We start from the raw sequence: 57671 nt of genomic DNA, 5'->3' as shown, positions 1-57671 counted from the left end.
GATTAAAGAAGGCCATTCCGTGGCAGATTCCGGATTTCGAAGTCGATAAATACAGAGAAGAGCTATACAGCATTCATCTGCATATCGAACAGCTAATTGCTTTCCGTGCCCTTCAAGGAATTGGTTCAGGGGCTCTCTTTCCGATCACTTTCACAATCCTATTTACGCTATCCTCTGATCCGAAATATACGGCACGAATCTCTGGCGTGTTTGCCGGAATCTTTGGGCTCTCTTCTATCGCCGGACCTCAAATCGGGACCTTGCTCTCTGATTACTTGGAGTGGCGTTGGTGCTTTTATGTCAATGTTCCGATCGGTTTGTTGTCTCTCTTAACGCTTCTGTTTTCCTTGAAAGAATCTCGTTCTCAATCAAAGCCAAAGATTGACTATTTGGGTACCGTTACATTAATCGTCTCCTGTATAGCTGTCATGCTGGCGCTTGAATGGGGAGGAAAAGCATATGAGTGGTCATCGTGGCAAATCATCTCACTGTTTGCCCTGGCCGTAATCGTAGGGATTGCTTTTATTCTGGTAGAACGTCATGCACAGGAACCGATCCTCCCTTTCCAGATTTTCAAAAACCGTATGGTGGTCGCAACTTGTATCGCCTGTCTTTCTCAAGGTGCCATCATGTTTGCTGCCATCACTTATTTGCCTATTTTCGCTGTGGCCGTGCTCGGGTATCCGAACTCCAATAGCGTTTTGACTCCGTTGATGCTCTCTTTGACGGGAGGTGCCGTGGTATTCGGAATGTTGCAAACAAAGTTTTCCTTCCGATCTCTCATGGCGTTCTCTATGCTCGCTAGTGTAGTAAGTTCTATTTTGCTCATGTACGTTTCAACGGGCATTTCCTTCTTTTTCTTAACACTCTTGATGATTCTGTTCGGATTTGCTGCAATCGGGCCATTAATGAGTGTTGCACAAAACGCGATCGTGCATTCGGTCGATAAACCATATATCGGTATTTCTTCCTCGATCGTTGGGTTTTGTCGAAACATGGGAGGTGTACTCGGTGCATCGATCACGGCTGCTGTTGTGAACCAAAACTATGCAAGTATCGTATCCACCGGGGCGTCATTACATGGCATTTCCTTGGAGAAAGCAGCTGATCTGCTTAATCCTGAAGTTCTCATGCGTGAGCCATTAAAAATCGAGCCGAGTGTTCATTCTTTTCTGAGTGACTCTCTAGGTACTGCCATCAATCATGGTTATATCGTGGGATTGATTTTCGCCGTTATTGGTTTCTTTTCCGTACTATACGCAGGCCCTGGCAAGCTTGAGCTCCATCAAAAGAGTGTCGAATCATAAAAGTCCACGGGTTTCTTACTCGGTATCACTTTCCAAAGATGGCAGTATGATGTATGGTAAAGTATATGCATTTACAAACCATACTTCCCAAAGGAGAGTGTGATTCGTGCGTGAAACCTGTGTTCCGACTGGTGTGGAGCTGAAAGACACTGGTTTTGGTTATACATTGTCTTTAATCGGCGGTAAATATAAAATGATCATTTTGTATTGGCTCGCTGAAAAGAAGGTGATGCGGCATAATGAGCTAAAGCGAAGTATCGGTACCATTTCTTTTAAAACACTGAGCTTGATGTTAAAAGAGCTGGAAGCAGATGATTTGATCATCCGCAAGGAATTTCCCCAAGTCCCTCCCAAAGTGGAATATTCCTTAACAGAACGTGGTCTTTCTCTCATCCCTTTATTAAATATGATGTGCGACTGGGGAGAGAAAAACAGCTTGCCCCCTCAGGAGGAAGTAAAGAAGCAGGCATAACGATCGTTTCTAACAGGAAAAGAAGTATCTCCCAACCACGGAAATACTTCTTTTTTCTTTGGGCTTCTTACAGGTTATCGATGAATTTCACATAATCTTGCGCGCTCTTATCCAATACGCTACCAGTCGGATCAAGTTCTTGACCAGGTACATTTTCCCCTGACTCAGTCTCCGTACCATAATACGCAAAGAAAGAACGATAATCCGCGTGGCAGTAGCGGAAGGTTGTTTCAAAAGGGGTCAATATTTGCTCAAGCGTATACCGATACCTTCCCTCTCCCTGATAATCCTCCTTCCTAATTCCCGCAGATACGGCTAATGCAGCTTTGCGATTCTTTAATTTATCGCCTCCTTTTGAACCGTACGCCCACCCATATGCAAAAACATCATCCAGCCATTTTTTCAGGAGAGGCGGACAATTAAACCAGTAAACCGGGAACTGTAATACTAGATTCCCATGCGTTTCAACCAATTGTTGTTCTTTTTGCACATCAATGTTTCCATCTGGGTAAACCTTATGCAATTCGTGTACGGTATACTTTTCTGGATATTTTTTGAGTTCTTCTACCCATCGCTTATTGATGACGGATGTTTCAATGCTTGGATGTGTGACGATTACTAGCGTTTTCAAAGTAGGGTCCTCCTTGAAGGTTTGTTTTTTTATGAGTATAAAATGCTTGCTGCAAATTTGTAAGTACGCACATTTTGTTCAGTTACTTACATAAAGGTGAGTGTAAAGAACAGAAAAAAGCCTCCCCGCGACCTAATGATTCTAGGTTAGTATCGTTGGGAGACCATTTTGCAAATGTGTTATTTGAGCTGTTTCTCCATGTACAGCGTGCCTTCAATTGGATTGAAACGGTAGGGCTCAATTGGATAGAATCCCAACGAGCGGTAAAGCTGAATCGCTTGTTCCATCGTAGGAAGCGTATCTAATCTGATGAATGAATAGCCTCGTACTTTCGCTTCGTCCATGATCGCCAAGGCTAATTTTTTCCCTACTCCTCTCCCCTTCCATTCGGGCTTCACGTACAATCTCTTCATTTCGCAAACTTGTTCATCTATTTTTCGTAAGGCAACACATCCTGCGGGCTGTTCGTTATCTAGTGCCAACAAAATACAGCCATCTGGTGGTGCGTATTCGCCGGGTATATTTTGCAATTCGATTGCAATGTTTTGAAAGCTCAAATCAACTCCTAATGAGTCTACATATTCCAAAAAAAGTTCACGTGCTAGTTCGTATTCATCATCCTCCGTTGCATGAATCAAATGCAGCAATCCAAACACCTCCACATCCCGTCGTGCGATCGTTTACGTGGTGCGTAACGAACGACGCAAGATTTTCCCTGTAGTGTTTTTGGGAAGCTCCGCTACGAATTCCACCTGACGAGGAACTTTGTATTTCGCCAGCTTGTCACGACAAAACGCCATGATATCCTCTTGAGAAACCGCTATTTCCTTCAATGCCACAAATGCCTTGACTGCCTCGCCATGCACCTCGTCAGGAATTCCGATCACAGCCGCCTCGATAATCGCGGGATGCTGGTATAACACTTCTTCTACCTCACGCGGGTACACGTTATAGCCGTCAACGAGAATCATGTCTTTTTTGCGGTCAACGATGTACACATATCCTTCTTCATCCATACGCGCCATGTCTCCCGTATACAGCCAACCATCTCGAAGCGCTGCGGCTGTATCATCTGGCAAACCGAGGTACCCTATCATGACGTTGGGCCCTTGCACTACCAGCTCACCCACTTCTCCACGTGCGACTTCGTTTCCTTCGGGATCGACGACCTTGTTTTTCACAAGCGGGATATCGATTCCAACCGATCCTGGCTTTCTGGTCCCATGCAATGGATTGAATGTGGTAGCCGGGGCTGCCTCGGACAAACCGTAGCCTTCCAGCACCTTGGCATCGTATTTTGCTTCAAACTTGTGCAGGAGCTCGACGGGCATGGATGCACCTCCCGAGCAGTATATCCGGATTGATGAGAAATCTTCTTTTGTCGCAGTCGGCACCTGTAACAGATAGTTGTACATGGTCGGAACACCTGCAAAGCATGTGGCTTTTTGCTCACGAATCGTTTGGAGGACGTCTACCGGATGAAATTTTGGCACGATAATAATGGCTGCACCCGTTTGAATCGGGCCATTCATGCACACCGTCATGCAGAAGACGTGAAACATCGGGAGTACCGCGACCATGCGATCTTCTGGCACCAACTCGAACAATATCCCCATCGCATCCGCATTCGAAGCCATATTTCGGTGGGAGAGCATCGCTCCTTTTGGCTGACCAGTCGTACCTGATGTGTACAGAATAACAGCGAGGTCATCTTCGTTTCGTTCCGGCTCCGCGTAGCCTACCTCTGACTCTTGCCCTTCCTTTACAAGCTGATCGATCGTTATTTCATTTTCAATAGATTCCGAGTAGATAAGAAGCTGCAAATCTTCTATTTCGTCCTTCATCGGGGTTAGTACCGGCTGCAACGCCGATAAGGCAATGGCTGCCTTTGCTTTGCTGTTCGAAAGAATGAAGCTAATTTCGCGAGCCGTATAGATGGGGTTCATGGGAACAACGACTGCTCCTACGCGGAGTATCGAATAGTAAGCGATTACAAAATGCGGCCGATTATCCATGAGCAGGGCGACAGCATCCCCTTTTCCAATCCCGTTCTGGGCAAGTCCTGCTGCGAGATGTTCGACCTGCTGATTGAATTGTGCATACGTCGTCGTTTCTCCCATAAAGACAAAGGCTGGACGATCCGCAAACTGTTTCGCGCTCTGCATGAGGCTTTCATTCAAATGATACATCGCACACCTTCCCCCTTTTCAGAAAATTTTAACACCTGGTGTCAAGCCTATAAAGCATTACTTTTAGGAAACATGGGAGATTGGCGGTGCTGATTGACTGACTTGTTCATTACGTTTCACAAAGAGCAGGAAAAGCACGCCGCAAATGATAAAGAGCAACCCGTTGACGATCATGGCGTTGCCAAAACCAGTGCCAATATCTCCAGCAGACTGAACGATAGAACCTGTTACTAGCGGCGAGATGATCCCTGCCAACGTAACCAGGCTGGACAACACGCCTACCAAAAGTCCCGTGCGTTCTGGCAACAAGCTGCTGACAATGACTGAGGCAGCTGTTCCAACAGAAAAAGCAAACCCTTTTCCGAGGCACAGAAAGATCAAAACAAGTACCGTAGATTGAAAAAGAGTAACACTGTAAAAGCACAGTCCCCCTAAAATAATCGAAACACCTCCAACCAGAAGGTATGATTTGCGATAGCTGCGATGCTTTTTAAAGAAACGATCACCGATGGAAGAAATCATTATGGTCATCAGTCCAGCTAAAAGTCCCGTGCCAGCAATCGCATAGGCCATTTCCTGATTCGTAAACTGGAAGACCTTGACGAGATAGACAGGCTCCCATACGGATGCGAAGGTCGTCCCCCATATTTGAGCAAAATAGATTAAAAAACAGAATAGAAACGTGGATGAGAGCAAGACACCGGATATATCCGACCATTTCGCTTTTGGCAAGGTAGGAGCTGCGCCTTTTGCAGGAGCGACAATGACATGTGGTTTTTCTTTTCCAATCCACAACCAGACCAGGAGCCATATCAGACTGAGTGCGCCCATAAACGCCCAGGAAAATCGCCATCCATAGCTATCGATCAGCGCGACAATCATCGGTGCGGAAGCAACCGCACCGACAAAAGCACCAAAGTTCACGGTGGAATAAACCAATCCACGCTTTTCTTCGGGAAACCATTTGTTCAGATGGCTGACAACCGTTGCCCAAAATGGCCCTTCGCCTATTCCAAGCAACACCCGCGCTACGACAAGCATCGGCAAACCCGCGATCGCATAAGCGCCGAATTGGATGACAGTCCAGGACAGTGCCATGATCGCCAGCATTTTTTTCGTCCCGATGCGATCCGATAATGCCGCGCCTACGATCCCGGCAAAGGAGAAAAACCAGAAGAAGCTGCTTCCAACAAGTCCCCATTCTTTCTCGTTCAATGAAAATTCAGTCATGATCGGCACGGCAGAATATCCCGCAATCGTTTTATCCGCATAATTGATCATGTATAGCAAAAACAACATAATCATGGTGATTCTGGCCATCATGTGAATCACTCCATTTGTGTAGGAAATAGACTGCCGCTGTTTCCCGCTATTTTGAAAGTCGCACGCGCCCAATTCCATCCGTGATCTCAATGACTGTGCCATATGGCTCACTCAAAGATTTGAGCCCCTCTAAGATTGAGATATCCTCGCTTAATTTCGGCCACCCCATACGATGTACAGGCAGATCAAAACCTAATTCAATCGGATGCAGCTCCAGTTCGAGCAGTTCACCATCTTGCATTTTCCACAGGGGAATAACCGACTCCCACACCTCTTTGTGCACACAGAGTCCGCGTGTGTAGTTGGCACTCATCTCTTCCAACGCATCTGCCACATTATGATTATGATCTAAACCATAGTGCTCGTAGAAATCAGCTGGCTGACTCGTAACGGCTTCTGTCTGAAAAATAAAATCCCCCAAGCTGTAAAAGATCGGCCGATTGTTGTAGATTTCAATGCCTCGCAATAAATGGGGGCCATGTCCCACCACGGCATGTGCGCCCGCATCGATGCAAGCTTTTGCGAATACCGGCAAGAAATCAGCTGCAACTTCTTTCGCATTCCCCTTCATCTCATGCGCGTGAATACTCACGATGACGTAATCAGAGCGCCTCTTTGCCTGCTCAATCGTTTTGACGATTCTGTTCAGATCACGCGGATGCGGCTGAGTAGTCGTCCCCTCTTCGTCGCTTACCATGAAACGCGCATTTCCGAAGAGAAAGATCTCCTTGCCCGGATCGTTCATGAAGCCTTCCTCGATGAGAATCTTGTTGAAGGCGTTAATGTCCGTCGACTCCGCAATGGCTTGCAAATCAGCGAGCTTTTCTTCCGTAATGTGGTGTGTCATGACATATCGCATCGGATTGATCCCTGGCCTGCCGATACTATCCGAACGCTGATCTCCGGCCGCCCACCATGGATGAAAAGTCGACGTTGCAGCGATGAAAGCTACCCTGGCTCCTTCGCATTCGAGATACCGCGGCGCCCCCGCTTCGGCGAGATTTTTTCCTGCTCCAGCATGGACGAAGCCATACTCATTGAGATATCGTTCTGTTGCTTCTAGTCCCCCATACAAATAATCGAGCGTATGATTATTCGCCCACCCAATCATGTTAAAGCCATAATCTTTCATGACTTGCAAAACGGAAGGTGGTGACATTGCCCACGTGCCCCCGCTTTGTGCGCTGGGATAGCCCTCGTTATCGTGTACGGTCGTCTCCAGATTCGCAATGCGTACGTCCGCACGGTGCAGCAAGCTGGCTACCTCTTCAAAAGCTTGGTCCCTGTATGGAAGATTGCGTGTAATGAAGCTGTCGCCAGTCGCGGTAAACCAGATCGGCTTGGTCATTGGCAGGATTCCCCTTTCCCTTTTCTCATTTTTACTGTTTTCAAAAGATCGATAAGTCTTCCTCTTCCTCTCCGACAAACGAGTATAGCTTCGAACTGATTTCATCATAGTGCTGCAATCGTTTCTGGACATTTTCCGCGTCGTGGAGCATGACACCTTTGATCAAGACATTTAGCATGGAGAATAGTGTGGGCATACCACTAGTGGCAACGGGTTGGGGTGTGGTGATTTTCAGGAGATGATCTGCTACTTGGCTGATAGGGGAGAACTCGCCTTCCGTAATCGCCAAAATCTTTGCTCCCAGCTCTTTTGCTGAATGGACCATTGCAACTGTCTCGCTAGGATGACGAGGAAATGATATCGCAATAACCAGCCACTCTTGATCCCGTTCCGTGAGAAAATAATCGGCGTTATCAACGGCTCCCGTATACAGATGTGTGTTTCCTTTGATCGCATTCAACGCCGAAAACAGCCATTTTGCAGGAATATGGCACCAGCGAAATCCCACCACTACGATTCGGTTAGCCTGCACGATGCTTTTGACCACATCATGGAGCAAGTTGTAATCTATTTGCTGCAAGCCTTGCTGGAGATACGCAATATCACTCTCCATCACTTGATGGGCGTAATTGCTCAGATCGAGCGTAACCTCCGTGTCTCGATATTTCTGGATCGGCCCCTTCCTTTGGTCCCCTATCAAAAGAGACTTTTTGATTTCTTCCTGAAGCTCTGTGTATCCGGAGTAACCCAATGCGTAACAAAAGCGAATGACAGTCGCTTCACTGGTATTCGTAAATTCCGCAATTTTTTTGGCGGTATGGATCGCAAGTAAGCTGGGCTTTTCTATCGCGATCTTACAGATGATTTTTTGGCTTGCTGTCAGCTTTCCATACTGCTTCCGAATCCGTTCTTTTACGAGTTGTGCCATACCTGAAGCTCCTTTGTCATTCTGATTTGTTTTAATTTTGAGAATAGTATATCCTTTGCAATAAATCACTTCAATACTTCTTGGGAAATGTAGTTCTAGCTTCATTTTGGCGTATTCAAACTGTAAAAAGGGACCTCCACAGTTGGGGCTGTTGACAAAAAGGGTTAGGGACCCAATGCCCTAACCCTTTTGCCGTTTTTTCACTTATACGTCGTCGGATTGTTTTGTTTCGTAACCTGTGATTAGTTTGCTTTTATCATTCGTTTAATGTTAATTGCCATTGCAGAAAAGAGGCAGTGTTCGGATACATTTCGAATGCCTCTTTTGTATGTTTCTTTTAAGTTATGCTGCCTTTTCATTGTACCGAAGGTACCCTCGCACCATATTCTTCTTTGCCTTTGGATAACACTGTACTCTTGGCTTTGCTTCCTTGCTTGGTTGCGTTCTTTAGCCTCTTGGAATAATGGTCTTTCTATTGTTTTGCGAGATGCGGTTTGTCCAAAACATTGTTGGCGTAACTCACAGGACTTACAGTCCTTTGTTTGGGCAGCATAAATTTTGCTATAACTTTGTTTCCAACTGTGCCACTTAACATGAGTAAATTGAAGTGCCTTGCCATTCGAGCAATAATAGGCATCGTTCATTTCATCAAATGTAAATTGTACTGACCTTTCGGTCTGATCAATAACACCTTTTATCGGAGAGATATAACCGGTTATCTTTAAATTTTCTAATTCATGGTGTACTCCAGAGCGATCATACCCTTTATCTGCGCCTACTTTGCCAATATGTAAACCAAATTTCTCTTTTTGTATCTGTAATCGCTTTATAAATGGTTCGTGGTCATTCACATTAGCAGCCGTAACGTGTATATCAGTTATGATTCCATGCTTAACGTCCACACTGGTATGCGCTAAATAGTGAAATCCCTTGGGTTTATTAGGACGGTTCAATAAACCTGACTCCGGGTCTGTTGTGCTCTGTTTTACTTCCTTCTCAGGAGGAGAGGTTTTAGGTTTTCTTCCTCGTTTTTTCCTAGTGGGATCGTTATCTCTGTCTTTTTTAATTCTCCGTGCTTCCTTTTCTAGCTCTTCAAGGTACTCAGTAGGCTTTTTCTCCACTAAAACTTTTTCTGACCTATTAATCGATGCATTCGCTTTGATGTGAGTAGAATCAACAACAATTATTTCCCCAGTAACTAAACCAGTTCGAATACATTCCGAGACGATGTGATCGAAGATCTCCTGAAAAATATGACTTTCTTTAAATCTACGACGGCGGTTCTGGCTCAGTGTGGAATGATCGGGAACAGTGTCAGTTAAGTCCAATCCTAAAAACCATCGATAGGCCAAATTCACTTGGATTTCTTGTTCCAACTTCCTTTCGGAAGGGATGCCATAAAGATACCCGATAAGGATCATTTTCATTAACAAAACTGGATCAACTGAGCGACGACCTACAGGCGAGTATAAGTGTTGCACTTTCTCATAGATAAAAGAAAAATCAATCTTATTACGAACAACACGTAAAAAATGATTCTCGGGTACAAGATCATCCAAATTTAAGAACATAAACTGGTGCTGTTTGTCTCCATCGATTCCCATCATGAGATAGCCCTCCAAAATAAAAAGAACCGTATAGAAATGATTTCTACACGATTCCCAGAAACCCCTATCTCTACGGCAATTTGTCAACAGCCCCATATGAGCACCCTTTTTCTTTTTCTCTGGTCTAAGCGGTTCCGTACGATTTTGCCAAAATTCGCTCCCACATTGGAATAAATTGCTTGATAAGCGGTCCAATGGCAAGGGCCGTCACAAAAGTTCCTACCGAAACAGGCCCGCCAAGCAGCAAGCCCAACACCATGACTGTGCACTCTATACCGATCCTGACTTTACCGATTCCCCATCCCATTCGCTCATGTAAAGCTAACATAAAACTGTCACGTGGACCGGCTCCCAATCGCGGTGAAATATACATACCTGTTCCGATCGTATAAATGAGCAGACCGACAGCGAACAAAATAACTCGTTCGAGAACGGTCTCTCCTGTAGGAATCCAGTTCAACCACATGAATACGTCAATAAACAGCCCAAAGAAAAACATGTTTAAAAACATACCCACGTTCGGCCGGATCTTGCCAATGATGTAGGAAGCGAGAATGATCATGGCTCCCACAATCTGCGACCATATGCCGATGGTCAGTCCAAATGTCTTCTGTAATCCGATATGCAGTGTATCCCACGGCGCAACACCTAGATGAGCCTCAATCATCATGCCAATACCAAACGCCATTACCGCCAGTCCGATCATAAACACACTGTATCGAACTGCAATCGGATGAAGCAGAAACTTCCTCCACATGATTTTCTCCCCCTCTAATGATTCTAGCTTTCTCAGCACACGTAGGTGGGGATTTGGAGTAAGCTACCTTATTGATAGCGATTTGCGAATTCATTAGATCACCTTCCTATTTCGAAATGGGAAACATAATTTCCACGGTGGTACCTTTGTTGATCTCGCTCGAGATGGTGATGGTTCCTTGATGATCTTTCATTATTTTATTGCTGACAAGTAAACCTAAGCCTGTTCCTTTCTCTTTCGTAGTATAAAAAGGTTCACCGAGTCTGGGCAGCAGCTCTTGGGAAATGCCACATCCATTGTCGGTAAAGCGAATCCGCACTTGGTTATTCGGTAGACATGTGGTTTCTATGCTAATTGTGCCATTTGTCGTGATCGCATCCAGGGAATTCTTCAATAGATTGATAAAGACTTGTTTTACTTGATTTTCTTCTCCTTTAATCGCTATGGGAATATCGCTGAATATTGTGTTGATCGAAGTGTTGTTTCGATTTGCTTCTGATTCCAGAAACTTTACCACGCTTTCAATAAGTGGGTGTAAAAGAATCCGCTTCACATTCAGCGTTTGCGGCTTGGCCAACACAAGTAGCTCACTCACGATAAAGTTGATTCGATCTAACTCGGACAACATAATGTCTGTATAAGTGGCTCCCCCCGATAGTGTTGGTCGCAAATATTGGATAAAGCCTTTCAATGCCGTAAGCGGATTTCTTATTTCGTGCGCGATACTTGCGGCCAATTCACCGATTACGGACAACTTCTCTGTTCTGCGGAGAAGCTCTTCGTTTTGCTTCCTCTCTGTTAGGTCACGTGTAATGTTGATGAAGTATTGATTTCCACCATCTGAGCTAAAAAACGGCATCCCTCTTGATTCAAGGTAGATCCATTTCTCGTTTTCCAGTTTGTATCGATACTCACATGTCACCGGAATATCGAACTCAATCATCGTGGAAAATCGCTCACAGACGAGTGCTACATCTTCTGGATGTATGTTTTCAAAAATAATTTGGCTCGTCCCTAATTTCTTCACATGGGAAGGTGAACTATACGATACGTGACCGTATTTATCTATAACGGAAATGAAGTCAGCCGTGTGTTCAGCAATGAATCGATACTGTTCCTCGCTCTTGCGCAAGGCTTCTTCGGAGTGTTTTCGCTCGGTGATATTGCGTGAAACGAATAGAAAGCTATCAATCTCTTTGTTCTCAGACATAATCGGAACACAACGTGACTCCCAATACACCCACGATCCATTTTTATGACGTAATCGAATCTCCATTTGAACATTTTGGGGATGCATAGAGATTAAGGAACGCAGATCTTTCACGGTTTCTACATCATCAGGGTGAATGAGATCAAAACTATTCGTTTGAAGAAATTCATCCTGAGTGTATCCCAAGTGGTGTTCGATAGAAGGAGATACAAAAAGATTATTCATGTGTACATCATGTTGGCAAATAACATCACTCGTATTTTCTACAAGGATGCGGTACTTTGCCTCGCTATTCACGAGTGCTTCTTCCGCCATTTTGCGGTCCGTAATATCTCTGGCGATAACGGAAGTGCCTACGATCGTACCTTCTGTATCTCTTATAGGGGAAGCGGTTAGACCAACGTGAACGATCTCACCATTTTTTCGTTGACGCACGGTCTCATAGCCCGTAATATTTTTTCCTTCAAATTTAACCTCGTGGAAAATTTCCTTTGTCTCGTCAATGAGTTCTTCAGGCACGAGGCAGTACGGGTCATTCAGGAGGTCTTGATATGTCCAACCGTAGATTTTTTCAAAGGCACTATTCACGAAAAGTATATGACCCTGCATGTCCCTAATTGAAATCGCATCCGTAGTCGTTTCAACCAGTGACTGAAGCAGCTCTTTCATGTTGAACTGTTCTTGTCTAAGGTCGATTCGCTGAGCTTCTTTATCCATAGGTTTATACCTTCCTTAAACGAAGATTGTGAATAATGTTATTATTCTATACCCGTTGAAAATATCCTTGAGAAAATATCTATCCCACTAAAAAAATACCGCCCCTTAAAAAGGAGCGGGAACTCTATTTTTATTGAGGGCTTTGCTCAGAAGCCATAGCACTAGCTTTCGTTTGATGAACGGTTCCAAATGGATGATGAGGTGGTGCGTAGATGGAATATACTTTAAGCGGCGTATTACCCGTATTAATGACATTGTGCCATGTGCCCGCAGGGACCATGATGGCATCGTTATCATTGACTCTTTGTTCAAAATCTAAATGATCTTGGCGATCTCCCATCCGAACAAGTCCCTGACCTTCTTCCACTCGGATGAATTGATCCGTATTCGGATGATTTTCTAAACCAATGTCGTCCCCAACGTTTATGCTCATTAGTGTTACCTGCAAGTGCTTCCCTGTCCATAATGCCGTACGGAATGTGTTGTTTTGCTTTGTGGCTTGCTCAATATTCACGACAAAAGGCTTTGGTCCATAATCTCTCAATTCGATGGTATTCTGATAACGATTCCAGTATCGACTCCCATTCGCATGGCTCCAGTTGTAATAATCAGGGCTCCATCCATAGTGAAAATGGTTGTTATTCCAGCCGGCAAGCACGGGATAATACCCTTGATAGTAATGGTAATAGTTGTTGTACATCTCAATCTCCTCTCCAGTGTAAGGCTTTACCCTTTAGCCTATGTGGTTACCTGATGACAGGTAACTATTCTGAAGAGCAATTTCAAATGGTTCTTCACAACGATCACATTCTTGCTTGCCAATACTGTTGTTATGATTGGTTGCCTGTCAGCCTTTCACGGGTATCAATTTCCACGCCGGATAATCGTTTGGTAAAAGTCGCTCGCCAATTTGAGGACAGCTCCTCTACTTCCAATAACTTTTTCATACCATCGATATTGTCTTTTTCTTGATGCATGATTCGGTTTGCATACGAGACCGTTATCGCTTTGGGATGACAAGAAAGTCTTATTAATCCATCCGTATGAGATACAAGCCCTTCTTTTAGCACGCGAAAATAAAAACCAGTATAGCCGGTCTCTTGTACCTTACCCAACATTTCAGGTACACCGTAACGCACAGACAATTTGTAACAGGGCTGTCTCGGTTGACTAATCTGTACAACCGCTTCCCCTAGCTGAAAGGTATCACCGATACAAACACCCGTTTCTACTAATCCCCGGATCGTCAGATTTTCTCCGAATGCACCGATTGGAAGCTCCCTCTGCAATTGGGCCTCCCAAAATGGGTAATGCTCATAGGGATAGACGCATACAGCCTTTTCCTTCCCTCCATGGTGGACAAGATCTGCTTGCCCATCTCCCTCCAAGTTCAAAAAGGATAAATAAAGAGCTTTTGTGGTCGGGGTTTTGTAAATGCCGGTAGAAACCTCTTTGTTTTGATACTGTACCTGTTTTGGTTTCCCTACATTTATCGATAGGATTTCGATATTCACAAGCGATCACCTCTTGCTTTCATGGAGTGCGCATGGCACACTACATTCATATCATTTCATAATGGTTTATCTTATAATAATAGGAAAATCCTATTGTTCGTTCATAAATCGCCGGGGGTTGGTCTTTTTGGAGCTCAAGCAATTAGAATACTTTATGGCACTGTGCCAGGAGTTAAATTTTACTCGTGCAGCTGAGAAATTGGGCATTGCGCAGCCTTCACTCAGTCAGCAAATCCGTCTGCTTGAGTATGAAATTGGCATGCCTTTGTTTGATCGCATTGGCAAACGAACGGTTATGACGGAAGCAGGCAAAACATTGCTTCACCATAGCTATCAGGTGTTTCATGAGTTGTCACAGGCACGCGCAGCGATTAGCGAGCTGCAAGGCTTAAGCAAAGGCACATTAAAAATTGGCGTACTGCTGACGGTTGTTAATTACTTGCTCCCGCCTACTGTTATCGAGTTTCACCAGCGTTATCCGAAAGTAGAATTGTCTGTTTTCGGGTTGAGAACTGGTGATATTTATGAAGGACTTTTGAGAAACGAACTCGATCTGGGGATTGTTTTTTTACCGATGGAGCATGACGATCTGGAAACCATTCCACTTTATACAGAAAATTTGGCCATTGGCGTACCTGTGGATCATCCGCTCGCGAAGGAACCGTTTGCTTCCCTTGCGATTTTGAAAGAAACCCCCTCCATTTTATTGCCCAACACGTACTTTTTGCGTCAGTTGATTGATGAAAAATGTAAGGAGCTGGGCTTCTCGCCACAGCCTGTTTTAGAGATGACCACAATGGAATCGATCACGAATATGGTCGGACAAGGCGTCGGTGTCACGGTTCTTTCGAAAGGCTACCTCGACTATATCGATGATAAACGGATTCGCACGATTCCAATCCAACAGCCAAATATCACAGCGCAAATCGGTATCGTTTACCGAAAAAACAAGTATTTATGTGCGGCGAGCCGAGTTTTTATGGAGCAGTTAATTGCCACGGTAAAACGCGATGATGTTCGCTGATGCGGGAGTCAAGATCAGTTTATGACGAGACGAATCATTGTTCAATAGTATCGTTGTTATCATTTCGATAGGGAATGCCTATCATTACGTAGTCATCAATACTCTTGAATAAAACCTTTGAACGCTTCAACAAATTCTCTATACACGTCTTTTTCGAAGGTTAATGGCGGAACATGGATCGGTTTTGACATGTCCACCCCATATCCGAACGTTTTCCAAATGATGTAATTCTCCTCCTCTTCTACATTCGTGGCGACAACAGTACAAGAGAAATCCATGTCATCCGAACAAACTAAAATAGGAAGAGTTACATTTATAAAAGAAAGCAATTCAAGGACTCTTTGCTGATCCCGATTATCAAAAAGCCCGATAGGTGGAACCAATAAATCAAAAGAACGACTCTGCGTATTTTGATTCAAATAGTCATTCAAAGTGATGTCATTGATTGTAATGACATATTGGGGATGCTGAAAACCCTTCATCTTATCTTGGCGTATTCCAATTTTGCTATGTATGTATTTATGGGACTTTCCCACTTTGAGCACCTCCGTGAGAATCGGTTTCTTCCTTAATTCATTGAGCACAACCGGTAGTTCTTCATAATTCAACTTTCTCTCTGTCATCGCCACAACCTTCTGGCCAATCGAAAACTCATCCCGAAAGTTGTGTGATACAAACCCCTTCTCGTATCCAAAACGAAGGATACTCTTCAAGAAACTCAGCTTACGTACAGCCGAATTGGGAGCATACCGTTCTTTTATGTATCGTTCATAAGCACGTAATTGTAATCGACCAATGTCCTTTAGACTACATGAAGGAGGAGCTGGATCTGCAAGGCCAACAGTGTTGAATGCATTTGCCGGATCGACAAGAAACTCTAGCAACACATTCATGTCCCGTTTGTATTCCAGAATACTATTTGGTTGCAGCTGTTTATTACGTGTTTTCCCATATAAATAGAAGAGAAAGAAAATCCAATCATCTTCAATAAATTCAAGCGTTAACGTTTTCCCGTCTTTTAGCAAAAGAGATCGCATGTCCTCATGATCCATCCATCTCTTTGAATCAAATGGGCAAGATGATCCCACGAGGTTTGAGTTTGTAAATCGTAACGACTATGTTTTATGAGGTCGAACATTTGCCCCTCCTCTTTTTCGAATTGTCTGAAAATAATAGAGATAATGCAAACACTAGTTCTTTCTATCATCATATCATATTTTGAAAATAATAGTAACAAAAGGGAGGGTTTTGTTACTAATAAATCTTATGTAATCTTTTATGAATGTTTGACTTTCGTGCCTATTTGATGAAAAATTCCAAAAATTATTGAGTGACACAAATTACTTCAATGAAATGAAAAGTTGGCATACGTTTATTGATTTTTTCATTTCAAAGCATAAAAGTGCCATTTCATGACCTGAAAACAAACTAAAGAAGAAACCGTTTTTAATAGGTTCTTCTTTAGTTTGTTTTATAAAATTCAGTTTATTGTTTCTCTAAAATGTACTTGTTGAGATTTATATGCTATGAAGATTTTCTTCTGTAACATGAATCCCATTGATCTACTATCCCTCCTCCTTGGGAATCTTCCTAAAGTTCCTCAGGCCAAACAGCCTCTCCTGATTTAGTTGAATTTAAGAGTGACCAAGGATCGGCAACAAGGCTGCCATCTGATCGAAGAAGTTTATAATCCTCTTGAACATAAAATAACGCCCAAGATTCCGTATACTTTTTTGAATTTACATGAGTTAAAGTATATGTCTCCTCTGTCGATTGAGTACTTGAATGGGATTCCGACACTTGTAATTCCTCTGAAAACGATACACTTATACTTTCACTTAAAGGTCCAAATGAAAATCCGAGGTCTTCCCCTATAGACATGCTAGTTGTCTTTGTCATGGATGATTGATCTGTTGACGAGATTCCCGATGAAACCTGATAAGTTCTCTCGTCACCAGAAGAAATATTATTTAACTGAGCCTGTTGCTTCCAAGATTCTGTTTTAGTAAAAAGATAATACGGATTATTAGTTATTTTATCTTTCGCACTTGACTCAAAACTATCATCTACTACGAAATAGGGTACTAACGCAGTATTTGTTATAACTGGACTAGGAGTAGGCTCAAGAGTATGGTCATCTATAAATTTTGGTGCAGGTGGGAATGTTGCTGTTGGCATAGAAGGTATTTTAACCTTAGAATCACTTTCCTCTATAGCCCAAAGCTGATGGTCATTATTATCTGTGCGGTGAAATGTTGTAACCGGTGTTCCATCTTTTGAGACACCTTGATTATCTAGATATAGGCCACTGTTCATAGACCTAAGTGTATAATACCCATCTTCGCCTCCAACTGGTGATATATACCAAAACTGATGATCAATCCCTGTGTAATGATATGTTGTAACTTTTGTTCCATCTTTTGAGACACCTTGATTATCTAATATGAGACCACTGTTTTTGCTACAAAGTATACTATTACCATCATTTATTGGGACTATCATCCATAACTGATGATCAATCCCTGTGTAATGATATGTTGTAACTATCGTTCCATCATTTGATACACCTTGATTATCAAGATATAGGCCACTATTTTTACTCTTCAGTGTATAATATACATCTTGTTTAAAATCTGACATAAGTATATTCATTCCTTTCAAGTTTTCTCGTTATAATGTTATCCAACATTTTTTTCATTTTCTCAAATAGACCAGATTTCTTAACCACTGCATTGATTAACAGGTTTTACTTTTGTTAACTTATAGTATTTTCCTCCTTCTCATAATGCAGAATTAGTATGGAAAATTTTCCCTTTTTCACACTACTTAATCTATATGAAAAGGAAGCAATATATATTATAAGTTTCCTTCTTTTTAAATTTTCCGCTTTTTCTGTGGTTGCCAATAAACAATTGGAAAATTTTACTTCATAAAAAAATTGGATTTTCCCTAGCACTTGGATGAGCATTACTGGACGAAGGTCAATAGAATCTATTCCTTTATTTCCGAATCTAAATAATTGTAACTTCCATCGAAAGATTCCATAATTGGTAAGAATTAGGTACCGTTCTCCATCATCCCTTATCAAATGATCGAAGCCTAGCAAAAATATCAGAAAACCTCTCTAGTTCCCGATTAGAAAGTAGTATAGGACCTATAGGAGCTTCTTAAAACACTAAGTACATGTTTTATAGATATTTCCCTTAAGTTCATATTTACTTATCAATTTTCAGGAGGATCTTATGTCTAAAGGAAAATGGTTAGAGCTTAATGCTGCTTATCGAAAACAAATAAGGCAATACCGCTCAGAATTGGGGCAACTTGAGGCAGACGAAACAGACCTATCATTTATTAGAAGGCCTAATGATATTGATGTGTATTTAAGGAAGAAGGAAATCCTGATGATGATTAATCATTGCCAGCATGCATATCAGCAACTTGGTCTAAGACTTGGAGAAAAAGTAGAACAGGAATGGCTCGATATTTTAAAACCTATCGAGAAGACTGTTTTTCTTCTCCGTTATGAGCAGCAGTTATCCTATCCAGAGATTAAATCTATCCTTGGGATGCCTGAGCAAAAAACCAGGGAAACTTTACAAAGTGTAATTCAAAAGGTTCTTAAACATATTGCTAGTCAGCCACAAACTTAAAAATGGCTGGCTTCTTCTGCCGAAAGTCCTCCCACAGGGCTTTGGACAGAGGAATGAAAAGAATGACTCTTTGTATTGACTCCCTTTCATTTTACAGGTTCATAAACCAGAACACTATGAGAAACGAAGGCTCTGAGAATGCACGCCCACAGAGCCCTAGCGTTCATCGTTCATGTCATCCATCCATTCCCGCTTTTTTCAACAAAACATGAACAATCACGCCTCTTTCCGCGGAAGGAGCTATGGAGATGCTTCCCTCGTGATCTGCGACAATTGCTTGGGCGATGGCCAGACCGATCCCGCTTCCTCCCCTTTTTCGCGTACGGGATTTGTCTACGCGATAAAATCGCTTAAATAGATGGGGAATCTCCTTTGCCTGAATACCGATCCCCGTATCCTCTACCACAATGTGCACGGCCTCTTCATCCCCATATGCTCGTACACTCACTTGTCCTTCATCGGTGTATTTCCGTGCATTGTCCAAAAGGATGTCCAATAACTGTCGAATCCGCTCTCGATCCATGAAAAGGACAAGAGCTTCTTCCCATTCAAACAGCAGCTTAATTTGTGGAGGGAAAATGGGTACCCATGCTTGCTTTACTTCCAGTAACAGAGGAGTTAATGGCTGCACGACTTTCGTTGAGCCTATTTGTGAGACATGCTGTAGTTTGGCTAACGACAACAGGTCATCGATGAGTTTGAAAAGTCGTTTACACTCCTGCTCAACAGCAGCGAGTGCTTCGTCCCTTACTTCTGGTTTGTGCTGCCCCCATCTTTGCAGAAGACTTACATACCCTTCAATAATCGAAAGCGGTGTTCGCAATTCGTGAGAGGCATCTGTGACGAATCGCTGCTGATAGACCATTGCTTCTTCCATACGATCTAGCAACAGATTAAAGGCATGGATTAGCTCGTAGATTTCAGTCTCTACGTGATGATGGTGAATTCGTTGGGAGAGACGTTGAGGGAAAATGGAATGGATTTGCTGGATAAGATGATCGAGAGGCTTCAGTCCCCAGTTACTCAGCCAGTAGCCTCCAATCGCCGAAAGAAGCAAAGTAAAAAAGGACGAGAGAAAAAGAATCGTGAGCAAGATCGAAAAATACCATTCAAGCGCCTCTGTCGTAGTAGAAATTTGCACAAACAAAAGCTCGGATGTGAACGGCAGCTGTACAGGCTCTTTCGCGACCAAGGTTCTTTCATAATAGTCTTCCGGGTCTTTTTTCCAGTTGGCTCCCTGTATCGAGGCGATTTCCTTGCCGTTTTGATCGCTGATGGTAATGGATTGATTGACGTCAGCGTAATTGGTTAACAGACGCGTCAGGTAGGGAATCTTCAACGATGCTTCTTCGGTGATTTCTGTTTTCAAATCGGCTGCGATGGCCGTCGCTTTCTGATTGAGTAATTTTTGCTCATGTTGATGGACGAGATTAGAGGTGCTGAAAAAAATAAAAATAGACAAAAAGAGAAGCAAAACCAGCATGCCAGAGCTAAAAAACAGTGTCAGTCTCCATTTGAGTGAGTATCTGCGAGGTGTAAGCACTGCGTTCTCCTTTTAATCTCGTAGTGTATAGCCGATTCCTCTGACGGTATGTATCAGCTTCACGGATGGATCACTTTCAATTTTGTTCCGCAAATACCGGATATACACATCCACGATGTTGGTATTCCCCATAAAGTCAAACCCCCAAACGGCTGTGAGAATTTGCTCTCGCGAGACCGCTTGCTCCTTGTTTTGGACTAGATAATAAAGTAAATCAAACTCGCGTGGGGTCAACATGATTTCCTCTTCATCGAGGAACACTCGCCGCGCGTTGGGCTGGATGCGCAATCGGCCAACCACTATCTCCTGGTTTGCTTTTGATTCCCGCTGACGCAATAAGACTCGAATCCGGGCAAACAATTCCTCGATGGCAAACGGCTTTGCCAAATAGTCATTGGCTCCACTGTCTAAACCCGTCACGATATCCGGAACCTCTCCCCGAGCCGTGATCATGATAATAGGGACATCTTTGGTTTCCCGAATTCGTCGGCATAATTCTATCCCCGATAATTCGGGTAGCATGACATCCAGGAGGATGAGGTCGTACTCTATCGTCAATGCCTTTTCTAATCCGGAAAGCCCGTCGTATTCAATATCCGTCGAAAATCCCTCATTCTCCAACTCCAATTGTAAGTATCTTGCCAAGTTATGTTCATCTTCAACAAGCAGCAAATAGCCTTTTCCATCTGGCGTAGGCATGGATATCATCTCCGTTTGAATATCTTACCAACAGTTTTCTCAGGAAACTCTCATGAAATTCTACCGGGAATCTTAGTTTTTTTGTGTACGATAAGACCGTGGATGAGAAACACACAACATGATCAACCATTCAGAAGGAGGAACATCATGACAAAGCGAAACTGGAAGGGTACCACTACTACGGTCGTAGCTATTCTAATGGGAACTTCTCTTCTCATGAGCGGACAAGCCTACGCGGCTTCTGAGACAGGTCTCAACTCCACTACTGCACATAATCAGGATAACCATCAGAAAAAGCATAAGTATGACCAGGACCTGCAACAGATTATTGAAAAATCAGTTGAAGATCAGCGCATGGAACAGATTGATAATGAGCAATTTGGTCAGATCGTGCAAGATGGTACGAATAACGACCTGATAGCGAATGGGGAAAGTTATACGGATAGTAATCAGAATAAACGGATAGATAGTATCACTACTCCCTCTTCCGACATTGCCGATCAGGTCATTTCAGAAGGAATGAAGTATAAAGGCGTCCCTTATAAATTTGGTTCCAGTAAAAAAACAACGCGTACATTTGATTGCTCTTCCTTTACACAGCGAGTGTTTAAAGAAGTCGGAGTAAGTCTGCCACGAGACTCACGTCAACAGTCTAAAGTCGGTCAAAAAGTCTCGAAGGATCAACTGCAAAAAGGAGATCTTGTTTTCTTCCACAGCTACGGTAGCTCGTCTTCTCGCATTACCCATGTTGCCATCTACGCTGGGGACAATAAGCTGCTGCATACGTACGGTAAACCTGGAGTTACAACAACCAATTTCAAGGGGACTTCTTGGGAAAAACGTTTTGAGGTCGGAAGACGTGTGATTTAATTATTTTCTGGGGCCCAACACAAAAAGGCTGCTGAAAGCTTCAGCAGTCTTTTTCATATCTCTTCAAAACTAGCGGCCTGATTCGCTCTCTGCAAACTACAAAAACTCTGTCACAATAACACCTCCCTGATTGTCGCCAGAAAGCACATATTTCCCATTGGTCGGCACTTGAATCATGATGCTAGTCGCCACTGGATAATAATAAATTTTGTAGTCGCCACCATTTATCGTCCCTGACACTTCCTTTGCCTCCCGCAAGTATTTCACGTACTCCTCCAAGGTTAACTGGCGCTCTTGCATAATGGCGCTGTGCGGCAAACCTACAAATCGGTAATGCATAGGATTGTAAGGAACGCCCGTGATTGTGACCTTTTCCTTCGGATAGCGCAAAATAAACCCGTAATTCCAGGCGTTTTCTTGTAGCCATTTCCCTTCTGGGGATTGGTCGATTTTCATTTGTGTGGATGCCCTGATAAATCTGGTCTTTTTCAACTCGAATCGCTTTGTATTTCGGGAAAGCTGCAGCATCCGGCTCTTTTGGTTCCCATAAAGCATCAATGAGTGGCCACAAGAATGGATAACTGAACAACAATAAAAGAATACCTAGTAAGAGAAATCTCTTTTTCATTTCCACTTCCTCCATTGTTCAAACACACATTATTCTTTTTTACTACGATGGTACTAGGCAATGTTAAATGAAATCGTACTCAAAAGATAAAGTTTTCCTTAAATCATTTTGTTGTAAACAAACAGAAAATTCCCGCAGTACCCCTATCTAACCCGATAGTTTTGCGAAAGAAAGCTGAAACGTTATCAGCTGTTCCTCGTCAAATGGAATGAAACTTCAAAAATTGACGAGGTGGCTACCATGAATATCAGAAAAAATATGATCTCTCTTTCCTTCCTTGCATTGTTCACTGTGTCTTTCGCCCAACCAAGCTTTGCTGCAACGACTCCTTTTACGGATCTTGGCCAATCGGGAGCGAAGGATAAAATTCTTTCCTTACAGCAACAAGGTGTGATAAAAGGCGTAGATGATAGCAAATTTGCACCGAACGAAACGATTACGGCTGCTCAAGGTATTCAACTGATGGTAAATGCCTTTGATTTGAGTCTGGCTGCGATCACTTTTGTAAAGGCCCCACAGGCAACTGACTATTTTTCCAAAGCAGATAACGATGCTTGGTATGCTGAAAGTCTGATCATAGCGGCAGTGAACGGATTGGAATTACCGAATGATCTCGATCCGAATGCAGAATGGACCAGAGAGCAGTTCATTCACCAGCTGATGAAAGTCATGGAGACCAAAGGTAATCTGCCCATGATCAAACTAGTACCAGTAGAAATCCGAGATGATGAAGAACTCACCGTGGATTACCAAGGCTCTATTCAACGAGCTTTGGCAAGAGATATTATCGAATTGGATAAGGAAAACAAGCTCCATCCGAAAAAGCCCGTCACTCGCGAAGAGGCAGCCGAAATGATTTATAATGCCCTTGCGTATTTGAAAAGTCATAAGCCTCTGAACTAAAAATCGAGTAGGAGGGAGTGACTAACTCCCGTCCTCTCACACCACCGTACGTACCGTCCGGTATACGGCGGTTCATCAAGCTTGACGAAGAACAGAATATCGTTGTACTAAACTTTTCAGCCCTTGTTGTTGCCAGTATGCAACTCCGAGGGCTTTGTGTATTTGAGGAGTCTTTGTGGAACGCCACGCACCCTTTCGGGTGTTTGCAATTTCTATTGCTTGGACGTGTGATAAACCCAGAGAACGAAGTTCTCGATATCGGGTTTTTATTCGCTTCCACTGAGACCACAAGCAAAGTCGGAGTCTACGCCGTATCCATTCTTCGATGGATTGTAGAATTTTCTTTGCATCTGCAAGGGCGAAATATCCAACCCATCCCATGAGATACTGGTTTAGCTTCCGAATCCTTTCATCCATAGAGATGCTCCATACCGGATTTGTGATGAAGCGGATTTTCTCTTTCAACTTCAGAAGTGATTTTGGATGAAGCCGAATCCTTGCTTGCTTTGCGTTAGTGAAACTGAAACCGAGGAACTTACGTTTCCAAGGTCGATCCACTGCACTTTTCTGCTCATTTACTTTTAGCTTAAGTACCTTCTCCAAGTAGTTTTGGATACTCTCTTTTACCCGTTCTCCCGCCCGCTTTGTTTTCACGTAGATGTTGCTATCGTCTGCGTATCTACAAAAGCGATGTCCTCTCTTTTCCAGCTCTTTATCCAAGTCGTCAAGCAGGATGTTCGCCAATAACGGACTAAGCGGGCCACCTTGTGGTGTGCCTTCTACTGCCGAGAGGCAGACTCCATTGATCATGATGCCTGCTTGTAAGTATGCGCGAATAAGTTTCAACAAAGCTTTGTCTTTTACTTTTCGGGCAACCCGACTCATTAAAATATCGTGATTTACCCGGTCGAAGAATTTCTCTAAGTCCATATCTACGACAAAGCGATATCCTTCGGAAATATAAGATTGTGCTTGTCTCATAGCGTCATGCGCACTGCGATTCGGTCGGAATCCGAAACTGGATTCTGAAAAGTGGGGATCGAATATGGGAGTAAGAACTTGGAGAATGGCTTGTTGGATTAAGCGATCTATCACGGTAGGAATACCTAATAACCTTACCCCTCCGTCAGTTTTCGGGATTTCGACTCTGCGGACAGGGGAAGGTTTATAGGTTCCTTTCATAATCTGTTCTTTAATGGTTAACCAGTGTTCACGGATATAATCGCGCAGTTGTTCGGTTGAAACACTGTCGATTCCCGCCGATCCTTTGTTTCTTTCCACTCTTTCGAGCGCCACTAATAGATTTTCCCGTGATAGGACTTTCTCCAACAACTCCATGACGATACCCTTTCCTTCGCACGCATCCTTCTAGTCTTGTCGGTCAATACTCAGCCCTCTCTTGTACCCTCAGGGCTTCACCCTTATTCTCCAAGAGTAGTTCCTTACGGAATTCTGCTTCACAGTTTGATCACGAAAGTGATTAGCGGATGTGTTGACTTAATGTTCAGCCCTTCCCCGTTCAAGCGTCCTATACTTGGGTACTATGGCTTCTGCTGACTTCTGCATGTTCAGCGACTCCTTACGGAGACGGTTACCAACATTTGAAGGCACTTCATGCAGACCTCCCCAGGTAAGAACGATAACTTTCATCCCATGTACCTGCCCAAGTTTACTGCTGTATTCCTTGGCTGTATAGGGCTTCGTCTTGTTCAGCAGACTCGCCCGAATACAACAGCCTCAAATTGGATTCGTGTACCTCAGGTCGGGACTTTGCCGCCGGCTTCCTCCAGATTCCACCTCACGGTAGACACCCTTGCCTTGAGCTAACGGTTGGTACAGCCAACCCCCGTTCGGGACTTACACCCTAGAGTTATCGCCCATGCTGGGCGCACTGAAAAAAATGCAGCGATCCTCGTGAGAGGGGCTGCATTTTTTTGTTTACTTAACCAGTAATCATCCGATTCACTTGCCCGGTTATCAACAGCATTGCTTGCAAAACGGGCATCATGCTAACAAGATCAGGCGAATGGAAGCGTACCGTGCGTCCTTCGATGAGTTCGATTCCTGGCATCCAGCTGACTGCTGTGGCAAATTGTGATTTCGTAAACTCGACTTCTATTGTATTCTCTACTTTTTGGGCAAGCGGTTTAACTGTACGGCGATGGAGCAATGCTTCTTTTGCTTGCTGACGGATCAGCTCTCTCGCACGAACGGGATGCATCGCTTGCGACGAGAGGCCTGTAATCCCTGTTTTCACAGCGACCGTAAAGACTCCAGGGATATCTTCTTCCACCTCTTTAGCCGTTTGGGAATCTCCGGTAACGAGTACGACAGGGACACCAAAGGCTCCCGCGATTGCTGCATTTAACCCTGCTTCGCCCACTTCTTTACCATTTAAGATTAGCCGATGGATAGCAAGGCCAGACAATGTATGATTGAGTACCGCATCTCCTGTCCCTGCTTTTCCATGATAACCGATGAAAAATGCGGCATCGCAGCTACTGTCGATCCCCTGCATCATACAGAGAGGCTTGAAAAAACCACGGATGACATCTGCCTGTGGATGCAATTCTTCCAGGATGATATTGTTCATCGGCCCATGAGATTCATTGACAATAATTTGGGTGGCTCCTGCTTCCAGTGCTCCCTCAATTGCCGCATTCACATCTTGGGTTAACAGTCTTCTCCCCGCTTCGTAATGTCTGCGACCAGGGATCACGTCCTCCCATTCACTTAATCCAGAGATCCCTTCCATGTCCAACGAAATAAACACCTTCATGCGAAAGTGCCTCCCTCTCTTTGATTAGATTGCTTTCGGCATTTGGCGCGAACCAAACGCCAAGCGCTTGATCTCACCCTCTGGGTGGCGAACAAAGCGGATGAGTGAATCGATGTTGTGGCGCGTGAACAGAAACGTATTTTCGCCAACGGGACGCAGTGGGAACACATCACTGCCTAAAACGAGCATAAGCTGGCTCTGTGCTTCATCAAATCTGATCTCTACTACGTCTCCTTCTCCTGATTTATATGTACCAGGACATTGTTGCAAGTAAGCAAGCGGCACTTCATATTCGGGAAATGTGGCGAACTGCGTCTCGAGCAGGCGGCCGAACATACTATTCAACAGTCCTAAGCTCAGATTGGAAATAGGGGCATCATCCATGTTGGTCAAAAGAATGCCAGTTACTCCCGCCTCTGGGACGATGAACATTTGCGCGGTCATCCCTTTCAAGCCGCCGGTATGGGTAAGTAAGGTGTAATCTTCGGAAAATGGAAACATGCCGAGTCCGTAACCATAGCTGCGGCTCAAATCAACACGGACATGAGGAGCAATCATTTGTGAGGCGCTATCTCCCGAGATGATTCTCGCTCTATTTGAAAGCCCGCCTGTCCGATAAACATCCGCATAGCGAAGCATGTCACGTGCGGTCGATTTGAGAAAGCCTGCTGCACGCATGGAGGGAGCATCCCACCAACCTGGGGCGCGTACTACTTCACGAACACCATCTTTCATGCGACGTGTGTACAGCATGGTAGTATTGTTGTCCTCAGCTAATTCCTCTACATGAAAAACCGTTCGTTCCATGCCAATTGGCTGTAAAATATGCTCTTGGACATAGGCTTCGTATGGTTTACCGCTGGCACGCTCAATAATCGCCCCAAGCAAGCCAAAACCTTCGTTGGAATAGCTGAATTCTGTCCCAGCAGGTCCCAACAATTCAAAGGGCAGCTTCTCTATATATGTCATGAGGTCTTCGAAGGTATCGATTGGGTGTTTACATTGGTCTTCAAAATGGTGAAGTAATTCGTCTGCTGTCGGATCGGCTTGTAAGCTGGGTAGCATAGCTGGAATGAGAGATGGAAGTGGTGGAAATCCGAGGGTGTGTGTCATGAAATGATGAATGGTAATGCTTTTCGTTTGAGCTTCATCCGGCGTTCGAAACTCAGGCAAATAGGTGATTACCGGATCATGTACGGAAAGCTTTCCTTCTTCCTGAAGCTGCATGATCGCCATGCATGTAAACGACTTCGTAATCGATCCGATCCCAAATACCGTATCCAGATCGATGGGAGCTTGTTTTTCACGGTCCCGAAAACCAAACGCTTTTTCATAAGTGAGTTCTCCGTCTTTGGCTACAGCAATGATCGCACCGGGAACCTGAAAATCATCCATCAGCCTTTGGACGTATGCTTCGAACGCCGCTTCCCACTCCTTCATCTTCATGTCATGCCTCCTTTGTTTCATTTCTTACAAACAGGAAAGTAATTTCAGGTTTAATCTGAAGTATATACTTCGAAAAAATGAGGATATGAAGTTCATGCACTAGTAGAATTATAAGCGGCAGATGAAAAAACGACAATATATAATTCTGAAAATAACTAATTTTCACAACAAAAAGTAATCAAATAAAAATGGCCCCTCGTCTTGTTGACGCCAAGCCCTGAAATGTCACTGGTCAAATTCGATCATTCGTTGTTTTAGTAATGAGCGTTGCTGTACCGCTATACCGATTTGGTCCAGTTAGCAGGACTGTGGAGCCTCGCCAATCATCACGGGTTTTCTCTACTTTTGCTTTCCAATCGTCAAGTGGTATCAATCGTACTTCACCTAAGTTTTTCCTGCCAGTTAGTTGAGCAAAGACTGCCGGTTTTAACACCAGCAGCCTCTACTTACTTGTGTTTGTTCCACGATCAAATCCATAAGGCGGAACTGACCGAGCCGTGTGGACATATGCGGGTTCCATGGGGAAGTTTCTTGAAGATTATCACTCGTTTGTACTATACGGTTAACCAGATATTTAAAATATATCTGTCCTTTTCTGTTACCATCTATGAACCGGCTATTTTTTTTCCTCTCGGTTGTCTGCTGTTGGCGTCCGGTTCGACAGTAATGCCGATTTGATCAAAAGTCTGCCCTTCGGCGAGCTGGTAGGTCAGTATGCCGGATCCGTTTTCGTCCGGCTTGAATATGCCACCATTTTCCCTCGTGCTGTTTTTCAGCAGCCAAACCTGGTAAACCTGTGAACCTTCGACGCCGGGCAATTCGTGAACCTGCACCACCAAATTTTTCTCTGATCCCTGCTGGACAATATAGGCGATGCCGTTTGTTCCCGGGTGGCTTTGATTGGCTGTTTTTAAGGGAATCGACGTTACAATTTCAATGGGGACATTTTCCGCATGGCGATTTTTTACCTGTACATTCGTTATTCCAAGACCAATAAACGCGAGCAACAAGACGGCCACGATACCGGTTGAAACGGGAGTGAACTGGCTTTTTAGCATCATGGGGAGCTTGCTCATCTTAGCCATGAATGTTTCCGTACCGCTTTTCCTTTTGTGCTCAAAAACAAACCCCAGCACCTCGCCTTTTAGCGATTCAGGCACCTCGATTTCGGTATAATCGAACGGCAAAGCATGCCAGGCCTGGGATAATTCCTGATATTCTTTCTTACACTCCTTACAATTCTTTACATGTTCAGCAAAGGCCATGTGGTCGCTCTCCTTGAGCTCATTTGCTATATATGAAATTATATGATCACAAACCCTTGTCATTTTATATCCTCCAGTTTCAGATGCTTCCTCAATCCTTTAAGAGCCTGGTGAAGCCTGCTTTTAATCGTGCCGAGCGGCTCTTGTTCCAGCTTGGCGATCTCTGAAAGAGAATATCCTTTCCAATAAAGCAGATCGATTAATTTTCTTTGAGCCGTCGGCAATTTGTTTTTTGCCATCGCAATATCATTCGTATTTACTCGTTGCTCGACTGCATTTGCAGGGTCGGCGATCTCTTCATGTTCCTCGTGATGGTGTTGCGTATGCCTCTTCTCTTTGCGAAGGTAGTCAATGCATATATTGCGGGTAATCGTGAGGAGCCAATTTACAAAGCTGCCTTGAGCAGGATCGTAATGGCTGTTTGTTGTCCATAGCCTCAAAAAGACCAGCTGAATAATTTCTTTCGTCTTATCCTCATTCCCATTACAAAACTTCATAACGAAGCCGTAAACAAGCTTTATATATCGATCATAGAGCTCCTCTAATGCGTGACCATTTTTTTCATTTACCAATCGCATTAATTCCGCATCGTAATTTTCTTTCATGTGGCACTCCCTGCTTTTGGATAAAAATATACTGCCATAACACTATTATAAAAGGAAAGATGGGAACGACCGCGACTGATCGTTCCCTGGGCAAGCTTATTCAAATACTGTTTCGCTGTTTATGACAAACCATACTTCTTTTACTCCTTGTCCGTTTACATCCCCTTCTTGCTGGTCTTTTGCAAAATAATAGAGAGGAAAGCCTTTGTATGTAACCTGCTTCTTCCCATTGTCTTCTCTTGTGATCGTATCGAAATCCTTTTTGTCAAAACCTTCTGGGACGGCGAAATCCTCCTGGGTAAATGCTGGCCAGTTTGCCAGGCAGTCCCCGCTGCAATTACTTTTTCCTGCTTCGTCCTTTTTAAAGTAATACAAGGCCCTTCCCTGAGGATCGGCAAGGTACTCTCCTGCTTTTTCATTCTTCAAAAGCTGGAGGGCTTGATCGGGTTGAACCGCCTCTGTTTTTACCTCCGTGCTTTTTCCGCAAGCAGCCAAAGCAAAAATAATCAAAAGCATCGCAAGTGTAAAAACTGCTTTTTTCATGTATGTTCCTCCTTACTTCCAGCCCCATTTTTGAAAGATTTGGTGAGATTTTTCCGTTCTTAAATAATCAATAAATTGCTGTGCCTCTTTTTTCTGATCAGTGATTTTTGTCAGGGCGATCGGCGTTCCACGATAGAGCTTTTCTTCTTCGGGCAGTTCGACCAGGTCAGTCACATCCTGGAGCCGGTAATGCCACGATTCATAGGTAATCCAGGCGTCCAGACTAGAATTCGATTTCCATCGTTCAATGGCTTCGGCACTCGACTTTACAGAAACGTTAATATTTTGAGTAATGCCTCCGATCAGCCCTTTTCTGCCCGCCAGGTCTTCCCACAGGCCAAGCTGGCCAGCCCCATTCACATCCATTATTTTTACTCCCTTTTTCGTTAAATCCTCCAGACTTTCAATCTTCTTAGGATTTCCTTTCCTCACCAATATTCCTGCAGCACGCGTGTAAAGCTCCGTACGTGTTTTGGTGTCGATCATGTCGGGGTAGTGAAAGATAAAATCTTGCAGCATATACTCGGAGCCACCGAAAATAATATCTGCATCTTGCTTTGCTTGACCGATCCACTTGCTCTCTGGTCCGGCTGTTACTTCCACCTTCATTCCCGTCTCAGCCGAAAAATGTTCAGCAGCTTCCTTGATCGGTCCAAGTGGTCCACCTGGTCCGTACACCCGGATGACTTGGTCACTTTGTCTGGAATTTGGTGTTGCCTGGGACGCTGGCTTACCGTCCATTTTTGCATAAGCTGACATTCCGGTAGTCGTAAAGAAAAAAAGCAGTAGAGTTGCTAGGAACACAGTCTTCCTCATGATTCTTCCTCCATTTCACACTTGTTTTTTTACGGTTCTATCAAAGGAAACGAAGGCAGGCTGTAAACGGTTTGATTGTATTTGTGAAATAGTTAGAAAGTTACATGAAACGATGGAAAACTAGTCTGGTGAAGAATAAATAAAGATCTCCGCACAACCTAGTCCAGCCTGGCCAGGTGTATGGTGATCTTTGTCTTTGAGATGCCGTTATATGCAGAAAAAAACGACCCTTTTTCAGGGCCGTGAAATGGTTTGCTCTTATTTTTCTAATTCTCCATCGCTATTTGTTACCGCAAAATTGTAATTAATAGAGCGTGTAAATGGTTCGCCATCCTCATTGATGCCGGTTATGTCAAAGGAGAGATTATAAACGCCTGGCTTCGTCGGCACCGTAAAATTGCCCGTAAGCTCATCTTCTTTTACGGCAAACTTCACTTCATCCAGGACGCTTGCTTTTTCGCCGTTCATGGAACGAGTCAGGTTTGCTTTTTCCAGTGATGATTGATCAATTTCGTTTTTGCCCAGGTCGACGGAAATCTTCGCTTTGTCGCCTTTCTTGAATACCTTTTTGCTCGCTTTTACTTTTGCTTCTTCTCCACCATCCACGGAACCAACCATGAAAAAGGCCTCGTCAGAACCCTCCACTTCCAGTGTCCATTCGCCTGCTTCAGGCTCCTCTACTTCAATGAAGTGATGAACAGCATCTTGGAATATTCCTGGTTCATCCTCCGACTCGCTTGTTTTACTAAGATCCGCCTCGTACTTTTTGCCAGACGGACTGATCAAGGTCACAATGGTGTCTTCCGACGAGGTCATCGTATCAAGATTCAGCTTATCGACTCCGCTCTCCAGGAAAAATGTTTCGGAGGTGTTGTCTTCCACTTCGCCTCCGCGGAGAATAACGGAGCTTTCTTCCACAGTGGTTTCTTTCGATTTGTCTTTGCTTATTTTTTTTGCACGTTCTTTCATAGATGCATTTTGTAATTTCGGTTGAACCAGATTCCATGTTTGTGAGGCTTTCGCTATTTGACCGTGGGAAACGTCTTTTGTAAAGCTCTTGATCCCATACGGCAAACCGAAGGCAGACTCAACAGAAACGGCTCCATCGTCTTGACCAGGAAGAACCGCATGACCAAACCAGGTAGCACTAAACCAGCCATCATCCCCTGTTCCGGCTGCCATGTATGTCTTAGTTGAACTAACTTCGCTACGGCTGTCAGTCTGTGCACGGAAGTTGGCCATATATGACGTCTGCAGGGAATACACCGCATCGTCTTTTTTGCCAAGAATGTCCGCGAGCCATCCTGCCCAATTGCTGTACGCCATATCAGCCAATTCTGAGCCTTTGTTTGGCGTGGAAAGCTGGTGAACAACGTTGACATACGGATGCGCGCCATAGTGGACGAGTGCTGCCTGTGTATCGATGCCACCTTTGGAATGTGCAATGATATTGATTTTGGAAACACCATAATAATCTGCAACCTTTTTAATGACTTCAGCGAGCTTGGCTCCGTTTGTCCACATGTTGCCACCAGTACCATCCGCGTCCTTCAGTTGCACAAATGCGGTACGATACCCAGCGTTATAGGCTGCGTCATAATATCCGTCTGTTGTATACCAAGTATTGTAAGAGGAGTGCAGACCTTGGACAAACAGGATCACGGGCTTGTCTTTGGATGCATTTGGAGGAACCGCACCGGTGTACCAGTCACCAAAATGACCACTTGGATTGTCATCATGCAAAACTGGAGCTGGAGCCGCCGCGCTTGCTGCTTGTGGGTAGACCAGCGCCGTTGATAATGTAACGGCCGCTAGCAAACGAGATAGTACTTTCTGATTCATGAAAAAAACACCAACCTTCACCTAGGATTTATTGTTGCCGTACACAATCGTTAGAATTGTGCACGGATTGCAACTGCTTGTTCTACCTTCAATGTGTCTTGAATGATCACGAGGATCGTATTCATTTGCTGATGAATAAAGAAATGCCCACCAGGCATAGGGTAAAATTTGCATTCTCGCCCGCAATAGTCTCGCCATGCCACAATATCTTGGATTTCAATCGAATCTTCTTTCCCGAACAAAACCGTCATGTTGACGGGGATTTGCTGAGGAAGCTCGTGATTCATTTCATACGTTTGCACGGCCTGGAAATCAGCGCGAATCATAGGCAAAAATACTTCCAAGATCTCGTGATTATCCAAAACCTCATCGGGTGTGCCCCCAAGGGTACGTAGCGATTCGATGAACTCGTCATGCGGCAGTTTGTATGTTTTTACCAGTTTGTGATACGCATGTGGCACACGGGATGCAGACAAGAACAAGTGCTGGGGCAGTGGCTTTCCATTCTGCAACAGCTTTCTCGTCAGTTCATACGCGATTAATCCCCCCATGCTGTGGCCATAAAAAGCAAAAGGTTCTTCCCCCAGCTCTGGTATAATTCGATTGTATACATCCTCCAAGACCTCATAAAACGAGGTGGCAAGAACCACGCTATCGCTATGAAGGGAAGTCCGTACCTCGAATGGAACCATTTCCAATAACGCTGGCGACACTCCCCGTTTCCAACCGTAATAAATGCTAGGAAGTCCACCTGCATATGGAAAGCAATACAATTTCATCTCTTTTCCCACCCTTTCCTCATTACGTAATTACCTCGACATCTTTCAATGAAAAATCGCTTGATGCAAATCTTGTAAATCCTTTATGACTACTTGAGCAGCAAACTGATTGGTAGTCGCGCATACTGACAATTTATAGCCTGGATCGATCTCATACTGCTGAAATGCCCAAGCCTCGCCCGAATCACTTTGCGATATCGAAATCGATTGGTCTAGGTTTTTTCTTATGGCGAATGATTGCAACGGAATGGACAGCCCCATGCCTCTCGCTTTTATATAACTCTCCTTTAAAGTCCAAAGGTCATAGAAATACGAAACCCGTTCATTCGGATGTTTTTCCAAAAGATCTTCTACTTCGGCTGGTGCAAAATAATGAGTGGCAATATCCAATTCAATTGGGCATATTTGCTCCACATCAATCCCCACCTGCGAGTCATGCGTGGCGCAGACGACCCATTCCCCAGAATGAGAGACGTTAAAGCAGAAATTGGGAAATGATTTCAAAAAAGGTTTTCCGTATGCATTGTAGTCATACTCGATTTCTTCATTGGAAATCTCGTAGGCTTCACAAATCAGAGAGCGTACGAGCACGTCCGCGAGCAACGCACGATAGGAATCAGCCGGATTTCTGAAACGGTTGACCCGTTCCCGTTTTTCTTCGGGTAGTGCTTGTAAAAATCGGTTGAACGACTCTTTCTCCATGACAGCAGGACATTTCAACGCATAAATGGCAATCATGTAGCACTCACTCTCCTTTCTGTCAGTTCAAGACTACTGATTTGTTCTGTTCGATCCTTTCGCTGCTGCACTTCGTACAAGTTGGCATACGTACCGTTGTGCTGAATTAACTCAACATGGCTCCCTTGCTCGATGACTTTTCCATGATCCATTACGTAAATCACATCGGCATCCTCAACGGTCGACAGGCGATGAGCGATGACGAGGACTGTTTTATCCTTCATGAGTGCGGTTAATGCTTGCTGCACCCAATATTCCGATTCTGCATCCAGAGCGGAGGTTGCTTCATCCAGTAGAAGAATCGGTGCATTTTTCAGGATGGCTCTGGCAATGGCAATTCGTTGACGCTGTCCGCCCGATAGCTTGGCACCACGTTCTCCTGTTTTGGTCTGGTAGCCGTCTGGCAATTCCCTAATAAAATCATGCGCATACGCTGCTTTGCTTGCGTTGATGACATCCTCATCCGAAGCATCCAGGCATCCGTAGCGGATATTGTCTTCGATGGTTCCTTCGAACAAAAAGGCATCCTGAGGCACGTATGAGATCAAGCTTCTAATTTCTGCAAGAGAATAAGCTCCCATGGGCTTGCCAAGTAAATAAAGAGTTCCGCTAGCAGGTGGGTAATACCCTAATAGAAGCTTCATGACGGTGCTTTTTCCACTTCCGCTCGTTCCGACTAGCCCAGCCATTTGGCCTTTGTCGACTCGCAACGTAACACCATCCAGCACGTTTGTAGCATCGTTGTATCCGAAAACGACCTGCTCCAGCTTCAGCATGCTTTCACAATGCTGGTGTTTGTCGGTACTATTCTGATACTCCTCTGGTTCTGAAGGTTCATTCAGAAAATCGACGACCCGAGAAGCGCCTGCTAGCGAGCTCTGCAACGCTGTGATGACTTGGCCAAGCTGGAGAAAGGCCAGTGTCACAAGCATCTGTTGTTGAACGAGGGCGACGAGCACACCAAACCCGATCATTTGTTTGGAAACCATCATGATTCCAAAAACAAGCATTCCCCCGAAGCTTACAAATTGGATGAAAAAATTGGTCCCTTCCAGTAATCCATGTTTATGCCCTTGCTTGATGGCAGACGTAGCTACTTCTTCGTTTGCTTCCGTGTAACGGGCGGTCACAACGTTATGTAAATGAAACATTTTGATGATGGGCAACCCAGACAAAAAATCGTTTAATCTTTCTGTCCCCATCCCCATCTGCTGCTGCATTCGATCTCCAATGCGCCGTACTGACTTGGCAAACAGCGTATTTACATAAAGAGTCAATCCGCTTACGAGCAACAGGACGACGGCAATTTTCCAATCCATCACAAACATTCCTAGGATCGAGCCGATCAGAGACAGCAGGATGATGCTCAATGTTTTCAATTGCTCTGCGTACGCGTTTTCCATGAGGACAACATCGTTGCCCAGTCTCGACATCGTATCTCCCGAATGGTGCTGCTCATAATAATCGAAAGGGAGCTTGCTCAAACGTTGATAGACCTGAAGCCGGATGTTGGCAATGAGCTCGCGAACGCATCGACGATATATGTAGCTAAAAAATGGTGACAGGATACTCAGCAAAAGGAACATCACAGCCATGGTGACAATCGCTCTGGTTAATAACGCAGGGTCTTTTGTGTTCGCAAAATCCGTCAGATCCTTGAACACGAAAGGCAAGGATACTAATACAGCAGCTTGACCGATTCCGTCACCCACAAGGCCCAACATATACGCTCGCTTTTTCGATTTCATAAACGACAGGAGTTGAAGTAGTTCCCGCATCAAATTCTGGATGAACATGCCTATACCCCTCCTGCTGCCAGCGAGCTATGCATCTCTGCGGCAAACTGTTTTTGATACAATCTGGTATAAACGCCGTCTTGGGCAAGCAAATCATAGTGTGTACCTCGTTCAACAATTTGTCCTTGCTCCAAAACGAGCACTTCATCCGCGTCTTTTATCGTAGACAGTCGATGGGCAATGACGAGAACAGTCCGATTTTTCATCACATTTTCCAGCGCTTCCTGTACCAAAGCTTCCGATTCTGTATCGAGGGCAGACGTTGGTTCATCCAGCAGCAGAATCGGGGCGTCCTTCAAAATCGCTCGGGCAATCGCGATGCGCTGTTTCTGTCCTCCGGATAAACGAGAGCCTCGTTCTCCCACTTTTGTTTGATAACCCTGCGGTAGCTCCATGATGAAGTCATGGGCATTGGCCGCTTTTGCTGCTGCGATGATCTCGTCTTGTGTCGCGTGAATGCGTCCATACGAGATATTTTCCGCAATAGACACGGGGAATAGCGTTGTATCCTGAGAAACCATGGAAAGGTAGCTCCGCATGTCCGTCATATTCCAATCCGCCATAGAATGTCCGAAAACATGTAATCTTCCGTTGCCCGGTTCCATTTGATAAAACCCGCACAGCAACTTCATGATGGTGCTCTTCCCACTTCCGCTGGCCCCTACTAACGCAATGGTTTTGTTCGGATGTAACGTAAAACTAACATGTTCAAGAATCTTTGCCTGCTCGTAGGCAAACGTAACATCCTGAAACTGTACAGGAATCGCCTTTGGATCAATCTGAATCGGTGGTTGATCATTTTGTTCGACTGGCTGTGAAAAAATTTCTTGCAGCCGCTTTGCCGCACCTGATGTCTCTTGTACTTGGGCAAACAACACGGGCGCGAGTGACAGTGGTTCGATAATAAAGTGAAGCAAATAGCTGAAAATGACCAAGCTGCCCAGATCCAATTCTCCTGCCTGTATCAAGTACCCACCATAAGCAACAAAAAACAGAATGGGGGAAGAAAACAATAAAATCCCAGGTGCTGTCATCCACGCACGTTTCTTCTCTGCCAGAAACGCATTTTTCAAAACCTGTTTCATACCCGCATGGTATTTCCGATACAAAACGCCTTCCAATTGAAAAGCTTTGACCATGTGAATGCCGGAAAGTGTATCTTGAGCGATTACGTTCGTTTGACCCAGATGATCTTGCATTTGCTCCGAATATTTTTGCAGCGGTTTGCTCATCCACCCTGTGATCGCGATGGCGACAGGTAAGATTGCGATGCTGAAGATGATTAACTTCCAATTGATCGTCAACAACAGTCCAAGAGCTCCGACAAAAACAACTGGCAAATAAAAAAGCTGGAAAAAATGCTTTTGCAAAAAGCTTTGCAAGATTTGGGCATCTGTTGTTAAGCGTGAAACGAGATCGCCGGAATGATATTTATCCATGGTGGACATGGGGACTTTTTCAAGATGGGCAGCCATGCTGTTTTTCAAATCTCTCATGGCTCTTGAACTGAATCTAGCTGCCGAATATGTGATGAAATATTTTGAGAGAAAACCGACGATGGTCAGACAAAAAATGATGAGAGCAATACTGACTAGCTTGTCGAAGTTGTTCGTATGTTCGACCATGGTTTTGATTAAGATTCCCATCCAAATGTCTGCGACAGCCACAAGAAGCGCGGCAATGATACAGATCATGACCCAACCTCGATAAGGCTTTACATATGAGAGTACCCAGCCAAACACGGGATCTTTCTTTCTGTTCTGAGCTTGCTTGGTAAAAATCATGTGCGGCTCCTCTCCAATGATGTAATGGATGAACTCCCCTTGAAAAACATGTTCCCAAGGGGAATCATCACAAAGCCGTGATCTTATTTCAGAATGAACAGCTCCTGTAGAATGTCTCTAAGGATGGAGGCATTCATCGACACGTAGCTTCCTCCCAACATTCTGGAGTGGATTCCGTACCCTTCGTACGTCATCAGTCGTTTCGTAGCCTGTGTCCAAGCGGCTTCATTCCATTTGACTGCGACCAGATCATCCTCACCCGATTCCAGCTCTGATTGTATGAGATGGATCGTTGCGTTCGTTGCACCCGTATTGATCAGTTGATTGTGGTACATCACGTAGCTGACCGTTTTTCGAATGAAGCTTTGCTTGACGAATTCATTGGCAGCGTACAAATTGAAGTCTTCTTGTGTCATGTTGAACATCTCGGTGTTCTCTCCAATTTCGGCAAATAACTGCGCAATGTCACTCTCCGTTTCCGCAAGAGTCCGCTCCATCACCTTGTCTTTCCAGTACGAATCGAACAAGATGAGGTCGGTCACGACATATCCTTGATTCTCCAGTTCTTTTGCGACGTCAAAAGCCAGATTGCCTCCCGAGGAATATCCCATGAGCGTATAGGGTCCTTTTGGATCAATCGCCACGATGGCTTCGATGTACTGCTCCAGTCGATTGTCTTCTTGGATGAAATCAAAGCTATGCAAGGATACGCCCTTGATTTCATCAGCAAGCTTCTGATAATAAACACTTTGGGCGCCAATCGGCGTAAAGCAGAATACCTTTCTCGCCGTCTCTTCATTTAAGAGAATGGCACCACCAGAGTTGCCCTCGAAGTTCTTGTGCGTGATGAAATCCGCTACCTTCTCAATCGTTGGATGCTGGAAGATAAGGTTCAACGGGAGTTCAATCTGCATGTACTCATACACCTTTGCAACCAGCAGCGTTGCTTTCAATGAATGTCCACCCAGCTCAAAGAAATGGTCAGTGATGCCAATTGGGTCTATCCCCAAAACTTCCTGCCAAATGGCAGCCAATTGATGCTCGATCGCAGTTCTTGGGGCCACGAACTCGCGTGTGGTCGCATCCGATGGCTTTGGCTTCGGTAACGCTTTGCGATCCACTTTTCCATTGGCTGAAAGCGGCAGTTGATCTAACTGGACAAAATAGCTGGGAACCATGTATGCAGGCAGTTCCTTCGCCAGATGCCTTCTCAGCTCAGAAACGGATACTTCTGCTGCTGGGACGAGATAAGCGCAAAGATACTGTCCGGCAGTTAACTCATCCTCTTGCACAACGACCACTGCTTGATCGATGCCATCGCAAGCAAGAATGGTGCTCTCAATTTCCCCGATCTCGATGCGGTACCCTCTCACCTTTACCTGTTCGTCAGCCCGACCGATGTAATCGATCGTGCCATCTGCCCGCCATTTCACCAAGTCACCCGTTTTATACATGAGCTCTCCTGGCACAAACGGATTTGGAACGAATTTTTCTTGTGTGAGCTCTGGTTTATTCAAATAACCTCTTGCAAGCCCGGTTCCTCCGATGCATAGCTCTCCCACTACGCCAATCGGTTGCAAGTGATGTTGTGTATCTACGATGTACACTTGGACATTGGCTAGCGGATGCCCAATCGTGATATCTTGACCTACTTCGATCGAACGAGAGATGGTGGTGACGACGCTGTTTTCGGTCGGACCGTATTCATTGTTGATCTCGATTGCTGGATGCTTTTCTTTCGTTTTTTGCACAAGCTGCGCAGGTAATTTCTCGCCTCCCAATGTTACGCAGCGAAAAGGAGAGAAGTCGGCAGCAGTCGAGCTATCCAGAATCGCCTGGAACAGACTCGGTACACCGTAATAATGTGTGACTCCCGCTGAGGCAATCAGCTTTTTCAGCGCTACCGGATCTTTAGCTTCTTCCTCTCTCGGCAAGACGCAAGTAGCACCTCCGAGAAGTGGAGCGAACAAGCTGGCGACAAAACCATCGAAGGCAAAAGAGAATACCTGCAACGCCTTGTCTCCCGGCCCGAAACCATATTCATCTCTTCTCCACTGCAAGCAATTGACGATTCCCCGATGTGGAATCATGACGCCCTTCGGCTTACCGGTCGTTCCCGATGTATAGATGACATAGGCGAGATCGGTCGGTTGATTGAGTGATGAAAGATTGGAACCATCTATCTCGACGTCATGCTCTGCGCTCAGTTCAAGCCAGTCAAGCCCGCTCGACACGCGAGACAATAGTTCCGACAAATGGGACTGGCAGAGAAGCAATGCTGCGTTGCTGTCCGCAAGCAGGTACTGAATGCGTTCTTGCGGATACGCCGGATCGATTGGAACATAAGCACCGCCTGCCTTTAAAATACCAAGGATGCCAATGATCATCTCTGGTGAACGCTCCGCCATGACTGCTACAAGACGATCTGGTCCGACTCCCTTGGTGCGCAGAACTCTTGCCAGTCTGTTGGCCCGCTCATTGATCTCGCTGTACGTCAGTGACTGACCGTTAAAGAGAATCGCTTCTTGATCTGGCGTCCTTGCTACTTGCTCTTCGAATAATTGATGCAGCGTTTTGTCTTGTACATAGCTGACAGCTGTATCATTGAAGCTCTCGAAAATTTGCTTTTTCTCCTCTGCCTTGAGCATGTCAATTTCGCTCAAACGGATATGCGGATTTTGCACAACGATTTGGGCAATAGCCATGAAATGGTTGCTTAACCGTTCAATTGTCTCGTTCGTAAACAAGCTTGTGCTGTACTCCACGCCAATGCGAATCTCTTCACGCTCTTCTGTGGCAATTAACGTCAAATCAAATTTGGAATGGTTGCCAGTCTGATCAGTCATGAAAGGAGCAAGTGACAAGCCGTGCAGGTTGATAGCATCATCCGAGTTGTTTTGCACAGTAAACATGGTGTCAAAGAGCGGGTTTCTGCTTAAGTCCCGCGGAATGTCGAGTTTTTCCACCAGCTCTTCGAATGGATAATCCTGATGAGCGTAAGCGTCTAGAGCATTTTGCTTGACTTCCAGCAACAGCTCAGTGAAGGTTTTCCCAGCATGCGGCTTGTTTCTCATCGCCAATGTATTGACAAACATACCGACGATTGGTTCCAAATCAGCATGGGATCTGCCTGTAATCGGTGTGCCGACAATGATGTCCTCTTGCCCGGAATACTTGGAAAGCAGTACGTTGTACGTCGCGAGGAGCACCATGTACAGTGTCGTTCCCGTTTCTCGAGCCAGCTGGTTCAAGCCTTCCATGAGCTGTTTACCGGTTCCGATGGAATACTGATCGCCTGCGAAATTTTGAATGCTTGGTCGGGTGAAATCCGTTTGCAGGTTTAGCACTGGAATTTCGTCTGCAAACACTTGAGCCCAATACTGTTCTTGCTTGTTGAAGGCATCGGATCGGAAAAGCTCCTGTTGCCATACGGAGAAGTCCTTGTACTGAATTCGCAGCTCTGGCAAAACATCCCCTTGGTATAGCTGCACTAAGTCAGACAGAAGAATGCCAGAGGATACACCGTCGGAAATGCTGTGATGCATGTCGGTAAAGAGCACATGACGATCTTCTCCGATTTGCAAAAGACGTACGCGAAGCAACGGCGCTACACCCAGATCGAATGGCTGAACGAGAGAGGAAAGGACCTCTTGTGCCAGGTCTTCTGTGATCGTTGTATACGAAAGTTCAAAAGAAACTTCCTCGTGAATCTTCTGAACAGGTTCTCCATTTACAACGGCAAAAGACGTACGAAGACTTTCATGTCGCGCAATCAGCTGCTTGAACGCTGTCTCTAATCGTTCCGGTTCTAGCTTCCCTTCGATCAGCATGGTCGAAGGCATATTGTAGCTGATGCCGACTCCCTCGAACTGATGGAGGATATACATGCGCTTTTGAGCCGATGAAACAGGGTAATACTCTTGCGCAGGTGCCGGTTGGATCGAAATGACATATTCTTTTGCTGTCTCTTCGATGTGTGCAGCCAATTGCTGAATCGTCGGCTTTTCGAACAAAACACGGAGCGGAATATCGACTTGATATTCGTTATGCATGCTCGAAATCACACTCATCGCACGCAGGGAATGACCGCCAATTGCAAAGAAATCATCCAGAACCCCTACTTGCTCCACATTGAGTACTTGCTCCCAGACGTGGGCCAATTGCGCTTCCAACTCCGTACGAGGTGCCACGTACTCTGTCGTTCTGAGTAAAGATACATCTGGTACCGGCAAGGAACGTCTATCGATCTTCCCATTTGCGGTAAGCGGCAGCGCTTCAAGCGTTACAAAATACGATGGAATCATCGCTTGAGGTAATTCTTTTAGCAATTCCTTACGTATTTGTGCTGTGTCGATCTCATGGTCTGCCACCATGTACGCGCATAAATACTTTTCTTGTCTGTGATCCTCTCTTGCGACCACGACTGCTTCCAAGATTCCGTCTAGCTTGCGTAGCTGTGTCTCGATTTCGCCCAGCTCGATACGGACACCCCTGATTTTCACTTGATGATCGTTACGACCCAGGAACTCCATATTTCCGTCCGCACGCCACTTCGCCAAATCACCCGTACGATATAACAGCTCACCTGGTGCGAAAGGATTCGGTACGAACCTCTCCACTGTCAGTTCAGGTCTGTTCAAATAACCGCGAGCGACCCCTACCCCACCGATGCACAACTCACCCACGACTCCAACAGGTTGAAGATTCAATTGTTGATCCATCACATACATCTGCATATTCGGAAGCGGTTTGCCGATCGGTACCGTTCCCGAGCGAATGGATGAGACATCTGTTTCTTCGTAATAGCTGGAATCGATGCACGCCTCTGTTACCCCATAACTGTTAACAATGCGCAACGTATGGCTGAATCGGGCCAGCAAGGTCTTGAAGTCTTCCGCTGGACAACTGTCTGCTCCGAGGATCAAGAGCTTCATCTGACTGAAGTCGAGCTCATTTTCGTAAATGTAATGCATCAATGGCATGATCAGAGCTGGTGTCGCTTCGAAAATCGTGATTTCATACCGCTTAATAATTTCGTACAAGGAAGCCGGGTCCATTTTGACCTCATTCGGGCAAATGACCAGCTGCCCTCCTGTGAGCAATGCTCTGGCAAAGTCGCCAGTCGATACATCGAAGGCGAAGCTCGCCATTTGCAGCAAGCGAACCGGGAAGGTATCCAAGTGATACTCATCCTTCCATGCAAACGCGACATTCGCATAGCTCCGGTGCTCGATCACTACTCCTTTTGGCTTGCCAGTCGTACCGGAAGTGTAAATGATGTAAGCCGCGTGTTCTGGCAGTGCTAGAGGCTCCAGATTGCTGGCTTCTCCCTGATACAGCCCCTCTGCATCCAGATAGAGCGTTTCGTAAGGGAATACAAGCTGTGTATTCATCTTTTGCAAGGTAAGGAATAGCTTCGCATCGCTATCTTCCAAAATGAATGTCTGACGCTCCAGTGGATAATCTGGATCAATCGGGACGTAGGCGCCACCGGCTTTCAAAATACCGAGCGTCCCTACTACCATGTGCAAGGAGCGATCTACCATGATGCCGACCGTGCTCTCTGGCTTGACTCCCATTTGGCGCAAAACACGCGCGAGCTGGTTCGCTTTTTCATTCAATTCCCGATACGTTAGCTGTTCATCCTCGCAGATGACAGCTACCTGATTCGGTGTTTTTTCGACCTGCTCTTCGAATAGCTCCTGGAACGTTTTGTTCGTTGGATAAGCGGCTTTTGTTGCATTGAAACCATGCAGCATTTGCTCCATCTCATCTTTTGACAAGACACTGATCTCTGCCAGCTTGCGATCCGGATTGGCAATGATCGTCTGTAAAAGATGGATGTAATGATTCGCCATGCGATCAATTGATTCTTTGGCAAACAGCTTCGTGCAATAGCTGAATTGCACGAGAAGCTCATCTTGTTGTTCCATCGCATCCAGCGCGATATCGAATTTTGCGATCTTGCCATCTACCGGGTAAGCGGACATGTTGAGTCCTGCAATTTCCAATACAGATGAATCCGCAAGCCCCAGGCTGAACATCGTATCGAACAGCGGATTTCGGCTTAGATCGCGCCGTACTTGCAGCTTATCTACGAGATGTTCAAACGGATAATCCTGATGTTCAAATGCATGCAGCGCATTTTGTTTCACGTCACCCAAAAACTCGCGGAAGGTCAGGTCGCCTCCTGCCACATTTTTCAGGGCAAGCGTGTTGACGAACATGCCGACGATTCGTTCTACATCTGCATGGGATCGACCTGCAATCGGCGTACCGACAACGATTTCTTCCTGTCCGGTGTATTTGGACAGCAGCACATTGTAGGCAGCCAAAAGCACCATAAACAGTGTGGAGCCCGTATTTGCAGCAAGTTGTCGCAACTCCGCAAGCAAGTGATTTCCTGTACCGATCGCTACCGTGTCGCCTTCGAAGCTTTGAACAGTAGGTCTTGGGAAATCATTTGGCAGGTTGAGTAACGGGAGCTCTCCTGCAAAGACATTCGTCCAATAATTCTCCTGTTTTTGGAAACGCTCGGTCTGGGCCAGCTTCGTTTGCCAAGCAGCAAAATCTTTGTACTGGATACGCATGTCTGGGAGCTGATTTTCCTCGTACAAGCTCGCGAACTCCTTGGCGATGACTGCAAGCGATACACCATCGGAGATAATGTGGTGCATATCCATGAAGAACAAGTGTCGTTCTGCTCCCAGTTTGATCAAGTCAACCCGGAATAGCGGAGCCACTTCCAGATCAAACGGCTGGACCAACTCCTGAATCAGTTGCTCTACTTGGTCATCTGTCGCCTCGGAAATACCGATGAACAGTGTGACATCCTCATGGACTCGTTGGACGGGTTCCCCGTTTTTCGAATGGAAGGATGTTCGCAAGGATTCATGTCGTTTTACCAGTGTTCGGATCGCATTTTCAAAGCGTTCGTAATCTAGATGGCCATCCATTATCATTACATTTGGCACGTTGTAGCTAATCCCGCTTCCTTCAAACTCATGCAGGATGTACATTCTTTTTTGTGCGAACGAGACTGGATAAAAGTCAGCGTGCTCTACCGGTTGAATGGTCTCGAACTGTTCCATTTCACTCGCAGTGATATAAGTAGCTAGCTCATGGATCGTAGGAGTTTCAAACAGGGCTTTTAACGGAAGCTCTACCTGAAATGCTTTGTGCACCTGCGTGATTACATTCATTGCCTTGAGAGAATGTCCACCCAGTTCAAAGAAGTTATCGTGAATGCCTATCGGATGAATCCCCAGAACCTCTTGCCAAATTTCAGCCAGCTTCTGCTCGGTTGCATTTTGTGGGGCGACATATGTGGAACCTTGTACCCGATCTCTAGATGGTTCAGGCAAAGCTCTACGATTGACCTTCCCGTTTGCAGTCAAAGGCAGTTTTTCCATTTGGACGTAGAAGGCTGGCACCATGTAGCTAGGCACTTCTTTGGATATTGCCTCTCTCAGCTCTACTACGTCGAGTTCCTCTTCTGAAACAAAATAAGCGCAGAGAGCTTTTTGGCCGTTTGAATTATCCAGTACCGTAACGACAGCTTCTTTTACTTTTTCGAGATTGGTCAGAACGGTCTCGATTTCCCCAAGCTCGATTCGATAGCCTCTGATCTTTACCTGTTGGTCGATACGTCCCAAATACTCAATCGTTCCATCCGCCTTCCATCTCGCCAAATCCCCTGTGCGGTACATATTTTCACCTAAAACGAACGGATTCGGGACAAACTTCTCGGCGGTCAATTCCGGCTTGTTCAAATAGCCTCTGGCAACTCCATCACCACCGACGCACAATTCACCCGGCACCCCGATTGGCTGCGGCTGGTTGTAGCGATCCACGATATAAGCTGTGGAGTTCGTGATCGGCTTCCCAATCGGAATATTGTCTTCGAATTCCTTCTCAATCAAATAGCATGTCGAGAAGGTTGTGTTTTCTGTCGGGCCGTACCCGTTCCAAATTTCCAGAGCTGGATGGGCGCTGTTCACTTTGTTGATGTGTCTCGGAGACAATGCTTCTCCACCGACGATTAACGCACGCAAACCTTCAAACATCGCCGGATTATTTTGCGAAAGCTGGTTAAACAGTGGTGAGGTTAACCACATCGTGGTAATCCGATTCTCTCGCAGGAAGCTACCCAGCTTCTCCTCATCCAATAGAACGTCCTTGCTAACCAGGAACAAGCTAGCGCCATGCAACAGAGCTCCGAAAATCTCAAACGTCATGGCGTCGAAGCCAATAGCGCCCGTTTGTATCATGCGATCTTCTTCGCGTACCTGAACGTAATTAGTATGTTTCACCAATCGGGTGACATTGCGATGCTCAACCATGACTCCTTTTGGTTTGCCCGTTGAACCCGACGTGTACATCACATAGGCCAAGTCCTTGGCGTCATTGAGGTTGGTCAGATTGCTGGCATCTGCTTGCTCCAGGCTCTCGTCTTCTAAGATGATTGGAATGAGACCTTCTTCGACGAGATGCAACAGATGTCTTTGAACAAGGACAACCTTCACGCCGCCATCTTCGAGCATGTAAGAAATGCGCTCAGCTGGATGCTCTGGATCAATCCCCAGATAGGCGCCTCCCGCTTTGATGATCCCCATAATGCCTGTGATCATCTCGAGAGAGCGATCTGCCAGCATGCCTACAACGCTGTCTCTTCCTACTTCCAATCGGCGAAGAGCACTTGCGATCTGGTTCGCTTTTTGGTTCAGCTCCCGATACGTCAGCATCTGTTCGTTCATCACAACTGCAGCATGCTCAGGTGTTCTTTCCACTTGCTCCTCGAACAGCTCCTGAATCGTGCTTTCGCGTGGATACGTGGCAAACGTGTTGTTGAATGCAACCGTTACGAGATGTTTTTCTTCCTCACCGAGCAAGTCGATTTCATGCAACGCCGCAGTTTGGTCTGCAATGACTCCTCGTAGCACCTGAAGAAAATGACCTGCCATTCTTTCCATCGTGTCTCTTTGGAACAATTTCGTGGAGTACACGAGACCAAAATGGATTCCTGTCTCATCTTCATGCGCTTCCAGTGTGAGATCGAATTTGGCGTTGCCTTGCTGCCCATCTCCGGAGTAGGCCTCAAATTTCAGCCCATCCAGCTCATAAGCTTTTTTGTCCAGATTTTGCAAAATAAACATGGTGTCAAACAGTGGGTTTCTGCTGAGATCCCGCTGGATTTCCAATTTTTCGACCAGCGCTTCAAAGGGATAGTCCTGGTGAGCGTATGCTTGCAGCGTATTCTGTTTGACATCTTCCAAAAATGCTTGGAACGATTTCGTTCCTTCAGGGTAGTTTCGCAAGGCCAACGTGTTGACAAACATCCCTAAGACTTTTTCCACATCCGCATGAGATCTACCAGCAATCGGCGTACCTACTACGATGTCTTCTTGACCGCTGTATTTAGAAAGGAGTACATTGTAAGCCGCCAACAAGACCATAAACAGCGTGGTTTGGTTCTCATGGGCGAGCTTGTATAAATCGTCCATCAACGTTTTATCTGTGTGGAACGAAATGCAATCTCCCTCAAAGCTTTGAACCAGCGGGCGAGAATAATCGGCGGGCAGATTCAGTACCGGAATGTCACCCGCAAAAGACTTCAACCAATAGTTCTCATGCTTTGTATAGATGTCGGTTTGGAACAGATCCGTCTGCCAGACAGCAAAATCTTTGTATTGAACAGACAACTCTGGTAATAATTGGTTTCGATATAACTTCGAAAATTCCTCCATGATGATTCCAACAGAGACGCCATCCGAAATAATGTGGTGCATATCCATCAGGAAAAGATGTCGCTTCTCTGCTAATCTGAAGAGTCCGACCCTCCATAACGGAGCCTTCTCCAGATCAAATGCTTGCACAAATGTTTCGATGGTTTGCTCGACTTGGTCTTCGGTCAAATCCTCATAGCGCACATTCAGTTCAACTGCCTCATGTACACGCTGAACAGGCTCACCGTTCACTGTGTGGAAGGATGTCCGCAACGATTCGTGTCGCTTGATCAGCCCCTGTATCGCAGTTTCAAAGCGTTCGTGATCCAAGTCGCCTTCAATAAACATCACACTTGGCATGTTATAGACTGTACTGGTGCCTTCAAACTGGCGCAGGACAAACATCCTTTTTTGTGCAGAAGAAACGGGATAATATTCTTGCCACGGTGCAGGATGAATCGGTACATGCGTGTCTTTTCCACTTGTTTCGATATACGATGCCAATGCCTGAATGGTAGGTGTCGCAAAGAGCACACTGAGTGGAAGCTCGACTTGATACTCTCGATGAATCTGTGCGGCGAGCGACATGGCTTTCAAGGAATGCCCACCTAGCTGGAAGAAGTTGTCGAGAACGCCGATGTCGGTTACCCCAAGCACATGTTCCCAAATCTCTACCAGCCTGCTTTCCAGAGGACTTGCTGGCGCCACATATTCTGCTCCCGTTACAGGTCTGCCTTCTGGTTTCGGCAAAGCTTTCCTATCAATCTTTCCATTCGGCGTAAGTGGGAGAAAATCGAGCTGGACCAAGTACGCAGGAATCATGTAAGACGGCAAGCTTTTCGACAGATACGACCACAGATTCGAGACTTCCAGCTTTTCTTCCGCCGTGTAATAAGCAGCAAGGGACGATTGGCCCTGCTGATCCTCGTGGACAATCACCACAGCCGAAGTCAGCTTTTCAAAGGAGAGCATCACCGACTCTATCTCGCCTATTTCAATCCGATACCCCCTTACTTTTACCTGTTCATCCAAGCGACCGATAAATTCAATCGTACCGTCAGGGAGCCACTTTCCTAGATCACCCGTCTTGTACATGCGCTCGCCTTCCAAATAAGGATGGGAAACAAACTTCTCTGCGGTGAGTTCCGGCTTGTTCCAATATCCACGTGCCAAACCATGGCCACCGATGCAAATTTCCCCGACGACGCCGATTGGCTGTAGCTGATGAAATTTGTCCACGATATAGATGCTGGTGTTGGCAATGGGGCGTCCGATCGTTATCGTAGAATCCAGTTGCGAAATTCGCTGCCACGTGGCGACAACACTGCTTTCTGTCGGACCGTATTCATTGGCGATGACCAGATGCGGATTCTGTTTGTTGCTCTTCTCAACGAGCTGAGCCGATACTTTTTCGCCCCCTAGTGTGACAGTTTGCAGGGAGCTGATATCCGCGGCAGAACCGCATTCCAATATCGCTTGGAATAAACTTGGCACGCATGTCGTTTGGGTGCATCGCGCAGCTGCAATGAGTCTTCTGAGAGATAAAGGGTCTTTGGCTTCTTCATCCTTCGCCAAGACGGCGGTTGAACCGGAAAGGATCGGTGTAAAAAAGGAAAGAACAAAGCCATCAAACGCAAAGGACAAAGGTACCAGATTTCTATCCTGGACGCTAAACTGATACTCCTCTTTTTTCCACAACACGCTGTTGACAATGCCCCGATGCTCGATCATTACTCCTTTTGGCTTGCCTGTTGTCCCCGACGTATAGATGAGATAAGCCAAATCAGAAGCGGTTTGAATCGGCACGAGATTCGAACGGTTAGGAGAATAGTTGTGCTCTTCCTCCAGATACAAGCATTCCACTCTCACACTAGAAGCCAGCTTAGCTCCAAGATGTTTGTGGGTAAGCACCAGACGGGCTTCGCAATCCTCCAGCATGTAGGCCACACGATCTTCTGGATATTCGGGATCAATGGGCACATAGGCTCCACCTGCTTTTAAAATGGCCATGATTCCCACAACCATTTCCATAGAACGGTTTGCCATGATTCCTACGAATTGGTTAGCCTTTACTCCCCGTTCACGCAAGGTAAAGGCAAGCTGGTTTGCTCGCTCATTTAATTCGCGATAGGACATCTGCTTACCGCCAATTTCAATGGCGGCAACCAGTGGAGTTTTTTCCACTTGCTCCTCAAATAGCTCATGTAGTGTCTTGTTCTGCGGATATTCCGTATGCGTTTGGTTGAATTCTACTAACAAGCGACGCTTTTCTTCAGCCGAAAGCATCGTGATTTCGGACAACGTAATGGCTTGTTGCTCAATAACGGCATGAAGGATTCGGATGAAATGTGCCGCGATGTTTTCAATCGTTTTTCGTGTAAACAATTTGGTGCAGTAATCAAGGCTAAAGACGATCTCCTCGTCTTCTTCGTACGCCTCTAATGACAGATCAAACTTGGCCTGATTCACTTCTGCCATATAAGGTGTAAACGTCAGTTGCTCCATTTCGAACGGCTTCTGATCCATATTTTGCAAGATAAATACGGTGTCAAACAAAGGATTCCGACTCAGATCCCGTTGAATGTTCAGCTTATCGATCAGCTCATCTAATGGATAATCCTGATTCTCAAAGGCTTTCAGCGTATTGTTTTTCACTTCTGCCAAAAAGCTGAGGAAGGTTTTCGTCCCCACAGGCTCGTTTCGCAATGCCAGTGTATTGACAAACATACCGATGATCGAATCCGTTTCAGCATGGGACCTGCCGGCAGTAGGCGCGCCAACAACAATGTCCTCTTGTCCAGAGTATTTGGAGAGAACTACATTGTAGGCTGCCAGCAGAACCATGTAGAGCGTAGCTCCTGTACCATGGGCAAGTCGATTCAATTCCTTTTTCAAAAGGGCACCGGAGCTGAAAATAAATCGCTCACCCTCAAAGCTTTTTACAGAAGGTCTCGGATAATCCGTTGCAAGATTTAATACGGGAATTTCTCCCGTAAAAGTATCGATCCAATAGGCTTCCTGAGCAGTAAACTCATCCGTCTCGTACCATTGATTCTGCCAATGGGCAAAGTCCTTGTACTGAATGCTCAGTTCTGGCAGCTCTTCGCCGTGATAAAGCTGCGCAAGCTCTTGAACAAGAATGCCAATCGATACACCATCCACCACAATATGGTGCAAATCCAGCATGAAAAGATGGCGTTCCGGAGCCAGTTTGACCAGTCCAGCGCGCATCAGTGGAGCTTTTTCCAAATCAAACGGTTGAATAAATTGTTCAACGATTTGTTTGAGCTCTCCCTCTGTTGACTCCATCAACGAGATATCCAGCTCGACATCTTCATATACGCGCTGAACTGTCTCTCCTTTCATGGAGTGGAATGAGGTACGCAGAGATTCATGGCGTCTCACCACACTCTTGAGCGCTTGCTGCAAACGCTCTGTATCCAGCTTGCCATCGATGTACAGGATTCCCGGCATGTTGTAACTGATGCCTGCACCTTCCATTTGCCGGAGAATAAACATTCTCTTTTGTGCAGAAGACACGGAGTAATACTCCTGCTTTTGGACGGGCTCAATCGTCGTATACTTGCCTTTGCCAGCAGTAGCGATGTATGCCGACAGGTCAGCGATCGTTGGTAATTCAAACAGTGTCTTCAACGGCACATCTACTTGAAGGGTACGATGGATCAAAGAGATGACGTTCATCGCTTTCAAGGAGTGTCCGCCCAACTCAAAGAAATGATCGTGTACGCCGATTGGGTTTTGGCCAAGGACACTTTGCCAAATGTCTACAAGCGTGGCTTCCACTTCATTGCGCGGCGCTACATACACAATTTCAGATGTGGATGCTCCCTCAGGTTGAGGCAGTGCTTTGCGATCTACCTTGCCATTTGCCGTGAGAGGCAGCTTCTCCAAATAAACAAAATAAGAAGGAACCATATAAGATGGCAAATGGGAAGCCAAGTAAGCTCTCAGATCAGTTGTCTTCATTTCCTGATCAGAAACGATATAGGCGTACAAGTTGTTTTGCCCTTTTTCATCTGGACGGGCAAGGACGATGGCCGTTTTGATCCATTCATGCTCCAAAAGCCTTGCTTCGATCTCACCCAGTTCGATTCGGTGTCCTCTGATTTTGACCTGATGGTCGATGCGTCCGAGATATTCCACGTTGCCGCAGGCTAGGTACCTTACCATGTCTCCCGTACGGTACATCCTACTACCCGGTTCAAACGGATTGTCAATGAAGCTGGCTGCTGTCAGTTCTTCACGATTCCAGTAGCCGCGGGCCAAACCATCGCCAGCAATGCACAGTTCTCCTGCAACCCCTACAGGCTGGAGCTGGTTGCTCGCATTTACGACATACAAACGGACGTTATCAATCGGTTTGCCAATGGGAATCACGCCATACTCCGGCAAACGAGGGCAAATCCAGTATGTCGCATCAATCGTAGATTCAGTAGGGCCATAGAGATTAATCAACTGTGCTGTTTGCGTCTGGTAAAAGCGCGAAACAAGGGCAGCTGTCAATGCTTCTCCACCGCAGAAAACGCGTTGCAAGCTCGTGCAAGAGCTCCATCCCGGTTCGGTCATGATCAAATCCAGCAAGGAAGGAACCATCTGTAACGTTGTGATCTTCTCTTCTCTGATCATTCGAGTCATGTATGCGATGTCGCGATGTCCGTCTGGCTTTGCCAGTATCAGGCGCGCGCCCGTGATCAGTGGCAAATAAAATTCCCATACGGAAGCATCGAAGGAAAACGGCGTTTTTTGCAAGACAGCATCCACTGTACGCAGCGGGAAGGCATTCTTCATCCAAAGCATGTGATTGCAAATCGCCTGATGCGCGACCATTACCCCTTTGGGATTACCGGTCGATCCAGATGTATAAATGACATAGGCCAAGTCATCCCTGCCAGAAACATTGTCCAGATTGGTGTCGTCCCCTGCATAAATCGCTTCATCGTCTACATCGATGATTTCTCCTGTATACTCCACGGTCTCTTTCAAATGACGCTGTGTCAGTAGAATGGGAGCTTTGCTGTCGCTGAGCATGTATTGGATTCTTTCTGGCGGGTAAGTAGGATCCATTGGCGTATACGCACCACCCGCTTTTAACACGGCCAACATGCTCACAACCATCCCGATGGAACGGTCTACCATAATACCGATCAACGTATCTGGTTGCGTTCCTTTGCTCCGCAGCAAACGAGCTAGTTGATTGGCCCGGGCGTTCAACTGGCGATAGGTCAAGGTGTATCCGTCATAGGCTACGGCTACTTGATCTGGCGTAAGCACTACTTGCTCTTCAAACAATTGGTGCAAAACTTGATCAGCGGAACGCTCGACAAAAGTATCGTTGACATTCAGGAGGAGAGCACGTTTTTCTGCTTCTGTCATCATGTCGATTTCTGCTAGCTTGGCATTCGGCTGTGCACAAATAGTACGCAAGATTTCCAGATAATGATGGGCCATTTTTTGGATGGTTTCTTTTGCAAACAGCTTCGTTCCAAATGCGAATTGGAAGTGAATGTCGGACTGCGATTCACTCGCATTCAAAGCAAGATCGAATTTTGAAATTTTATTAAATAACTCATATGGAGCTGCTGTAAGCTGCTCGATTTCCAGCGACTGCTGATTCGCATTTTCCAGAGAGAACATGGTGTCAAACAAAGGATTTCGGCTAATGTCACGTTGAATCGCCAGCTTTTCCACCAGCTCTTCAAATGGATAATCCTGATTGTCATAGGCCGCTAGCGCATTTTGTTTCACTTCTTGCAAGAATTGGGTAAAGGTTTTGACGCTCACAGGCTGATTTCTCATCGCCAACGTATTCACAAAGATCCCCATGATGCTTTCCACGTCGGCATGGGAACGACCAGCGACAGGCGTACCTACAATGATGTCCTCTTGTCCGGAATACTTGGATAGGAGAACATGGTAAGCGGCGAGCAAGACCATATACAGGGTTGTTCCTGTATTTGTTGCTACCTTGCGCAAACGCTCGGTCAATTCTTTTCCTGTATCAAAAAGGACCAGATCCCCTGCAAAGCTTTGAATGGTTGGGCGCGGATAATCCGTTGGTAGATTGAGCAAAGGAATTTCATCAGCAAACGTATTCAACCAATGGAGCTCCTGCTTCTTGTACACATCCGTCTGAAACAGCTCATTTTGCCAAGCTGCGAAATCCTTGTATTGGAGAGAAAGAGGCTGCAAGGCTTCCCCTTGATACAACTTAGCAAATTCACTCAGCAAAATTTGGGATGAAACACCGTCCGAGATGATATGGTGCATGTCGAGCATGAACAAATGACGGTCTTTGCCCAACTGGACCAAGCCTGTTCGAATCAACGGAGCGAGTTCGAGGTCAAAAGGACGGACGAAATCGCGCATGATCTGCTCCGCCTTATCTTCCGTAGACGTCAGCATCAGGATTGGTACTTCTACCTCATCATGCACTTTCTGTACAGGTTCACCATCGATACGGTGGAAGGAAGTGCGCAAGGCTTCGTGGCGCTCCGCCAGTCGTTTGACCGTGTTCGCAAAACGATCATAATCGAGCTTTCCTTCCAGAAGCATTGCACCTGAAATGTTATAGCTGATGCCACTTCCTTCAAATTGCTGAAGGATGTACATTCTTTTTTGAGCGGAAGATACGGGATAAAATTCTTTGACCTCAACCGGTTGAATGGCTGTGTACTTGCTTTTCCCCGATTTCGAGAGAAAAGCAGCGAGTTCGGATACGGTTGGATTTTCGAACAGTGCCTTTACTGGCAAATCCACTTCCAACGCTTTGGAGACTTGAAAGATAACAGTCATAGCCTTCAGTGAATGTCCGCCCAAATCAAAGAAATGATCGTGAACGCCTACACGACTAACCCCGAGGATCTGCTGCCAAATCTCAGCCAATTTTGTTTCCGTTTCATTCTGAGGAGCGACGTACGCTGTTCCCGTAACAACTGCACCGTCAGGCTTCGGCAATTTCTTCCGCTCTACTTTTCCATTGGCTGTCAGCGGAATTTCCTCCAAACGGACAAAGAAGGACGGGATCATATAGGAAGGAAGCGTACTTCCCAGATGCTCTCGTAGTTCAGATACGGTCAACTCCTGCTCGGAAACCATGTAGGCATAGAGCACATTTTGACCACTGTCATCCTTTTCAGCGATGACGACAGCTTCCTTGATCCACTCATGCTGTGCCAAACGCGTCTCAATTTCGCCCATCTCAATCCGATGCCCACGAATTTTGACTTGATGGTCGATTCTTCCCACGTATTCCATATTGCCGTCGGGCAGCCATTTCGCCAGATCGCCAGTTCGATACATTTTGGTCCCTGGACGGAACGGATTATCGATGAACTTTTCCTCAGTCAGCTCCAGTCTGTTGAAATACCCTTTAGCGACGCCATCTCCGGCGATGTACATTTCACCGACGGAACCAACGGGTATCGGCTGCATGGAGGAATCAAGCAGATAGAGCTGAACATTGTCTGCCGGTACGCCGATTGGTACCGATTCTTGGATCGGTTTCTTCGGGTCGTACAAATAAATCATGCAGCCGACAACCGTTTCGGTAGGTCCATACTCATTGAAAATCTTGACATTCTGTCCAAAGTTCTCATAGATTCTCTTCGCCAATTTGGTTGGCAAGTTCTCACCACCGACAATAAACCGTCGGATGCTGCTGCTTGTTCCATCTATTTCCTCTATCAGCTTCAAATGTGTTGGTGTCAGCTTGATGATTCCCACTTGATTATCTTGGATGATGTCTAAAATGACCTGTACCTTATCTGCTCCTCTGTAGACATAGATTGTATTGCCCGACAGAAGCGGCGTGAAGATCGAGGTGATAGTCAAATCAAACGAAATGGAGGAGTATAGCGGAAAGTCTACAGTTTCACCCTGGACGTACTCCTTGTTGGCCCACCAGATGTAATTAACTAGACCTTGGTGGGTAATCATCGCTCCTTTTGGATTCCCCGTGGACCCGGAAGTATAGATCATGTACGCCATATCGTCCGGTGTGCATAAATTGTCAAGATCCGTACTGTCTCCTTCAAACAAGGAAGGATTGTCTAGGTAGAGGATCTCGCCTTCAAACTCGACTTTTTCTTGAAGATGAGACTGTGTCAAAAGAATCGTCGTCTGACTGTCATCTAATAAATACTGAATTCTCTCTATCGGATACTCGGGATCAATCGGCAAATAGGCGCCGCCTGATTTTAGAACGGCCATAATAGCCATGATCAGCTCGAGTGAATGCTCCGCCATAATAGAGACGATACTGCCTTGGGTAATTCCTTTTCCACGCAGAGCTCTGGCCAACTGGTTGGAACGCTCCTGAAGCTCCTGGTAAGTAAGGCGATCCTCCCCGCAAATAACCGCAGCTTTCGATGGCGTCTGTCTTGCCTGCTCCGCGATCAGCTCGAAAATCATTTTGTCGCGTGGATAATCAGCGGTTGTGTCGTTATAAGCTACCAGCAATTGCTGTTTTTCCTCATCCGTGATGATTCCGATGTCTTCAAGCAGTACATTCGGATTGTGAATGACCTGCTCGATGATCGTTTTCAAGTGACCTTCTACTCGGTTCATGAATGACTCTTCATAAACCGCTGCATTATAGCTCAACTTCACATACATCTCATTCGAAGGTGCGACCGCTACCACAACGTTAAAATCATAGGAAGTCTGTTCTTCCCCATTTTCCACATTGAATTGAAAGCCTAAGGAATCCTCTCGATCATTCGAAGCATCCTCCGGGTAGTTTTCATACGTCACCAAATGATCAATTAACTCTTGTTTCAGTACCGTTTTGCTCTGAATTTCGTACAATGGAGCGAAATCATAAGCAGCAGAAGCCAAGGCTTGCTTCTGAACTGTTTTTACCAACCCACTAAAGGTTTGTTTTCTGTTTGTTTGCACGCGGGTTGGAATCGTGTTAATGAACAATCCAACCATGCTCTCAATGCCCTGAATCCCTGGAGGACGACCTGACACAACAGAACCGAATACCACATCGTCCGAATTTTTGTACTTACTCGCCAAAATACCCCAAAGAGATTGAAACACGCTGCTCATCGTAGCTTGATTCCGATTGGCAATCTGCATCAGCTGCTGAGTCTTTTCAGGTGCGATGGTGAAAAGATTCTCCACATGTACATACTTGCCATATTCCGCTACATTCTTCTTTTTAGGGAAATCAGCCTGATGGTCATAGCCTTCTAGGTAGTTCTGCCAGTAAGTAAGTGCTTCTTCTTTGTTTTGCTTATCCAGCCATTTGATATATTCGCTGTATGGTTTGGTTGCTTCCCGCGGAACAACCTCACCCTTACGAATGGCGGCATAGTACGCGAGCAGCTTATGAAGTAATACACCCAAAGACCAACCGTCGACGATGATATGATGGAACGCCCAAACGAACTGATACTGGTTCGCCTCCGTTTGGAAAATGGCTGCTTTCATCAAGACGTCTTTCGTCAGCTCAAAAGTATGCTGCTGGTTGGTATACGCTTTTATGTAATCGTTCTGATCATCTATTGGCAAATGAGCAATGTTTTCGAAATGAACGGTAACTTTTCTCTCTTTAAAAACAACCTGTCGAGGCCGTTGCAGGTTTTGATAAACAAACACAGTGCGCAAAACTTCATAGTTCTCTACAAGCTTGTTCATGCTCTTTTCAAAAATCGACAGCTGAAAATCACCTTGAAGCTTTGCGGACATCTGGAGGCAGTAGGCGCTGCTGCCTGTATCTTTGACAGCATGAAACAACATACCCTCTTGCAATGGGGTTAACGGGTAAATTTTTGCAATATTTTCCTGTTTATTCATTCTGCACCTCAGCTCAGTAATTTATCGATTTAAAGAGGGTTCCTCCAATAAAAGCGAGATGTCCCAGCTTTTATTGGAGGAATCGCATTTCTCATGTCGCCCGATTAGATTAATTCCAGGATGTTCTCCAGTTCTTCCATGGAAAGGTCATCATCACCCAGATCGCTTGGGGTCAATTCACCCTTTTCTTTTGATAGACAATGCTCAATAATGCTGAGCAAGTGATTCCGATAGCTGTCTGCCAATTTCGCAATGGTTTCTTCCTGATACTGGAGACTGCTGTAACCAAAACTGATCTGGAGCTTTCCATCCTCGATCATGCTGGAAATATCCAATAAGAATACCCTCTCCGATTCTGGACTGAAAAGCTGACCCGTCCCGAGTGGCGAGAAAGCAAATCCACCAGATTTT

37 protein-coding genes and 1 pseudogene (3 of these 38 running past the window's edge) are annotated in these 57671 nt (G+C 45.5%); 7 read left to right on the top strand and 31 right to left on the bottom strand.

Features of this window, described 5'->3' with window-relative positions; all coding sequences use genetic code 11:
- Window positions 1–6, top strand: partial view of a GNAT family N-acetyltransferase gene (locus tag ACUUHJ_RS15300; RefSeq protein WP_289673079.1) — the 3' portion only. 549 nt of this gene lie to the left of the window's left edge; 6 of the gene's 555 nt are visible here — the last part of the coding sequence; its start codon lies off the left edge, out of view; the stop codon is at window positions 4–6.
- A protein-coding gene (locus ACUUHJ_RS15295) for an MFS transporter (RefSeq protein WP_472301198.1) crosses the window boundary here: on the top strand, window positions 1–1307 show its 3' portion. Its footprint begins 16 nt before the window's first position; 1307 of the gene's 1323 nt are visible here — the last part of the coding sequence; its start codon lies off the left edge, out of view; the stop codon is at window positions 1305–1307. Before ACUUHJ_RS15300 ends, ACUUHJ_RS15295 begins: the two co-directional genes overlap by 22 nt.
- Window positions 1308–1413: 106 nt before the next feature.
- A complete protein-coding gene (locus ACUUHJ_RS15290; RefSeq protein WP_289673083.1) occupies window positions 1414–1779 on the top strand; it encodes a winged helix-turn-helix transcriptional regulator in 366 nt (121 codons plus the stop codon).
- Between the two features lie 67 nt (window positions 1780–1846).
- Here the strand turns inward: ACUUHJ_RS15290 and ACUUHJ_RS15285 are convergent, their stop codons facing one another.
- The 11 genes from ACUUHJ_RS15285 to ACUUHJ_RS15235 all read right to left on the bottom strand — a co-directional run bounded on the left by ACUUHJ_RS15285 (window position 1847) and on the right by ACUUHJ_RS15235 (window position 14003).
- Entirely contained in the window at window positions 1847–2410 is a 564-nt protein-coding gene (locus ACUUHJ_RS15285) for an NAD(P)H-dependent oxidoreductase (protein ID WP_472299241.1), read from the bottom strand.
- A gap of 179 nt (window positions 2411–2589) precedes the next feature.
- The gene (locus tag ACUUHJ_RS15280) at window positions 2590–3066 is read right to left on the bottom strand and encodes a GNAT family N-acetyltransferase (RefSeq protein ID WP_289673087.1); all 477 of its coding nucleotides are present in this window, start codon (window positions 3064–3066) and stop codon (window positions 2590–2592) included.
- A 24-nt stretch (window positions 3067–3090) separates the two neighbouring features.
- Complete coding sequence (locus tag ACUUHJ_RS15275) at window positions 3091–4599, bottom strand: fatty acid--CoA ligase family protein (RefSeq protein ID WP_472299240.1); 1509 nt, start codon at window positions 4597–4599, stop codon at window positions 3091–3093.
- 63 nt (window positions 4600–4662) lie between these two features.
- Window positions 4663–5922 (bottom strand): MFS transporter, encoded by a 1260-nt coding sequence (locus tag ACUUHJ_RS15270; protein ID WP_472299239.1) that lies wholly within the window; start codon window positions 5920–5922, stop codon window positions 4663–4665.
- A 46-nt stretch (window positions 5923–5968) separates the two neighbouring features.
- Window positions 5969–7270 (bottom strand): CapA family protein, encoded by a 1302-nt coding sequence (locus ACUUHJ_RS15265; protein WP_472299238.1) that lies wholly within the window; start codon window positions 7268–7270, stop codon window positions 5969–5971.
- Between the two features lie 40 nt (window positions 7271–7310).
- On the bottom strand, window positions 7311–8198 hold the full coding sequence (locus ACUUHJ_RS15260) for a MurR/RpiR family transcriptional regulator (protein ID WP_472299237.1): 888 nt from the start codon (window positions 8196–8198) through the stop codon (window positions 7311–7313).
- A 242-nt stretch (window positions 8199–8440) separates the two neighbouring features.
- The gene (locus ACUUHJ_RS15255; RefSeq protein ID WP_472298067.1) at window positions 8441–9805 is read right to left on the bottom strand and encodes an IS1182 family transposase; all 1365 of its coding nucleotides are present in this window, start codon (window positions 9803–9805) and stop codon (window positions 8441–8443) included.
- A 124-nt stretch (window positions 9806–9929) separates the two neighbouring features.
- Entirely contained in the window at window positions 9930–10562 is a 633-nt protein-coding gene (locus tag ACUUHJ_RS15250; protein WP_472299236.1) for a YczE/YyaS/YitT family protein, read from the bottom strand.
- A 106-nt stretch (window positions 10563–10668) separates the two neighbouring features.
- Window positions 10669–12489, bottom strand: coding sequence for a PAS domain S-box protein (locus ACUUHJ_RS15245; RefSeq protein ID WP_472299235.1), 1821 nt, complete (start codon window positions 12487–12489; stop codon window positions 10669–10671).
- Window positions 12490–12619: 130 nt separating this feature from the next.
- Entirely contained in the window at window positions 12620–13189 is a 570-nt protein-coding gene (locus ACUUHJ_RS15240) for a cupin domain-containing protein (RefSeq protein ID WP_289677951.1), read from the bottom strand.
- 130 nt (window positions 13190–13319) lie between these two features.
- Window positions 13320–14003 carry an MOSC domain-containing protein gene (locus ACUUHJ_RS15235; protein ID WP_472299234.1) on the bottom strand — a complete coding sequence of 228 codons (684 nt, stop codon included), beginning with the start codon at window positions 14001–14003 and terminating at the stop codon, window positions 13320–13322.
- 127 nt (window positions 14004–14130) lie between these two features.
- On the opposite strand from ACUUHJ_RS15235, the gene ACUUHJ_RS15230 reads away from it, so the two are divergent.
- On the top strand, window positions 14131–15027 hold the full coding sequence (locus ACUUHJ_RS15230; protein WP_289677949.1) for a LysR family transcriptional regulator: 897 nt from the start codon (window positions 14131–14133) through the stop codon (window positions 15025–15027).
- Between the two features lie 95 nt (window positions 15028–15122).
- Here the strand turns inward: ACUUHJ_RS15230 and ACUUHJ_RS15225 are convergent, their stop codons facing one another.
- Together ACUUHJ_RS15225 and ACUUHJ_RS15220 are read right to left on the bottom strand one after the other, a co-directional pair.
- Window positions 15123–16079 carry a hypothetical protein gene (locus ACUUHJ_RS15225; protein WP_472299233.1) on the bottom strand — a complete coding sequence of 319 codons (957 nt, stop codon included), beginning with the start codon at window positions 16077–16079 and terminating at the stop codon, window positions 15123–15125.
- A 538-nt stretch (window positions 16080–16617) separates the two neighbouring features.
- Window positions 16618–17667: an RICIN domain-containing protein gene (locus tag ACUUHJ_RS15220; protein ID WP_472299232.1), complete on the bottom strand. Its 1050-nt coding sequence runs from the start codon at window positions 17665–17667 to the stop codon at window positions 16618–16620.
- A 602-nt stretch (window positions 17668–18269) separates the two neighbouring features.
- Here ACUUHJ_RS15220 and ACUUHJ_RS15215 point away from each other — a divergent pair.
- On the top strand, window positions 18270–18677 hold the full coding sequence (locus ACUUHJ_RS15215; RefSeq protein ID WP_289677946.1) for a sigma factor-like helix-turn-helix DNA-binding protein: 408 nt from the start codon (window positions 18270–18272) through the stop codon (window positions 18675–18677).
- 175 nt (window positions 18678–18852) lie between these two features.
- Here the strand turns inward: ACUUHJ_RS15215 and ACUUHJ_RS15210 are convergent, their stop codons facing one another.
- Both ACUUHJ_RS15210 and ACUUHJ_RS15205 read right to left on the bottom strand, forming a co-directional pair.
- Window positions 18853–20220: a sensor histidine kinase gene (locus tag ACUUHJ_RS15210; protein WP_289677945.1), complete on the bottom strand. Its 1368-nt coding sequence runs from the start codon at window positions 20218–20220 to the stop codon at window positions 18853–18855.
- A 12-nt stretch (window positions 20221–20232) separates the two neighbouring features.
- The gene (locus ACUUHJ_RS15205; RefSeq protein ID WP_064199512.1) at window positions 20233–20919 is read right to left on the bottom strand and encodes a response regulator transcription factor; all 687 of its coding nucleotides are present in this window, start codon (window positions 20917–20919) and stop codon (window positions 20233–20235) included.
- A 147-nt stretch (window positions 20920–21066) separates the two neighbouring features.
- On the opposite strand from ACUUHJ_RS15205, the gene ACUUHJ_RS15200 reads away from it, so the two are divergent.
- Window positions 21067–21789, top strand: coding sequence for a C40 family peptidase (locus ACUUHJ_RS15200; RefSeq protein WP_289677944.1), 723 nt, complete (start codon window positions 21067–21069; stop codon window positions 21787–21789).
- Window positions 21790–22038: 249 nt separating this feature from the next.
- Here the strand turns inward: ACUUHJ_RS15200 and ACUUHJ_RS15195 are convergent.
- Window positions 22039–22194, bottom strand: a pseudogene (locus tag ACUUHJ_RS15195) (D-alanyl-D-alanine carboxypeptidase family protein); the annotation flags it as partial.
- A 463-nt stretch (window positions 22195–22657) separates the two neighbouring features.
- Between ACUUHJ_RS15195 and ACUUHJ_RS15190 the strand changes: the two are divergent.
- Complete coding sequence (locus ACUUHJ_RS15190) at window positions 22658–23320, top strand: S-layer homology domain-containing protein (protein WP_289677942.1); 663 nt, start codon at window positions 22658–22660, stop codon at window positions 23318–23320.
- 75 nt (window positions 23321–23395) lie between these two features.
- Here the strand turns inward: ACUUHJ_RS15190 and ltrA are convergent, their stop codons facing one another.
- The 15 genes from ltrA to tycB form a co-directional block, all read right to left on the bottom strand.
- On the bottom strand, window positions 23396–24658 hold the full coding sequence (ltrA, locus tag ACUUHJ_RS15185; RefSeq protein WP_106834678.1) for a group II intron reverse transcriptase/maturase: 1263 nt from the start codon (window positions 24656–24658) through the stop codon (window positions 23396–23398).
- Window positions 24659–25262: 604 nt separating this feature from the next.
- Window positions 25263–26099 carry a M55 family metallopeptidase gene (locus tag ACUUHJ_RS15180; RefSeq protein ID WP_289677941.1) on the bottom strand — a complete coding sequence of 279 codons (837 nt, stop codon included), beginning with the start codon at window positions 26097–26099 and terminating at the stop codon, window positions 25263–25265.
- Between the two features lie 24 nt (window positions 26100–26123).
- Window positions 26124–27545 carry a serine hydrolase domain-containing protein gene (locus ACUUHJ_RS15175; protein ID WP_289677940.1) on the bottom strand — a complete coding sequence of 474 codons (1422 nt, stop codon included), beginning with the start codon at window positions 27543–27545 and terminating at the stop codon, window positions 26124–26126.
- A gap of 232 nt (window positions 27546–27777) precedes the next feature.
- Window positions 27778–27978, bottom strand: a complete 201-nt coding sequence (locus ACUUHJ_RS15170) for a hypothetical protein (RefSeq protein WP_289677939.1) — start codon at window positions 27976–27978, stop codon at window positions 27778–27780.
- Between the two features lie 172 nt (window positions 27979–28150).
- The gene (locus ACUUHJ_RS15165; protein WP_472299231.1) at window positions 28151–28810 is read right to left on the bottom strand and encodes an anti-sigma factor; all 660 of its coding nucleotides are present in this window, start codon (window positions 28808–28810) and stop codon (window positions 28151–28153) included.
- Between the two features lie 59 nt (window positions 28811–28869).
- The gene (locus ACUUHJ_RS15160; protein ID WP_289677937.1) at window positions 28870–29415 is read right to left on the bottom strand and encodes an RNA polymerase sigma factor; all 546 of its coding nucleotides are present in this window, start codon (window positions 29413–29415) and stop codon (window positions 28870–28872) included.
- Window positions 29416–29511: 96 nt separating this feature from the next.
- Window positions 29512–29958: a hypothetical protein gene (locus ACUUHJ_RS15155; RefSeq protein ID WP_472299230.1), complete on the bottom strand. Its 447-nt coding sequence runs from the start codon at window positions 29956–29958 to the stop codon at window positions 29512–29514.
- A gap of 12 nt (window positions 29959–29970) precedes the next feature.
- Window positions 29971–30774, bottom strand: coding sequence for a substrate-binding domain-containing protein (locus tag ACUUHJ_RS15150; protein ID WP_472299229.1), 804 nt, complete (start codon window positions 30772–30774; stop codon window positions 29971–29973).
- Window positions 30775–31032: 258 nt separating this feature from the next.
- Window positions 31033–32616: an alpha/beta hydrolase gene (locus tag ACUUHJ_RS15145; RefSeq protein WP_472299228.1), complete on the bottom strand. Its 1584-nt coding sequence runs from the start codon at window positions 32614–32616 to the stop codon at window positions 31033–31035.
- 50 nt (window positions 32617–32666) lie between these two features.
- Window positions 32667–33395 (bottom strand): thioesterase II family protein, encoded by a 729-nt coding sequence (locus ACUUHJ_RS15140; protein WP_472299227.1) that lies wholly within the window; start codon window positions 33393–33395, stop codon window positions 32667–32669.
- 45 nt (window positions 33396–33440) lie between these two features.
- A complete protein-coding gene (locus ACUUHJ_RS15135; RefSeq protein ID WP_472299226.1) occupies window positions 33441–34133 on the bottom strand; it encodes a 4'-phosphopantetheinyl transferase family protein in 693 nt (230 codons plus the stop codon).
- On the bottom strand, window positions 34130–35929 hold the full coding sequence (locus tag ACUUHJ_RS15130; RefSeq protein ID WP_472299225.1) for an ABC transporter ATP-binding protein: 1800 nt from the start codon (window positions 35927–35929) through the stop codon (window positions 34130–34132). Before ACUUHJ_RS15130 ends, ACUUHJ_RS15135 begins: the two co-directional genes overlap by 4 nt.
- A 2-nt stretch (window positions 35930–35931) precedes the next feature.
- Entirely contained in the window at window positions 35932–37713 is a 1782-nt protein-coding gene (locus ACUUHJ_RS15125; RefSeq protein ID WP_472299224.1) for an ABC transporter ATP-binding protein, read from the bottom strand.
- An 83-nt stretch (window positions 37714–37796) separates the two neighbouring features.
- Window positions 37797–57260, bottom strand: a complete 19464-nt coding sequence (gene tycC / locus ACUUHJ_RS15120) for a tyrocidine non-ribosomal peptide synthetase TycC (protein ID WP_472299223.1) — start codon at window positions 57258–57260, stop codon at window positions 37797–37799.
- Window positions 57261–57364: 104 nt separating this feature from the next.
- Window positions 57365–57671 carry the 3' end of a tyrocidine non-ribosomal peptide synthetase TycB gene (gene tycB, locus ACUUHJ_RS15115; RefSeq protein WP_472299222.1) on the bottom strand. It continues 10463 nt past the right edge of the window, so the window shows 307 of its 10770 coding nt (coding positions 10464–10770); the start codon falls outside the window, past its right edge; it ends in the stop codon at window positions 57365–57367.

It is taken from the genome of Brevibacillus schisleri, assembly GCF_055685845.1.
This window is presented reverse-complemented; position numbering and strand designations above follow the sequence as displayed.

Bases quoted from the DNA above. Each gene is read 5' to 3' on its own strand.
- ACUUHJ_RS15275 (WP_472299240.1), bottom strand. From the start codon at position 4,599: ATGTATCATTTGAATGAAAGCCTCATGCAGAGCGCGAAACAGTTTGCG.
- ACUUHJ_RS15270 (WP_472299239.1), bottom strand. From the start codon at position 5,922: ATGATGGCCAGAATCACCATGATTATGTTGTTTTTGCTATACATGATC.
- ACUUHJ_RS15265 (WP_472299238.1), bottom strand. From the start codon at position 7,270: ATGACCAAGCCGATCTGGTTTACCGCGACTGGCGACAGCTTCATTACA.
- ACUUHJ_RS15260 (WP_472299237.1), bottom strand. From the start codon at position 8,198: ATGGCACAACTCGTAAAAGAACGGATTCGGAAGCAGTATGGAAAGCTG.
- ACUUHJ_RS15255 (WP_472298067.1), bottom strand. From the start codon at position 9,805: ATGATGGGAATCGATGGAGACAAACAGCACCAGTTTATGTTCTTAAAT.
- ACUUHJ_RS15250 (WP_472299236.1), bottom strand. From the start codon at position 10,562: ATGTGGAGGAAGTTTCTGCTTCATCCGATTGCAGTTCGATACAGTGTG.
- ACUUHJ_RS15245 (WP_472299235.1), bottom strand. From the start codon at position 12,489: ATGGATAAAGAAGCTCAGCGAATCGACCTTAGACAAGAACAGTTCAAC.
- ACUUHJ_RS15240 (WP_289677951.1), bottom strand. From the start codon at position 13,189: ATGTACAACAACTATTACCATTACTATCAAGGGTATTATCCCGTGCTT.
- ACUUHJ_RS15225 (WP_472299233.1), bottom strand. From the start codon at position 16,079: ATGGATCATGAGGACATGCGATCTCTTTTGCTAAAAGACGGGAAAACG.
- ACUUHJ_RS15220 (WP_472299232.1), bottom strand. From the start codon at position 17,667: ATGTCAGATTTTAAACAAGATGTATATTATACACTGAAGAGTAAAAAT.
- ACUUHJ_RS15215 (WP_289677946.1), top strand. From the start codon at position 18,270: ATGTCTAAAGGAAAATGGTTAGAGCTTAATGCTGCTTATCGAAAACAA.
- ACUUHJ_RS15205 (WP_064199512.1), bottom strand. From the start codon at position 20,919: ATGCCTACGCCAGATGGAAAAGGCTATTTGCTGCTTGTTGAAGATGAA.
- ACUUHJ_RS15200 (WP_289677944.1), top strand. From the start codon at position 21,067: ATGACAAAGCGAAACTGGAAGGGTACCACTACTACGGTCGTAGCTATT.
- ACUUHJ_RS15190 (WP_289677942.1), top strand. From the start codon at position 22,658: ATGAATATCAGAAAAAATATGATCTCTCTTTCCTTCCTTGCATTGTTC.
- ltrA (WP_106834678.1), bottom strand. From the start codon at position 24,658: ATGGAGTTGTTGGAGAAAGTCCTATCACGGGAAAATCTATTAGTGGCG.
- ACUUHJ_RS15180 (WP_289677941.1), bottom strand. From the start codon at position 26,099: ATGAAGGTGTTTATTTCGTTGGACATGGAAGGGATCTCTGGATTAAGT.
- ACUUHJ_RS15175 (WP_289677940.1), bottom strand. From the start codon at position 27,545: ATGAAGATGAAGGAGTGGGAAGCGGCGTTCGAAGCATACGTCCAAAGG.
- ACUUHJ_RS15165 (WP_472299231.1), bottom strand. From the start codon at position 28,810: ATGGCCTTTGCTGAACATGTAAAGAATTGTAAGGAGTGTAAGAAAGAA.
- ACUUHJ_RS15160 (WP_289677937.1), bottom strand. From the start codon at position 29,415: ATGAAAGAAAATTACGATGCGGAATTAATGCGATTGGTAAATGAAAAA.
- ACUUHJ_RS15155 (WP_472299230.1), bottom strand. From the start codon at position 29,958: ATGAAAAAAGCAGTTTTTACACTTGCGATGCTTTTGATTATTTTTGCT.
- ACUUHJ_RS15150 (WP_472299229.1), bottom strand. From the start codon at position 30,774: ATGAGGAAGACTGTGTTCCTAGCAACTCTACTGCTTTTTTTCTTTACG.
- ACUUHJ_RS15145 (WP_472299228.1), bottom strand. From the start codon at position 32,616: ATGAATCAGAAAGTACTATCTCGTTTGCTAGCGGCCGTTACATTATCA.
- ACUUHJ_RS15140 (WP_472299227.1), bottom strand. From the start codon at position 33,395: ATGAAATTGTATTGCTTTCCATATGCAGGTGGACTTCCTAGCATTTAT.
- ACUUHJ_RS15135 (WP_472299226.1), bottom strand. From the start codon at position 34,133: ATGATTGCCATTTATGCGTTGAAATGTCCTGCTGTCATGGAGAAAGAG.
- ACUUHJ_RS15130 (WP_472299225.1), bottom strand. From the start codon at position 35,929: ATGTTCATCCAGAATTTGATGCGGGAACTACTTCAACTCCTGTCGTTT.
- ACUUHJ_RS15125 (WP_472299224.1), bottom strand. From the start codon at position 37,713: ATGATTTTTACCAAGCAAGCTCAGAACAGAAAGAAAGATCCCGTGTTT.
- tycC (WP_472299223.1), bottom strand. From the start codon at position 57,260: ATGAATAAACAGGAAAATATTGCAAAAATTTACCCGTTAACCCCATTG.